Source organism: Citrobacter sp. wls829 (assembly GCF_005280825.1).
Lineage (GTDB): Bacteria > Pseudomonadota > Gammaproteobacteria > Enterobacterales > Enterobacteriaceae > Citrobacter > Citrobacter gillenii.
In genome coordinates, this window is the sequence record NZ_SZWP01000070.1 from 57,672 (window position 1) to 100,680 (window position 43,009).

The following is a 43,009-nucleotide window of genomic DNA, read 5'->3' on the forward strand; positions in this document are numbered from 1 at the left end:
GTGGTCACACACACGTCGGCAATGCGGACATCAACAAAACCGCACTTCTCCAGCCAGTTTTTCAACGCCAGAGCAGACGGAATAAAGTAGACGTTGCGCATTTGTGCGTAGCGGTCACCCGGCACCAGCACGGTATTTTCGTCCCCTTCAACCACCAGCGTTTCCAGTACCAGTTCACCGTCTTGTACCAGTTGATCTTTCAACTGCCAGAGATGTTCCAGTGGAGAACGACGGTGATAGAGCACGCCCATTGAGAAAACGGTATCAAACGCGTTCAACGCCGGAAGCTGTTCAATACCCAGCGGCAGCAGATGCGCGCGCTGGTCGTTGCCCAGCAGTTTTCGCACCGCTTCGAACTGACACAGGAATAACTGGGTCGGATCAATCCCAACGGCCAGGTGCGCGCCTGCACCGATCATGCGCCACATGTGATACCCGCTGCCGCAGCCGACATCCAGGATCGTCCGTCCGGTCAGGTCGGATAAATGCGGCAGAACGCGATCCCATTTCCAGTCAGAACGCCATTCGGTGTCGATATTGACGCCATACAGTGAGTATGGCCCTTTACGCCACGGCATCAAATTGCGCATTAATGTATCAATGCGTTTAAGCTGACCGTCGCTGAGCGGCTCTTCGCTTTCAGCGGTGACACTGTGCAGCAAGTCCAGACGGTGCGGTGTCAGTTCGGGCAAAAACTCTACCGCGTTCGACCACTGCTTAAACAGGCCATGCTGATCGCGCTGCCAGCTCGCAATTTGCGCCGGGAGCGTTTCCAGCCAATGAGAAAGGTGGTTTTTGGCAATCAGCTGATAAAAGTTACCAAAGTCGATCATGCCGCAACCTCAGCTTTTAGTGCCACCAGAGAACCAAAGTTAAAGCACTGGAACCACAGTTCGCTGTGTTCAAAACCAGCCTGATGCAGGCGTGCTTTATGGGTTTCGACCGAGTCGGTCAGCATGACGTTTTCCAGCATGCTGCGCTTTTGGCTGATTTCCAGTTCGCTGTAGCCATTTGCCCGCTTGAAATCGTGGTGCATGTTGAACAACAGCTCACCCACTTTTGCATCTTCGAAACTGAATTTCTCCGACAGCACCAGCGCGCCCCCAGGATTCAGCCCCTGATAAATCTTATCCAACAATGCCTGGCGCTCCGCTGGCTCAAGGAATTGCAGGGTAAAATTCAGCACCACCATTGAGGCGTTTTCAATAGTAATGTTGCGAATATCCCCTTCGACAACCTCGACCGGAATAGGGGCTTTATAGGCGTCAATATGGCGGCGGCAGCGTTCAACCATGGCCGGGGAGTTGTCGACGGCAATAATTTTACAATTGTCATGCTGAATACTGCGACGCACCGAGAGCGTCGCGGCGCCCAATGAACAGCCCAGATCGTAGACCTGCGTGTTGGGTTGCACGAAACGTTCGGCCAGCATACCAATCATCGAAATGATGTTGGAGTAGCCGGGAACGGAGCGCTGGATCATATCCGGGAAGACTTCAGCTACCCGTTCATCAAAGGTCCAGTCACCCAGACTGGCGATAGGCGCAGAAAAAAGCGTGTCGCGGTGAGACATAACGTAAAAATCCGGGAAAAATAAAGTGGCGTATTGTGCGCTAATGCAGGGAGAAAACCAACTCCCAGGGCATATACCAGAGATTCGCCAGCACCATTAGCACCAGCGAGCACCAGGTGGCGCTCATGCCGGAACGACGCCAGCGGAACAGACGGTGGTGGAATCCGTAATAATGCATCAGCCGACCGGCAATTAACATCAGCCCGCAAATATGCACCATCCACGTTTCCGCGCCGTTCATTTCCATAAATAACAGCAACACTAATGCGACGGGGATATATTCCACCGCATTACCGTGAATGCGAATCGCACTTTGTAGTTCGCTAAAACCGCCGTCGCCATAAGCCACGCGATACTGCATACGCAGGCGGACAACGTCAAAGGAGAACTTAATCAACAATAACGCACCCAGTACGGCATATAGCGCGCTTACCATACAAACTCCCTTTTAAAATGGCTGCTGGCATTGACTATGATAGGTGGCATTTTCAGAAAAGAGAAGATTGCTGTGGAATAGACGGTGCTGATCCGATCTCTGGCAGAGCGCTGCGTAAATCTGCCCATAGCGTATCTACAAGCTCCGGGGCCTGCGCGATGTCTGGCGTATGTAAAAACAGATAGGGTGTTGTGGTCTGCTTCCAGAGAGACAGTTTGGCAAGCCATACGTTAAATAACGTTCGGTTTTGTTCCATATTATCGCTGCCGATAAAGCGCACCATGGGATTGTTCGCGGTAACCACTGCATGGACCGGAACTTTCGGTTTTTTGCGCTGCGCATCGCGAATCGCTTCACTGTGAGGAACCGCGGCGTGTACCGGCCGACTATCTAAAATTACCCGATTGACCCCTCGCTCGTGTAAGCCGCGATTGAACCATTTCTCGTCTTCACCTTTGGTAAAAAATTCAGGATGGCGAACTTCCACCCCGTAGGTAAACGATGCGGGTAACGCATCGAGAAACGCCCACAGAGCAGGGAGATCGCGAGGAGAAAAGGTGGCGGGTAGCTGCAACCAATATTGCCCGATTCGCGCTTCCAGCGGTGACATGCGGGTGAAAAATTCTTGCACCAAATCATCACAGTTTCGCAGTGCAGCTTGATGCGAAATGGTCGCCGGAAACTTAAAGCAGAAGCGAAAGTCATCGGTAGTCTGCGCCTGCCAGCGCGTAACAATCTCGGCTTTTGGCAGCGCGTAGAGTGTGGTATTACCCTCAACACAGTTAAAGTGGCGGGCATACTCTTCAAGGCTGGTGATCCCCAGGCGCACCCACTTCGGATGCGACCACTGCGGCAGGCCGATATAGATCATAACGCTTGCAGGATCTCGTCCACGCTGCGCACGCGTGCAATGCGCGGGAAGATATGCGTCATGCTGCCCTGATGCTGATCGGCTCTGGCTGCGCTACAGGCATCTTCGGCAATCACCAGGTTAAAACCCAGTTCCCAGGCGTTACGCGCCGTTGACTCAACGCCGATGTTGGTGGAGATCCCGCATAACACGATAGTGTCAACGCCCCGGCGGCGCAGTTGGAGTTCGAGGTCGGTGCCGTAAAAGGCACCCCACTGGCGTTTGATCACTTCGATGTCACTGGCGTTTTTGCCCAGCGCTGTCGGATAGTCCCACCAGTTTGCAGGGAGCGCTTTAGCCGGTGCCAGAGCATCTACCGGCTGTTTCAGGGCTTCTGCGTAGTCGTCAGACCAGCCAACGCGAACCATCACTACCGGTGAACCGTGAGCTCGGAATTGTGCCGCAAGGCGTGCGGCGCGGGTCACGACATCGCTTGCCAAATGGGGGCCGCCGGCGAAGGGCAGGATCCCTTCCTGTAGGTCAATCACGACAAGGGCGGTGGTTTTAGCGTTCAGTTCCAGCATGGTGACTCCAGTCAAAAAGAATTCCGTTACACCTTAATCGCGATTGTGTGTGAAAGGGGCGACAATTTTTGTTATTTTTTGTGAGATTACGCAATACCCGCGTAGGAAACACGCGTACAGTCAGTAGCGGACTTATCGTGCGGCAGAATTTCCAGTATAATAGCCGCCTTTTTTCATTCAGTTGTGACATTCAGCTAAAGCTGCGACTTCGTCATCTGCAAGGCAGGTGACAATCCGCCTGCGGCAAAGTTAAGGGATATCTCATGCGTACAGAATATTGCGGACAGCTACGTCTGTCCCACGAGGGGCAGCAGGTGACTCTGTGTGGTTGGGTCAACCGTCGTCGTGATCTTGGTAGCCTGATCTTCATCGATATGCGCGACCGCGAAGGTATCGTGCAGGTATTTTTCGATCCGGACCGTGCGGATGCGTTAAAGCTGGCCTCCGAACTGCGTAATGAGTTCTGCATCCAGGTTACGGGCACCGTGCGTGCGCGTGACGCGAAAAACGTCAACGCCGATATGGCGACCGGCGAAATTGAAGTACTGGCGTCCGATCTGACCATCATCAACCGTTCAGACTCGCTGCCGCTGGACTCTAACCACGTTAACACCGAAGAAGCACGTCTGAAGTATCGCTATCTGGATCTGCGTCGTCCGGAAATGGCGCAGCGTCTGAAAACCCGTGCCAAAATCACCAGCCTGGTGCGTCGTTTTATGGACGATCACGGCTTCCTCGACATCGAAACGCCGATGCTGACCAAAGCGACCCCGGAAGGCGCACGTGACTATCTGGTGCCTTCCCGCGTCCATAAAGGCAAATTCTACGCCCTGCCGCAGTCTCCACAGCTGTTCAAGCAGCTGCTGATGATGTCTGGCTTTGATCGTTACTATCAGATCGTAAAATGCTTCCGTGACGAAGACTTACGTGCTGACCGTCAACCTGAATTTACCCAGATCGATGTTGAGACCTCCTTCATGACCGCACCGCAGGTGCGCGAAGTGATGGAAGCGCTAGTGCGTAATCTGTGGCTGGAAGTAAAAGGTGTGGATCTGGGTGATTTCCCGATCATGACCTTTGCGGAAGCTGAACGTCGCTACGGCTCTGATAAACCGGACCTGCGTAACCCGATGGAGCTGGTTGACGTTGCTGACCTGCTGAAGTCCGTTGATTTCGCCGTCTTCTCCGGCCCGGCTAACGATGCCAAAGGTCGCGTGGCTGCGCTGCGTGTACCGGGTGGGGCCAGCTTAAGCCGTAAGCAGATCGACGATTACGGTAATTTCATCAAGATCTACGGCGCGAAAGGCCTGGCTTACATTAAGGTCACCGAGCGTGCGAAAGGTCTGGAAGGGGTAACCAGCCCAGTTGCTAAGTTCCTGAATGCCGATATCGTTGACGCGATTCTTGAGCGCACCGGCGCACAAGATGGCGACATGATTTTCTTCGGCGCAGACAACAAGAAAGTGGTTGCTGACTCGATGGGCGCACTGCGTCTGAAACTGGGTAAAGATCTGAGCCTGACCGACGAAACCAAATGGGCGCCGCTGTGGGTTATCGACTTCCCAATGTTTGAAGACGACGGTGAAGGTGGCCTGACCGCGATGCACCATCCGTTTACCGCGCCGAAAGACATGACGGCCGCTGAGCTGAAAGCCGCGCCGGAAGAGGCCGTTGCCAATGCGTACGATATGGTCATCAACGGTTACGAAGTGGGCGGCGGTTCCGTGCGTATCCATAACGGCGACATGCAGCAAACCGTGTTTGGTATTCTGGGTATCAACGAGCAAGAACAGCGTGAGAAGTTCGGCTTCCTGCTGGACGCGCTGAAATACGGTACTCCGCCGCACGCAGGCCTGGCGTTTGGTCTGGATCGTCTGACCATGCTGCTGACCGGTACCGATAACATTCGTGACGTTATTGCCTTCCCGAAAACCACGGCTGCTGCGTGCCTGATGACCGAAGCGCCAAGTTTTGCCAACGACGCTGCCCTGGCGGAACTGAGCATTCAGGTTGTGAAGAAGGCCGAGAATAACTGATATGACATACAAACAGCCTGTCTCGGTGTTAGTCGTGATTTATGCAAAGGACACCGGAAGAGTGCTGATGTTACAGCGACGCGACGATCCTGATTTCTGGCAGTCGGTCACCGGCAGCCTTGAAGAGGGTGAAACCGCGTCGCAAGCCGCCATGCGCGAAGTAAAGGAAGAGGTCACCATTGACGTTGCCCGCGAGCAACTGACCTTAATTGACTGTCAGCGCACGGTGGAGTTCGAGATTTTTAGCCATTTACGACATCGCTACGCACCGGGAATCGAACGGAATACGGAATCCTGGTTTTGCCTGGCACTCCCCTCGGAACGAGAGATCGTGTTCACTGAACATCTGACCTATCGTTGGGTTGATGCGGCGGAAGCTGCACACTTAACCAAATCGTGGAGTAACCGGCAGGCGATTGAGGAATTTGTAATTAACGTCGCCTGAGAAGGCGCGCTTTTTGGAGATATTATTTATGGCAGGTCATAGTAAATGGGCCAACACCAGACACCGTAAAGCAGCGCAGGATTCCAAGCGCGGCAAGATCTTCACCAAAATCATTCGCGAGCTGGTTACGGCCGCTAAGCTTGGTGGTGGCGATCCGGACGCGAACCCGCGTCTGCGTGCGGCTGTCGATAAAGCGCTGTCCAACAACATGACGCGTGACACCCTGAACCGTGCCATCGCGCGCGGTGTGGGCGGTGACGAAGACGCAAACATGGAAACCATCATTTATGAAGGTTACGGTCCTGGCGGGACAGCGGTCATGATTGAATGCCTGTCTGACAACCGTAACCGTACTGTTGCGGAAGTGCGCCATGCGTTCACCAAAACTGGTGGTAACCTGGGCACCGACGGTTCTGTTGCGTACCTGTTTAGCAAAAAAGGTGTTATCTCCTTTGAGCAAGGCGACGAAGACACCATCATGGAAGCCGCGCTGGAAGCCGGTGCTGAAGACGTTGTGACCTATGATGACGGTGCGATTGACGTCTACACTGCATGGGAAGAGATGGGCAAAGTGCGTGATGCACTGGAAGCCGCTGGTCTGAAAGCGGACAGCGCTGAAGTTACGATGATCCCGTCCACCAAAGCGGACATGGATGCAGAAACAGCACCGAAGCTGATGCGTCTGATCGATATGCTGGAAGACTGCGATGACGTGCAGGAAGTTTACCACAACGGCGAAATCTCCGATGAGGTTGCTGCTACGTTAGAATGACGTGGTTGAGCGGTAAAATAACAGGAGATGCGTGATGTCCATTATTCTCGGCATTGACCCGGGCTCGCGCATCACCGGCTATGGCGTGATCCGCCAGGTCGGTCGACAGTTGACCTACCTGGGCAGTGGATGTATTCGTACCAAAGTGGATGATTTACCGTCGCGCCTGAAGCTAATTTATGCCGGCGTGTCGGAAATCATTACCCAGTTTCAGCCAGACTACTTTGCCATTGAGCAGGTATTTATGGCAAAAAACGCCGATTCGGCGCTTAAGCTGGGGCAGGCGCGCGGCGTGGCGATTGTTGCTGCCGTAAACCAGGACCTTCCGGTGTTTGAATATGCGGCACGTCAGGTGAAGCAAACCGTCGTCGGGATAGGCAGTGCGGAGAAAAGTCAGGTGCAGCACATGGTGCGCACATTGCTAAAACTCCCGGCAAATCCCCAGGCCGATGCCGCGGATGCGCTGGCCATCGCCATTACCCACTGCCACGTCAGTCAGAACGCCATGCAAATGAGCGATACCCGGCTGAATTTAGCGCGTGGTCGACTACGTTAATGACAAATGAGGCTGGATATCTATCCAGCCTTTTTTTATGATAGCGCATTACCTTTTTAGCCCTTAACGCAGGAGCGTCACGTGATAGGCAGACTCAGAGGCATCATTCTCGAAAAACAACCCCCGTTGGTTCTTCTGGAAACGGGTGGCGTAGGCTATGAAGTGCATATGCCGATGACCTGTTTTTACGAGCTGCCGGAAGCCGGGCAGGAAGCGATTGTTTTCACCCATTTTGTGGTGCGTGAAGATGCGCAACTGCTGTACGGGTTTAACAACAAGCAGGAACGCACGCTGTTTAAAGAGCTGATTAAAACCAACGGCGTTGGACCGAAGCTGGCGCTGGCGATCCTCTCCGGCATGTCGGCGCAGCAGTTCGTTAACGCGGTTGAACGCGAAGAGCTCGGGGCGCTGGTGAAACTGCCGGGTATCGGTAAGAAAACCGCTGAACGCCTGATTGTTGAAATGAAAGACCGCTTTAAAGGCTTACATGGCGATCTGTTCACACCGGCGGCCGATCTGGTGCTGACGTCACCTGCGGGTCCGGTAACGGATGACGCCGAGCAGGAAGCGGTTGCTGCGCTGGTGGCGCTGGGCTATAAACCACAGGAAGCCAGCCGCATGGTGAGTAAAATTGCCCGCTCTGATGCCAGCAGTGAAACCCTGATTCGTGAAGCGCTCCGCGCTGCATTGTGAGGTAAAGGATGATTGAAGCAGACCGCCTGATTTCAGCTGCCAGCGCGATACCTGAAGACATTGTGGATCGTGCGATCCGCCCCAAGTTGCTCGATGAGTATATCGGTCAGCCTCAGGTCCGTTCGCAAATGGAGATTTTTATCCAGGCGGCGAAGTTGCGCGGTGATGCCCTCGACCACCTGCTGATCTTTGGTCCTCCGGGTCTTGGAAAAACCACGCTTGCCAATATTGTCGCCAATGAAATGGGCGTAAACCTGCGTACCACCTCCGGCCCGGTGCTGGAAAAAGCGGGCGATTTGGCGGCAATGCTGACGAACCTCGAGCCGCACGACGTGCTGTTTATCGATGAGATCCATCGCTTATCGCCGGTCGTGGAAGAAATATTGTATCCGGCGATGGAAGACTATCAGCTGGATATCATGATCGGCGAAGGACCTGCTGCACGTTCGATCAAGATTGATCTGCCGCCGTTTACGCTGATTGGCGCGACAACCCGTGCCGGGTCGTTAACCTCTCCTCTGCGTGACCGTTTTGGTATCGTGCAGCGACTGGAGTTTTATCAGGTTGCCGATCTTCAGCATATTGTAGGGCGCAGTGCGCGTTATATGGGGCTGGAGATGAGTGAAGAGGGTGCGCTGGAAGTTGCTCGCCGTGCGCGCGGAACGCCGCGTATTGCCAACCGTCTGCTGCGTCGCGTGCGTGACTTCGCCGAGGTGAAGCATGATGGCACTATCTCGGCAGACATTGCCGCCCAGGCGCTGGATATGCTCAATGTGGACGCTGAAGGGTTCGATTACATGGACCGTAAGCTGCTGCTGGCGGTGATCGATAAATTCTTCGGTGGGCCGGTAGGGCTGGATAACCTGGCCGCCGCTATTGGTGAAGAGCGTGAAACGATTGAGGACGTGCTGGAGCCATATTTGATTCAGCAGGGCTTCCTGCAGCGTACGCCGCGCGGACGTATGGCGACGGTGCGCGCCTGGAATCATTTTGGTATTACGCCGCCGCAAATGCCTTAAGTTTTTTATGCCGGATGGCAGCTTGCCTAATCAGGCCTACCTGTGAACGTAGGCCTGATACGCGAAGCGCCATCAGGCAACACACTCTTAGCTCGCTTGCTTTTTCATCATGCTGAAAATAAACATCAGCGCGGCACACAGCACCACGGAGGGCCCTGCTGGCGTATCATAGAACGCCGAGAACGTCAGGCCGCCCGTCACCGCTATCATCCCCACGCCCACGGCAACACCGGCCATCTGCTCAGGCGTACGCGCAAAACGGCGTGCGGTGGCAGCAGGAATAATCAGCAGCGACGTAATAATGAGCGCGCCAACAAACTTCATCGCCACACCAATCGTTAACGCAGTGACCAGCATCAGCAACAGCTTCACGCGTTGCAGCTTCACGCCATCGACAAAGGCGAGATCCGGGCTGATGGTCATTGACAGCAGGTTGCGCCATTGCCAGAAGAGAATGGCTAGCACAATGACAACACCAATGGCGATGGAGATCAGATCTTCCGGCGTCACGGCAAGCAGGTCACCGAACAGATAGGCCATCAAATCCACACGGATATTCGACATCAGGCTGACGACCACCAGGCCCAGTGACAGAGCGCTGTGCGCCATAATGCCGAGCAAGGTGTCTATGGCGAGGTGAGGGCGCTTCTCCAGCCACACCAGACCCGCTGCCAGCATCAGAGTGACTGCGATAACCGCATAGAACGGGTTTACATCTAACAGCAGACCAAAGGCCACACCCAGCAGTGACGCGTGCGCCAGCGTGTCGCCAAAATAAGACATCCGACGCCAGACCACAAACGATCCCAGCGGGCCAGCGGCGCAGGCCAGCATGATCCCGGCTAACCAACCGGGTAATAACAATTCAATCATGAGTGACCATTTCCCCGGCGTAATACGATACGACCCTGTAAATCATGGCGATGATTATGATTGTGACGGTAAATTCCGAGTTGCTCGGCACCGCGTTGCCCGAACATAGAGATAAATTCCGGGTGCATAGAGACAACTTCCGGCGTGCCGGAGCAGCAAATATGGTGGTTGAGGCACAGCACTTCGTCGGTCTTCGCCATCACCAGATGCAAATCATGCGAGACCATCAATACGGCGCAATCGAGTTCACGGCGAAGCTGGTCGATAAGGTCATACAATGCGACCTGACCATTGACATCCACACCCTGAGTGGGTTCATCCAGCACCAGCAGCTGTGGTTTATTCAGCAATGCGCGAGCCAGCAGGACGCGCTGCGTTTCCCCGCCGGACAGTTTTTGCATCGGCGCATCCATCAGATGTCCGGCCTGAACGCGCTTGAGCGCCGGGAGAATATCGTCCTTCTTTGTATCCGGACGTAAGCGCAAAAAGCGGCTGACCGTCAGGGGCAGCGTGGTATCGAGATACAGTTTTTGCGGGACATAGCCTATCCGCAGCTGTCCGTTACGCTTGATAACGCCTGCATCTGCTGCTACCAGCCCGAGGACAACGCGCACCAGCGTAGACTTCCCGGCACCGTTCGGACCAAGAAGCGTTAAAATTTTGCCGGGCCGTAGTTCAAGCGAAACGTCAGAAAGGACGCGGCGTTGACCATAAGAGACCGAGACATTTTCCAGTGAAACCAAAGTCGTCATATCAATTTTAGTCTTGCAGAAGTTATATAATGTTATAATATCACATTTCTTACATTCATTACGATGATTGGTCGCATTATGTTACATAAAAATACGCTTCTTTTCGCAGCATTATCCGCTGCTCTTTGGGGGAGTGCAACACAGGCAGCAAATGCTGCCGTCGTTGCCTCGCTTAAGCCGTTAGGGTTTATCGCTTCAGCGATTGCTGATGGGGTTACGGATACCGAGGTTCTCCTGCCTGATGGCGCATCCGAACATGATTACTCATTGCGTCCGTCAGACGTAAAACGCTTACAGGGCGCGGACTTAGTTGTTTGGATTGGCCCCGAGATGGAAGCGTTTATGGAAAAATCTGTCAAGAATATTCCTAACGCGAAACAGGTAACGATTGCGCAACTCAATGACGTGAAGCCGTTGCTCATGAAAGGGGGCGACGATGATGATGACGATCATGGACACAATGACGCCCACGGTGAAAAAAGTGACGAACATCACCATCATGGCGACTACAACATGCATCTTTGGCTTTCCCCAGAGATAGCGCGGGCCTCAGCGGTTGCAATCCATGAAAAATTAGTGGAACTTATGCCGCAAAGTCGAGCCAAACTTGACGCCAACCTGAAGGATTTTGAGGCACAATTAGCCGCAACCGATAAGCAGGTAGGTAACGAGCTCGCACCGCTCAAGGGGAAAGGGTATTTCGTTTTTCATGACGCCTACGGCTACTACGAAAAACATTACGGACTAACACCGCTTGGTCACTTTACCGTGAACCCTGAGATTCAACCTGGTGCGCAGCGTTTACATGAAATAAGAACACAGTTGGTTGAGCAAAAAGCAACCTGCGTTTTTGCTGAGCCACAGTTCAGGCCAGCGGTCGTTGAAGCCGTTGCGAGAGGGACATCCGTTCGAATGGGAACGTTGGATCCCCTCGGAACAAACATCAAACTGGGTAAAACAAGCTATTCTGCGTTTCTGAACCAATTAGCCAACCAGTATGCGAGCTGCCTGAAAGGAGATTAATGAGGAAGTGAATACGTGCAACAGATAGCCCGCTCTGTCGCTCTGGCATTTAATAATCTGCCCCGACCCCATCGCGTTATGCTGGGGTCGCTGACCGTTCTTACATTGGCCGTCGCCGTTTGGCGGCCTTACGTTTACCATCCCGATGCTGCACCGATTGTCAAAACCATCGAACTTGAAAAAAGCGAGATTCGTTCGCTGTTGCCTGAGGCCAGTGAACCTATCGATCAAGCTGCTCAGGAAGATGAAGCGATTCCTCAGGATGAACTGGATGACAAAACCTCCGGTGAGGTGGGCGTTCACGAATATGTAGTCTCGACCGGTGATACGCTGAGCAGCATCCTGAATCAGTATGGTATCGACATGGGCGATATCAGCCAGCTTGCCGCCTCGGACAAAGAGTTGCGTAACCTGAAGATTGGCCAACAGCTTTCCTGGACGCTGACCTCTGACGGTGATTTGCAGCGCCTGACCTGGGAAGTTTCTCGCCGTGAAACCCGCACGTACGATCGTACTGCGACGGGCTTCAAAATGAGCAGTGAAATGCAGCAGGGCGACTGGGTTAACAGCCGTATCAAGGGCACCGTCGGCGGCAGTTTCGTCGCCAGCGCCAAAGAGGCCGGGCTGACCAGTTCTGAAATCAGTGCGGTGATTAAGGCTATGCAGTGGCAGATGGACTTCCGCAAACTGAAAAAAGGCGATGAGTTCTCGGTGCTGATGTCTCGCGAGATGTTGGACGGCAAGCGTGAGCAAAGCCAACTGCTGGGCGTTCGTTTGCGCTCTGAAGGTAAAGACTATTATGCGATTCGTGCCGAAGACGGTAAGTTCTATGACCGTAACGGTACCGGGTTGGCGAAAGGGTTTATGCGTTTCCCGACCGCGAAACAGTTCCGCATCTCGTCTAACTTTAATCCGCGTCGCCTGAATCCGGTAACCGGACGTGTGGCACCGCACAAAGGCGTCGACTTCGCGATGCCGCAGGGTACGCCGGTATTGTCGGTAGGTGATGGTGAAGTCGTTGTTGCGAAGCGCAGCGGCGCTGCAGGCTACTATGTCGCGGTGCGTCATGGTCGTACCTACACCACCCGCTACATGCACCTGCGTAAACTGTTAGTCAAACCAGGACAAAAAGTAAAACGCGGCGATCGTATTGCGCTGTCAGGTAACACCGGACGTTCAACTGGACCACACTTGCATTATGAAGTCTGGGTTAACCAGCAGGCCGTGAACCCGTTAACGGCGAAGCTGCCGCGTACAGAAGGGCTGACCGGCTCGGATCGTACCGAGTACCTGGCGCAGGTGAAAGAGGTTCTGCCTCAGTTGCGCTTCGATTAATCAGCATACTGACAAAGCCGGTACGTGATGCGTGCCGGCTTTTTTATTTTGTACGGGGCACGACGCGCCGCTACACTATCAACAGATTTATTTTTCGCGGTACCAGACACTGGAAGAGCATGGAAACGAAAAAAAAGAATATTGAATACATCCCTGAATTTCATAAATCATTCCGCCATCCGCGCTACTGGGGTGCCTGGCTGGGTGTGGCGGCGATAGCAGGGATTGCGTTAACGCCCGCATCGTTTCGCGATCCTTTGCTGGCGAAGCTGGGACGTCTTGCCGGACGGTTGGGGAAAAGTTCGCGCCGCAGAGCGCTGATTAATTTATCCCTGTGTTTTCCAGAGCGCAGCGAAGCCGAGCGCGAAGCCATCGTCGATGAGATGTTTGCAACGGCTCCGCAGGCGATGGTGATGATGGCAGAGCTTGCCCTGCGTGGCCCGGAGAAAATCCAAAACCGGGTTGACTGGCAAGGTCTGGAGATCATAGAAGAGATGCGCCGCAACGAGGAAAAGGTCATTTTTCTCGTCCCGCACGGTTGGGGCGTAGACATTCCAGCCATGCTGATGGCCTCGCAGGGCCAGAAAATGGCCGCGATGTTCCATAACCAGGGTAATCCTGTTTTTGATTACGTCTGGAACACGGTACGCCGTCGTTTTGGTGGCCGTTTGCATGCGCGTAATGATGGCATCAAACCCTTTATTCAGTCCGTGCGTCAGGGCTATTGGGGATACTATTTGCCGGATCAGGATCATGGTCCCGAGCACAGCGAATTTGTTGATTTTTTTGCCACCTACAAAGCAACATTGCCGGCGATTGGTCGCCTGATGAAGGTTTGCCATGCGCGTGTTGTGCCGCTGTTCCCGGTGTATGACGGGAAAACACATCGCCTGACGATTCAGGTCCGCCCGCCGATGGATGACATCCTGACCGCAGATGACCACACCATTGCCAGACGCATGAATGAAGAGGTGGAGATTTTTGTCGCGCCGCACCTCGAGCAGTACACCTGGATTTTAAAACTGCTGAAAACCCGCAAACCCGGTGAGATTGAGCCGTATAAACGTAAAGATCTCTACCCGAAGAAATAAAAAGAAGAAATAAAAAAAGCCTCTCACTTGAGAGGCTTTCTTTATCAGGTACCACCTGTAGGCCTGATGAGCAAAGCAACATCAGGCATTGAGCGAGGTTATTATTCTACGGTCAGAATACGCGTGGTGTTGGTGGAGCCAATGGTGCTCATGACGTCGCCCTGGGTGACAATCACCAGATCGCCAGAAACCAGATAGCCTTTATCACGCAGCAGGTTCACCGCTTCGCTGGCGGCAACCACACCGTCGGTTTCGCTGTCAAAGTGAACCGGAGTAACGCCGCGGTACAGGGAGGTCAGGTTCAGCGTACGCTCATGACGCGACATGGCGAAAATCGGCAGGCCGGAGCTGATACGGGACGTCATCAGCGCGGTACGACCGGATTCTGTCATCGCGATGATGGCGGTGACCCCTTTCAGGTGGTTCGCTGCATACATTGCGGACATGGCAATCGCTTCTTCAACGTTATCAAACTGCACGTCGAGGCGGTGTTTGGAGACATTAATGCTCGGGATTTTTTCCGCGCCCAGGCAGACACGCGCCATGGCGGCAACGGTTTCAGCCGGATACTGGCCTGCGGCGGTTTCTGCCGACAGCATAACGGCGTCGGTGCCGTCGAGTACGGCGTTCGCCACGTCCATCACTTCTGCACGGGTCGGCATCGGGTTGGTGATCATTGACTCCATCATCTGCGTGGCGGTAATAACCGCACGGTTCAGCTGACGCGCACGACGGATCAGGGCTTTCTGAATACCGACCAGCTCTGGATCGCCAATTTCAACGCCCAGGTCGCCACGAGCAACCATCACTACGTCAGATGCCAGGATGATATCATCCATCGCATTCTGGTCGCACACGGCTTCTGCACGCTCCACCTTGGCAACAATTTTCGCATCGCAGCCTGCATCGCGCGCCAGACGGCGGGCATAGTTCAGATCTTCGCCGCAGCGCGGGAAGGAGACGGCCAGATAGTCAACGCTGATTTGCGCCGCGGTGATGATGTCAGCTTTGTCTTTTTCGGTCAGTGCTTCTGCAGAGAGACCGCCGCCCAGTTTGTTGATGCCTTTGTTATTGGAAAGCGGGCCACCGACGGTCACTTCGGTGAAGACCTTCATGCCCTGAACTTCCAGTACTTTGAGCTGTACGCGACCGTCATCCAGCAGCAGGATGTCGCCCGGCACTACGTCAGCAGGTAGGCCTTTATAGTCAATACCGACTTTTTCTTTATCGCCTTCGCCTTTACCCAGGTTGGCATCTAACAGGAACTTGTCGCCAATATTGAGGAATACTTTGCCTTCTTTGAAGGTTGATACGCGGATTTTAGGTCCCTGCAGGTCACCCAAAATAGCGACATGACGTCCCAGTTTGGCGGCAATCTCACGGACTTTATCCGCCCGCAGTTTGTGATCTTCTGGAGAGCCGTGCGAAAAGTTCATACGTACAACGTTTGCGCCCGCGGCGATAATTTTTTCAAGGTTGTTATCGCGGTCAGTTGCTGGGCCTAACGTGGTAACGATTTTGGTTCTGCGAAGCCTTCTGGACATGTAATACTCCGTTGACTGAAACAACTAGGTGTTGCGTGTGAACATTGATCCGGCCGTTCTGAAACATAACGGTAGAAATGAACGACCCGGATGATAAAAGGGTAGAACATCGTTATTGCTTTTAGCGGTCATCACTCTTGATGAGTAATTCTTTATCAAAACGCGATTCCTTGAGCGCTTCCTTGACACGCTTCAAGTTATCTCTAAATTTTGCACCACGGCGCAAAGTAAATCCCGTAGCCAGCACATCTATCACGGTCAGTTGAGCAAGTCGAGAGACCATAGGCATATAAATGTCAGTATCTTCCGGTACATCCAGGGTAATTGCCAGCGTGGCTTCACGCGCCAGCGGCGTTCCGGGGGAAGTAAGGGCGATCACCATGGCATCGTTTTCCCGCGCCAGCTGCGCCAGTTCAACCAGACTCTTTGTTCTGCCGGTATGTGAAATAAGGACAATGACGTCGTCATCGCTACAATTCATACAGCTCATACGTTGCAGTACAATATCGTCGGAATAGATAACCGGTACGTTAAAGCGGAAAAATTTATTCATGGCGTCGTGCGCCACGGCAGCGGACGAACCCAGACCGAAAAAGGCGATTTTCTTTGCCTGGGTTAATAAATCTACCGCCCGATTGACCGCCGCGTTATCCAGCGACTGACGGACGTGGTCCAGGCTTGCCATGGCAGATTCGAAGATTTTCCCGGTGTAGGACTCGACGCTATCATCCTCATCGACATTACGATTAACATACGGGGTACCATTAGCCAGACTTTGTGCCAAATGCAGTTTAAAATCAGGGAAGCCTCGTGTGTCCATGCTGCGACAGAAGCGATTCACGGTCGGCTCACTGACGTTGGCTTCCAGAGCCAGCGTGGCAATACTTGAATGGATAGCCCTGTCAGGTGAGGTCAGAATAACATCGGCGACCTTACGTTCTGACTTGCTCAGATGTTCCAGTTTTAACTGGATTTTTTCCAGCATATTCATGATGTGAGTAGACTCATCGGCCATGGGCAAAAACGATTTCAGCGATATGGGGAAATCGAGCGGTAACTCTGGTAGATATTACCCCTGTGAACCCACATTCGGGGCAAAATGGACAGAAAAGTTGTTGTTTTTTTTCAATACATGATCGGAGTCGGGTTTTCTTACGCCTTCATGGTCACGTAAAAAAGCGACTTTTTTATCCATTTTGCGGCGGTAAACGTCAATAACGCCGCTGTTCACGGTAACAGCACGGCTGGATAAGCGTTTACGGTTCACGGAATCACGTAAAAGCAGTACAGTGCACTGTAATAAAATTACATTCAGTGTCGGGCATGAATACCCGACACTCAACTGAGGAGAATGACATGGCGGTAACGCAAACAGCCCAGGCATGTGACCTGGTCATTTTCGGCGCGAAGGGCGACCTTGCACGTCGAAAATTGCTGCCTTCCCTGTATCAGCTGGAAAAAGCCGGCCAGATTAACCCGGACACCCGCATTATTGGAGTTGGCCGCGCTGACTGGGACAAAGCAGCCTATACCAAGGTTGTACGCGAAGCGCTCGAAACTTTCATGAAAGAAAAAATCGATGAAAGTTTGTGGGAAACCCTCAGTGGTCGTCTGGAGTTTTGTAACCTGGACGTCAATGATACCGCTGCCTTTAGCCGTCTGGGCGACATGCTGGATCAAAAAGCACGCACCACGATTAACTACTTTGCCATGCCGCCAAGCACGTTTGGCGCGATCTGCAAAGGCTTAGGGGAAGCGAAATTGAACGCTAAACCGGCGCGCGTGGTGATGGAAAAGCCGCTGGGAACGTCGCTGGCAACCTCCCGCGAAATTAACGACCAGGTCGGTCAATATTTTGAAGAATGTCAGGTTTACCGTATTGACCACTATCTGGGCAAAGAAACGGTACTAAACCTGCTGGCACTGCGCTTTGCCAACTCCCTGTTTGTGAACAACTGGGATAACCGCACCATCGATCACGTCGAAATTACCGTGGCGGAAGAGGTGGGTATCGAAGGCCGTTGGGGTTATTTTGACCAGGCCGGTCAGATGCGCGACATGATCCAGAACCACTTGCTGCAAATTCTGTGCATGATCGCCATGTCGCCGCCGTCTGATCTGAGCGCCGACAGCATCCGTGATGAGAAAGTGAAGGTCCTGAAATCACTGCGCCGTATCGATCGTACGAACGTGCGTGAAAAAACGGTGCGTGGTCAGTACACCACCGGTTTTGCACAAGGTAAAAAAGTACCGGGGTACCTGGAAGAAGAGGGTGCGAACAAGAGCAGCAACACCGAAACCTTTGTCGCTATCCGTGTGGATATCGACAACTGGCGCTGGGCGGGCGTGCCGTTTTACCTGCGTACCGGTAAGCGTCTGCCGACCAAATGCTCTGAAGTGGTGGTGTACTTCAAAACGCCTGAACTTAACCTGTTTAAAGAATCCTGGCAGGATCTGCCGCAGAACAAGCTGACCATCCGTTTGCAGCCGGACGAAGGTGTCGATATCCAGGTGCTTAACAAAGTGCCGGGTCTGGACCACAAGCATAATCTGCAGATAACCAAGCTGGATCTGAGCTATTCCGAAACCTTCAATCAAACGCACCTGGCAGATGCCTACGAGCGCTTGCTGTTGGAAACTATGCGCGGCATTCAGGCGCTGTTCGTGCGCCGTGATGAAGTCGAAGAAGCATGGAAGTGGGTGGACTCCATCACCGAAGCCTGGGCGATGGACAACGACGCACCGAAGCCGTATCAGGCTGGGACCTGGGGACCGGTTGCCTCGGTGGCCATGATCACCCGTGACGGTCGTTCCTGGAACGAATTCGAGTAAAATTCCATCTAGCCATTAGGTGTTATTTTACCGGTAACATGATCTAACACAGATTGTAGAATAATTTTTGCACTTTTAAGCCTCGCGTGGATTCACCCGCGGGGCTTTTTTTATTACACTGCCTGAAACGATTTTGCCCCTGAGCTACGGCCAGCAAGCTATTCAGCATGGTGTTACCTTGCTGAAACGCATTGTTAATCCTGATGCTCTGACAGATAAATTTTAGGAGCCTCTATGAATCCGAATTTGTTACGCGTAACACAACGCATCGTTGAACGTTCTCAAAAGACGCGTTCTGCCTACCTCGCCCGTATCGAACAGGCCAAGACGAACACCGTTCATCGTTCGCAGCTGGCGTGCGGGAATCTGGCCCACGGTTTTGCCGCCTGTCAGCCAGAAGATAAAGCATCTCTGAAAAGCATGCTGCGTAACAATATCGCGATCATTACCTCCTATAACGACATGCTTTCTGCGCATCAGCCGTATGAGCATTATCCGGATATCATTCGCAAAGCCTTGCATGCAGCCAATGCGGTAGGCCAGGTTGCGGGTGGCGTGCCGGCGATGTGTGATGGCGTCACTCAGGGACAGGACGGGATGGAGCTTTCCCTGCTGAGCCGCGAAGTGATTGCAATGTCGGCGGCTATTGGCTTGTCTCACAACATGTTCGATGGCGCGCTGTTCCTAGGCGTGTGTGACAAAATTGTCCCGGGGCTGGTGATGGCGGCGCTGTCGTTTGGTCATCTGCCGTCCATCTTTATCCCTTCAGGCCCGATGGCGAGTGGTCTGGCGAACAAAGAAAAAGTCCGTATCCGCCAGCTCTATGCCGAAGGCAAAGTTGACCGTATGGCGCTACTGGAATCCGAAGCCGCGTCTTATCACGCGCCGGGAACCTGTACTTTCTACGGTACCGCAAACACCAACCAGATGGTGGTGGAGTTTATGGGCATGCAGTTGCCGGGCTCCTCTTTCGTGCATCCTGATGCCCCCCTGCGTGAAGCGCTGACCGCGGCGGCGGCGCGTCAGGTCACACGCCTGACCGGTAACGGCAACGAGTGGATGCCTATAGGTAAAATGATTGATGAAAAAGTGGTGGTGAACGGTATTGTGGCCCTGCTGGCGACCGGGGGGTCAACCAACCATACGATGCACCTGGTGGCGATGGCGCGCGCGGCAGGCATTCTCATCAACTGGGATGACTTCTCCGATCTGTCCGATATCGTGCCGCTGATGGCGCGTCTGTACCCTAACGGTCCGGCTGATATTAACCACTTCCAGGCCGCGGGCGGTGTACCGGTGTTGATGCGTGAGCTGCTCAATGCGGGTCTGCTGCATGAAGATGTCAACACCGTCGCGGGCTTCGGCTTGTCGCGTTATACCCAGGAACCGTGGCTGAACAACGGCGAACTGGACTGGCGCGAAGGGGCTGAGAAGTCGCTGGATAGCAGCGTGATTGCTACCTTTGATCAGCCGTTCTCGCATCATGGCGGTACCAAAGTGCTGAGCGGCAACCTGGGGCGCGCGGTGATGAAAACGTCTGCGGTACCGGTTGAAAACCAGATCATCGAAGCCCCGGCAATTGTCTTTGAGAGTCAGCATGATGTGTTACCGGCCTTTGATGCGGGCCTGCTTGACCGTGACTGCGTGGTGGTCGTTCGCCATCAGGGGCCAAAAGCGAACGGCATGCCAGAATTACATAAACTCATGCCGCCTCTTGGTGTATTATTGGACCGTTGTTTCAAAATTGCGTTAGTTACCGATGGACGACTTTCAGGTGCTTCAGGTAAAGTGCCTTCAGCAATCCATGTAACACCGGAAGCTTATGATGGCGGGCTACTGGCAAAAGTACGCGATGGCGACATCATTCGAGTGAATGGACAGACAGGTGAATTGACGCTGCTGGTCGATGAAGAGGAACTTGCCTCTCGTCAGCCCCACATTCCTGACCTCAGCGTATCGCGGGTAGGAACAGGGCGTGAGATGTTCAGTGCGTTGCGCGAAAAGCTGTCCGGTGCGGAGCAGGGCGCAACCTGTATCGATTTTTAAGACTCATTTTGTAATCAGGCGAGAGAAGAAACTCTGATGAAAAACTGGAAGACAAGTGCAGAAGCAATCCTGACCACTGGCCCGGTTGTACCGGTTATCGTGGTGAATAAACTGGAACACGCGGTGCCGATGGCAAAAGCGCTGGTTGCAGGGGGTGTTCGTGTTCTGGAAGTGACCTTACGTACCGCATGTGCGATGGATGCCATTCGTGCTATCGCCAAAGAAGTGCCGGATGCGATCGTCGGTGCAGGTACCGTACTGAACCCGCAGCAGCTCGCGGAAGTGACGGAAGCTGGTGCGCAGTTTGCTATTAGCCCAGGACTGACCGAGCCTCTGCTGAAAGCGGCAACCGAAGGGACGATTCCTCTGATCCCAGGCATCAGCACCGTTTCTGAACTGATGCTGGGCATGGATTACGGCTTGAAAGAATTCAAATTCTTCCCGGCTGAAGCGAACGGCGGGACAAAAGCGCTGCAGGCGATTGCGGGTCCGTTCTCCCAGGTGCGTTTCTGCCCAACCGGCGGTATTTCTCCGGCCAACTACCGTGACTATCTGGCGCTGAAAAGCGTACTGTGTATCGGCGGCTCCTGGCTGGTTCCGGCGGATGCGCTGGAAGCGGGTGACTACGATCGCATTACCAAACTGGCCCGCGAAGCGGTCGAAGGCGCGAAGCAGTAAATCGTTAAATGCCCGATGGTGCGACTGGAACGCACCATCGGGTTTGTTCACGCCGGGAAATCCCCCTGCTGGCGCGCGACCAGCGTCAGGATTGAGTACAGCGCCACAGCTTGCTGATGCTGATTGAAAATCTCCACTGACCATTCCACTACGCCTGTGGCCTTCTCATCAGCGCTGCGCTGGCGTTTCACCGTTTTACGTTTGCAGGTCAGGCGTACCTGGATAGTATCGCCCGGTTTTACCGGCTCGATAAAGCGCAGGTTTTCCATGCCGTAGTTGGCGATAACCGGGCCGACGCCCGCGTCAACAAACAGCCCGGCGGCGGCAGAAATCAGGAAGTAACCGTGCACCACGCGCTCGCCAAAAATCGACTCCGCGGCGGCAATTTTGTCCATGTGAGCGTAGAAGTGATCGCCGCTCAGGCAGGCAAAGTTGACGATATCCGCTTCGGTCAACGTGCGACGCGGGGTGAGCAGGCTGTCACCGGGCTGGATCTCTTCAAAGTATTTGCGGAACGGGTGGATGCGGTCTTCTGCCACCTGCGCGCCGCGCACCCATTGCTGGCCGATGGCGGCAAGCATCGTCGGGCTGCCCTGAATCGCGGTGCGCTGCATGTAGTGTTTTACCGCCCGCAGGCCGCCGAGTTCTTCGCCGCCGCCCGCACGTCCCGGGCCGCCGTGTACCAGCTGCGGCAGCGGGGAACCGTGGCCGGTGGATTCGACGGAAGATTCTTCGTTCAGCACCTGAATACGCCCGTGCGCCCGTGCGGCACCGAGAATAAACTGGCGAGCCAAATCACCATCTGCCGTCACTAATGTTCCCGCCAGGCTACCTTCACCGGCTCGCGCTAGCGCCATCGCATGCTCGCTATTCTGATACGGCATCAGCGTCGCCACCGGGCCAAATGCTTCAATCGCGTGTACCGCCGACACCTCATCTGGCTGCGGGCAGAACAGCAGCGTCGGCGGGAAGAAGGCCCCGGCGGCGTTGAGATCGGTTTTGCCGCCTAGTAACACTTCACATCCGGCGTCCACCAGACGGTTGACGTTATCCTGCACGTCCTGACGCTGCTCGCTGTTGACCAGCGCGCCCATCTTCACGCCTTCCTGCGCCGGGTCGCCGACCACCACTTTTTGCAGACGCGCAATCAGCGCCTCGCTCACCGCTTTCACCTGCGCCTGCGGCACGATAATCCGGCGAATAGCGGTACATTTTTGCCCGGCTTTGGTGGTTATCTCGCGCACTACTTCACGGATAAACAGCGCAAATTCCGGCTGTTCCGGCGTCACATCGTCGCCCAGCACGCAGCAGTTCAGCGAGTCCGCTTCCATGGTGAAGGGGACAGACTTCACCACCAGATTCGGATGCACGCGCAGCTGTTGCCCGGTTTTTGCCGAGCCGGTAAAAGTCACCACGTCCTGATGGTCAAGCTGGTCGAGCAGGTCGCCGGCGCCGCCGCAAATCAGGTTGATCGCGCCTTCCGGCACCAGCCCGCTATCGACAATCGCTTTGACCATCGCCTGGGTTAGCTGCGCGGTGGCGGTGGCCGGTTTGATGATCGCGGGCATCCCGGCAAGCCAGGTGGGGGCCAGCTTTTCTAACATGCCCCAGCACGGGAAGTTAAAGGCGTTGATATGCACCGCCACGCCGGATTTTGAGGTCAGCACGTGACGCGCGGCAAAGCCGCCTTGTTTGGACAGCGGGATCAGCTCATCTTCCGGCCACAGGGTATCGTCCGGCAGTTCACGGCTGCCCAGCCCGGCATAGGTGAAGAGGGTGCCGATACCGCCTTCAATATCCACCCAGCTATCCGCACGCGTCGCGCCGGTCTCGGCGGAGATGGCATAGAAATCGGCCTTCAGCTCCAGCAGATGTTTCGCCACCGCTTTTAACATCGCGCTGCGTTCAATAAAGGTCATCGCCTGTAACGCTTTGCCGCCGTGCTCGATGGCGAAGCGACGCGCCTGCGCCATATCCAGCCCCTCGCTTGTGACTTCCCACAGCGCTTCGCCGCTGATGGCGTGATGAATAGTGCGGGTGCGGCCCCGGCCGGTCTGCCAGGCACCGGATAAATAGCTGGCTAACTGCTGCATGGTTATTCTCCAGATATGTTACGTAATCTCGCTATAAATAGTTCTTTTCTGAATCATAAAATGCAAGCCTGATTTTAATAATTTGTTAACAATGCGATCGAGGACACTATCTCTGATAGTGATACAAGCCTGTTTATAAACGGATTGCTAAAACCCTTTGCGGTACTCATCACAAAATTCACAAACAAAATTTGTGGTTTTATTTAACTAAGATGTAACTTTTATAAAACAAAGTGATTCGCAAAAATTAATTTATTGAATTTATCGGAATCATAAGGTGATGACGTGACAGAAGAACATAGCTTTGACCGGCGCATCGCGCAGGATACAGCCATCGAACCGCAGGACTGGATGCCGGATGCCTACCGCAAAACGCTGATTCGCCAGATTGGTCAGCATGCGCATTCGGAAATTGTTGGCATGCTGCCGGAAGGTAACTGGGTAACCCGCGCCCCAACGCTTCGCCGCAAAGCGATTCTGCTGGCGAAAGTGCAGGATGAAGCCGGACATGGCCTGTACCTCTACAGCGCCGCCGAAACCCTCGGCTGTGCTCGTGAAGATCTGTATCAGAAGATGCTCGACGGGCAGATGAAGTACTCCTCCATTTTTAACTATCCAACCCTGACCTGGGCGGATATCGGCGTCATCGGTTGGTTGGTCGACGGCGCTGCGATCGTCAATCAGGTGGCGCTGTGTCGCACCTCCTACGGCCCGTATGCCAGGGCGATGGTCAAAATCTGCAAAGAAGAGAGCTTCCACCAGCGTCAGGGTTTTGAAGCCTGCATGGCGCTGGCGGCAGGAAGCGAAGAACAGCGTCAAATGTTGCAAGACGCCATCAACCGCTTCTGGTGGCCAGCGTTGATGATGTTCGGCCCGAGCGATGACAACTCGCCGAACAGCGCCCGCAGCATGGCGTGGAAAATCAAACTGCACTCCAACGACGAATTGCGTCAGCGCTTTGTCGACAACACCGTCCCACAGGTGGAAATCCTCGGTATGCAAGTGCCGGACGCTGACCTGCAACTCGACGCAGCCACCGGTCACTACCGCTACGGCGAAATTGACTGGCAGGAACTTAACGAAGTCATCAACGGGCGTGGCATCTGTAACCACGAGCGTCTGGGCGCAAAACGCAAAGCCTGGGAAGAGGGGGCGTGGGTGCGCGAAGCCGCGCTGGCGCATGCCGAAAAACAGCAGGCCCGCAGCGCCGCCTAAGGAGAATAAAGATGAGCAAAACATACTGGCCGTTATACGAAGTGTTTGTCCGCAGCAAACAAGGTTTGTCTCACCGCCACGTCGGTAGCCTGCACGCCGCCGATGACCAGATGGCGCTGGAAAACGCCCGTGATGCCTACACCCGTCGCAGCGAAGGTTGTTCGATTTGGGTAGTGAAGGCGAGCGAAATCGTCGCCTCGCAGCCGGAAGAACGCGGTGCGTTTTTCGACCCGGCAGAGAGCAAAGTCTACCGTCATCCGACGTTCTACACCGTGCCAGACGGCATGGAACATATGTGAGGCAACGATGAATAAGCTGAATCCCGTTGCCACCTATGCCCTGCGTCTGGGCGATAACGGCCTGGTGCTGGCCCAGCGTTTAGGCGCGTGGTGCGGTCATGCGCCGGAGCTGGAGATTGACCTGGCGCTGGCAAACATTGGCCTCGACCTGCTGGGTCAGGCGCGTAATTTCCTCAGCTATGCCGCCGAACTCAACGGCAGCGGCGACGAAGACACGCTGGCCTTTGGTCGCGATGAACGCCAGTTCCGCAATCTGCTGCTGGTTGAACAGCCTAACGGCAACTTTGCCGACACCCTCGCCCGTCAGTTCTTTATCGACGTCTGGCACGTGGCGCTGTTCAGCCGCCTGGTCAACAGCCGTGACGCGCAGCTTGCCGCTATCGCCGCCAAAGGGCTGAAAGAAGTGCGCTATCACCAGCGTTTTAGTCGCGGCTGGCTGGAGCGTTTGGGTAGCGGCACCGAACACTCGGCAAACCTGATGCAGCAAGCGGTGGACAGCCTGTGGCGCTTCACCGGCGAGCTGTTCCAGGCCGATGAGCTGGAGATCGCTTTAATTGCGCAGGGGATCGCCGTCGATCCGCGTGAACTACAGGCCGAATGGCAGGCGACGGTACACACCGCGCTGCTCGATTCTGGTTTGCAGATCCCGCAAGAAGCGGCGTTCCGTAGCGGCGGGAAACAGGGGCTGCACAGTGAACATCTGGGGCCGATGCTGGCAGAGATGCAGTACTTGCAACGTGCTTACCCCGGTCAGCAGTGGTAAACGGAGGTCGCTATGCAACGTCTTGCCACCATCGCGCCCGCTGAGGTGCACAGCATTTGGGGATTGCTAAGCGCCATCCCCGACCCGGAAGTCCCGGTGCTGACCATTACCGACCTCGGCATGGTCCGCAGTGTAGATCGTCACGGCGACGGCTGGGTGATTGGCTTCACGCCAACCTATTCCGGCTGCCCGGCAACCGAACATCTGCTCGGTGAAATCCGCGCGCTGATGACCGAGCACGGCTACACGCCGGTACACATTGTGTTGCAGCTTGACCCACCGTGGACCACCGACTGGATGAACCCGGACGCCCGCGAGCGCTTGCGTCAGTACGGTATCAGCCCGCCGCAGGCCCACGCCTGCCACGCCGACGAGATGCCGAAGGATGTGCTCTGTCCACGCTGCAGTAGCACCCACAGCTCGCTGATTAGCGAATTCGGTTCCACGGCCTGCAAAGCGCTGTACCGCTGCGAAAGCTGCCGTGAACCTTTTGATTACTTTAAATGTATTTGAGGTCGCGATGACAACATTTCATTCGCTTACCGTGGCAAACGTTGAGCCGGAAACCCGCGATGCGGTGACCATCACCTTTGCCATTCCTGACGCGCTGCGTAGCGCCTACGCCTTCCGTCCGGGCCAGCATCTGACGCTGAAAACTCGCCTTGGTGGCGAAGAGTTGCGTCGCTGCTACTCCATCTGCCGCAGTCGCTCACCGGCAGAAATCAGCGTGGCGGTGAAAGCCATCGACGGTGGCCGTTTTTCACGCTTCGCCCAGAGCGATATCCAGCAGGGCATGGAATTTGAGGTGATGGTGCCGCAGGGTCACTTTGGCTACCAGCCACAGGCTGGGCGTAACGCTAACTATCTGGCGATTGCCGCCGGATCCGGCATCACGCCGATGATGGCGATAATTGAAGCCACGCTGACGATTGAACCTGATAGTTGCTTCACCCTGATTTACGGCAACCGCAGCAGCCACAGCATGATGTTCCGCCAGGCGCTGGCTGACCTTAAAGACCGCTATCCGCAGCGTTTACAGGTGATTCATCTGTTCAGCCAGGAGTCGATGGACAGCGACCTGTTACAGGGGCGCATCGACGGCGACAAACTGCGCGCGCTGTCTGAGCATCTGCTCGATTTCAGCCGCTTTGACGCCGCTTTTATCTGCGGCCCGTCGGCGATGATGGACGACGCTGAAACCACGCTGCGTGCGCTGGGAATGCCGGAAAAAGCCATTCACCTAGAGCGTTTCAATACGCCGGGCACCAGCGTTAAACGCGCCACCGGCGTACAGGCAGAAGGGCGCACCGTGACGTTGCGTCAGGACGGTCGCGAGCGTCTGATTTCACTCTCTGCGGAAGATGACAGCATTCTCGATGCCGCGCTGCGACAGGGCGCCGACCTGCCGTTCGCCTGCAAAGGCGGCGTCTGCGCCACCTGCAAATGCAAAGTGGTGCGCGGCGAAGTGGCGATGGCCGCCAACTACAGCCTCGAAGCCGACGAACTGGCAGCGGGTTACGTGCTGAGCTGTCAGGCGCTGCCGACCAGCGGCGATGTGGTGGTCGACTTTGATGCGCGGGGGATGGCATGAGCGAACTGCTGATAACCCGTCACGACCGTGTTTTACAGCTGACGCTGAACCGTCCGCAGGCGCGTAATGCGCTGAATAACGCGCTGCTGACTCAGCTTGCCGAGGCGCTGGAAAGTGCGGCGGCGGATGAGAGCGTTAGCGTCTGCGTGATAAGCGGCAACCCGCGCTACTTTGCCGCCGGTGCCGATCTCAACGAAATGGCAGAAAAAGATCTGCCCGCCACCTTCGACGATATTCGCCCGCGCTTATGGGCGCGTATCGATGCTTTTAACAAGCCGCTGATTGCGGTGGTCAACGGCTATGCGCTGGGCGCGGGCTGTGAGCTGGCGCTGCTGTGCGACCTGGTGATTGCCGGGGATAACGCCCGCTTTGGGCTGCCAGAAATCACCCTCGGCACCATGCCGGGGGCGGGTGGGACTCAGCGTTTGATTCGTAGCGTCGGGAAAGCGCTGGCCAGCCGCATGGTGCTCAGCGGTGAAAGCATTGACGCCCTGCGGGCACAGCAGGCGGGGCTGGTCAGCGATATCCACCCAGCCAACCTTTCTGACGAATACGCACTGAAGCTGGCGGCGACGATTGCCCGCCACTCGCCGCTGGCGCTGCGTGCCGCCAAACAGTCGTTACGTCTGGCGCAGGAGGTCAGTTTGCAGGCCGGGCTAACCCAGGAGCGCCAGCTGTTTACCGTGCTGAGCGCCACCGAAGACCGTCGCGAAGGCATCAATGCCTTTTTAGAAAAACGCACCCCAGCCTTCAAAGGACGTTAACCGTGGACGCATTCATTCTTAGCGATATCGACCAGGGCGTGATGACCATCACCCTGAACCGCCCGGACCGACTCAACAGCTTTAACGACGCCATGCACCAGCAGTTGTCCGAATGCCTGAAGCAGGCTGAACGCGACGAGACCATTCGCTGCCTGCTGATTACCGGTGCCGGGCGCGGTTTTTGTGCCGGACAGGATCTGAACGATCGTAACGTTGACCCAAGCGGCCCCGCACCGGATTTAGGCATGTCGGTGGAGCGTTTTTATAACCCGCTGGTGCGCCGCTTAGCTGCGTTGCCGAAACCGGTGATTTGCGCGGTCAACGGCGTAGCGGCAGGTGCCGGTGCCACGCTGGCGCTGGGCTGCGATATCGTGCTGGCGGCGCGTTCTGCCAAATTTATGATGGCTTTCAGCAAGCTAGGCCTGGTACCGGACTGCGGCGGAAGCTGGGTAATACCGCGCGTCACCACCCGCGCCCGCGCTATGGGATTGATGCTGCTGGGCGACAGCTTGAGCGCAGAACAAGCCGCGCAGTGGGGCATGATCTGGCAGCTGGTGGATGACGCAGAGCTTAAAGACACCAGCCTGACGCTGGCGCGCCATCTGGCTTCCCAGCCCACCTACGGTTTGGGGCTCATCAAGAAAGCGTTGCAACTGGCGGAAACGAATACCCTGGATGAACAGCTTGACGTCGAGCGCGATTTCCAGCGCCTTGCCGGGCGCAGCGATGACTACCGCGAGGGCGTCAGCGCCTTCCTCGGCAAACGTCCTCCACAGTTCAGCGGGAAATAAGCCATGACGCAAACACTCCACACCGTTGCCGTGATTGGCGGCGGCACCATGGGCGCAGGCATCGTTGAAGTGGCTGCCAGCGTCGGGCATTCGGTACTGCTGTATGACATTTCCGCCGACGCGATTACTCGCGCCATCGACGGTATTGCCCAGCGTCTGGATTCCCGCGTCAGTCGCGGAAAAATCAGCGCCGAGCAAGCACAGATGCTGCTGGCTCGCATTACTCCGGCGACTGAACTGAATCAACTTGCGGATGCGCAACTGGTGATTGAAGCCGCGTCCGAGCGTCTGGAGATCAAACAGGCGCTGTTCAGCCAGTTGGCGGAGATCTGCTCTCCGTCGACGCTGCTGACCAGCAATACCTCGTCGATTTCCATTACCACCATTGCCGCTGGCATTAAACACCCCGAGCGCTTAGCCGGGCTGCATTTCTTTAACCCGGCACCGGTGATGAAGCTGGTCGAAGTGGTCAGCGGTCTGGCGACCTCAGCCGAAGTGGTTGAGCAACTGTGCCAGTGCGTAAGCGCCTGGGGTAAACAGCCGGTGCGCTGCCGTTCAACGCCGGGCTTTATCGTCAACCGCGTGGCGCGTCCGTTTTATGCCGAAGCCTGGCGGGCGCTGGAAGAGCAGGTGGCGACGCCTGACGTGATTGACGCCGCATTACGTGACGGCGGCGGGTTCCCGATGGGGCCGCTGGCGCTGACCGACCTTATCGGCCAGGACGTCAATTTTGCGGTGACCTGTTCGGTGTTTAACGCCTTCTGGCAGGACCGACGTTTTCTGCCGTCGCTGCTGCAACAGGAGCTGGCTATTGCCGGGCGTCTGGGTAAGAAGAGCGGTCACGGCGTTTATCGCTGGCCTATTGAAGCACCGCCGGAACAGGCGCTGGCTGTGGTGTCAGCGGAATATGCTGCAAAGAGCGTTAAGCGTGACGTTGTCACTGAATTAGACGATGTGCTGCTGCTGGAAACCACGGGTGAAACCGCGCTGGCCTTAAGTGTGCAGCACAACCGCCCGGTGGTGGTATACGACTACGCGGCGGGCGACACGGTAGTGCTGGCAAGTGCTGCCACCAATTCACAAGCCGCCACCGACAAAGCGGTTTATTTCTTCCAGCAGCAGGGCAAAAAGGTACTGCGCATTGGCGATTATCCGGGCCTGCTGGTGTGGCGCACGGTGGCGATGCTGGCGAACGAAGCGCTGGACGCGCTGCAAAAAGGCGTTGCCAGCGCAGAGGATATTGATACCGCCATGCGTCTGGGCGTCAACTACCCGCGCGGCCCGATTGGCTGGGGTGAATCACTGGGATGGGGGCGCGTCCTGCGTCTGCTGGAGAACCTGCAACAGCATTACGGCGAAGAACGCTATCGCCCGAGTGCGCTGCTGCGCGAAAAAGCGCTACTGGAGATGCGTCATGAGTAATGAAGCCTGGCGCAACGCCCGAGCCATGTATGAGAACGACACCTGTGCCAAAACGCTGGGTATCAAGATTATCGAAATGGACGAAGGCTACGCGCAGATGACCATGGCGGTGTCACCGAATATGTTGAACGGCCATCAAACCTGCCACGGTGGACAACTGTTTTCGCTGGCAGATACCGCATTCGCCTACGCCTGCAACAGCCAGGGGCTGGCGGCGGTGGCGTCTGCCGCCAGTATCGATTTCCTGCGTCCAGCCTTTGTTGGTGAACTGCTGACCGCCACCGCGCGGGTGAAGCAGCAGGGCAAGCTAACCGGCGTCTATGACATTGAAATTACCAATCAGCAGCAAAAAATCGTGGCCCTGTTTCGCGGCAAATCGCACCGCATCGGCGGCACTATCACAGGAGAAGTCTAATGCGTGACGCGTTTATTTGTGACGGCATTCGTACCCCGATTGGTCGCTACGGCGGTACGCTGGCGGGCGTGCGCGCCGACGATCTGGCGGCCATTCCGCTGCGGGAATTACTCAACCGGAATCCGAAGTTGGATGCCAGCGCCATCGACGATGTGATCTTCGGCTGCGCCAATCAGGCGGGGGAAGATAACCGTAACGTGGCGCATATGGCGACGCTGCTGGCGGGTTATCCGCACTCTGTGGCGGGCACCACCATCAACCGATTGTGTGGTTCCGGGCTGGACGCGATTGGCTTTGCCGCTCGGGCGATTAAAGCCGGTGATGCGGATCTGCTGATTGCCGGTGGCGTGGAATCCATGTCCCGTGCGCCGTTTGTGATGGGCAAAGCCACCTCGCCGTTTCAGCGTCAGGCGGAGATGTTTGACACCACCATCGGCTGGCGTTTTGTGAACCCGCTCATGCAGCAACAATTTGGAACTGACAGCATGCCGGAAACGGCGGAGAATGTAGCTGAATTGTTAAATATCAGCCGCGAAGATCAGGACGCCTTTGCTTATCGCAGCCAGCAGCGCACGGCACAAGCTCAGCGCAACGGCATTCTGGCGCAGGAAATTGTGCCAGTGCAGATTATCGGCAAGAAGGGCGCGGTCAGCGCGGTGCGTGATGATGAACATCCGCGTGCGGAAACCACCCTCGAACAACTCTCTTCACTGAAAACCCCGTTCCGTAAAGGCGGCGTAATTACCGCCGGGAACGCCTCCGGCGTGAACGACGGTGCGGCGGCGATGATTATTGCCAGTGAACAGCAGGTAAAGGCGCAGGGGCTGACGCCGCGAGCACGCATCGTAGCGATGGCGACGGTGGGTGTGGAGCCGAAGTTTATGGGGCTGGGGCCGGTACCGGCAGTGCGTAAAGTGCTGGAGCGTGCCGGGCTGAATATTAACGATATGGATGTGATTGAGCTGAACGAAGCCTTTGCCGCTCAGGCGCTGGGCGTGATGCGCCAGCTCGGTCTGGCGGATGACGCTGAACACGTGAATCCCAACGGTGGCGCCATCGCCTTAGGCCACCCGTTGGGAATGAGCGGCGTGCGCTTAGCGCTGGCGGCAACGCTGGAACTGGAACGACGCAATGGACGCTATGCGCTGTGTACGATGTGTATTGGCGTGGGCCAGGGCATTGCCCTGATCCTCGAGCGAGTGTGAGCTAATTGACCTGCGGATACCCTACAAAATGACAACAACATTAGATCCGATTGAAACTGCATCGCGTGACGAATTACAGGCTCTGCAAACCGAACGTCTGAAGTGGACGTTAAAACACGCCTATGAAAATGTGCCGATGTATCGCCGTAAGTTCGATGCGGCGGGCGTTCATCCGGATGATTTCCGTGAGCTGAGTGACCTAAGCAAGTTTCCCTGCACCACCAAGCAGGACCTACGTGATAACTATCCGTTCGACACCTTCGCGGTGCCGATGGAGCAGGTGGTGCGTATCCATGCGTCGTCCGGCACCACCGGCAAACCGACCGTCGTCGGCTATACGCAAAACGACATCGACACCTGGGCCAATATCGTGGCGCGCTCTCTGCGTGCGGCGGGCGGCACGGCGAAAGACAAAATCCACGTGGCCTACGGCTATGGCCTGTTTACCGGCGGCCTGGGCGCACATTACGGCGCGGAACGTTTAGGGGCCACGGTGATCCCGATGTCCGGCGGGCAAACCGAGAAACAGGCGCAGCTGATTCGTGATTTCAAGCCTGACATGATCATGGTGACGCCGTCTTACTGCCTGAACCTGATTGAAGAACTCGAACGCCAGATGGGCGGCGACGCGCGCGGCTGCTCGCTGCGTACCGGCGTCTTTGGTGCCGAGCCGTGGACGGCGGGAATGCGCGCCGAAATTGAACGTCGCCTCGGCATTACCGCGCTGGATATTTACGGCCTGTCCGAAGTGATGGGGCCGGGCGTGGCGATGGAGTGCATTGAAACCGGCGATGGCCCGACTATCTGGGAAGACCATTTCTTCCCAGAAGTGGTCAACCCGGAAGACGGCACGCCGCTGGCCGACGGCGAGCACGGCGAACTGCTGTTCACCACCCTGACCAAAGAAGCGCTGCCGGTGATCCGCTATCGCACCCGCGACCTGACGCGCCTGCTGCCGGGCACCGCCCGCACCATGCGCCGGATGGATCGCATCAGCGGGCGCAGCGATGACATGCTGATTATTCGCGGCGTTAACGTCTTCCCATCGCAACTAGAAGAAGAGATCCTCAAAATTGAACATCTGGCGCCGCATTACCAGCTGGAAGTGGATCGTCGCGGGCATCTTGATTCACTTTCCGTGCGCGTGGAGCTAAAAGAGAGCGGTCTGGCGCTGGACCATGAGCAGCGCTGTCAGATTTGCCACCATCTGCGTCACCGTATTAAGTCGATGGTTGGAATTTCTACCGACGTCAGCATCGTTAACTGCGGCAGCATTCCACGCTCCGAAGGCAAAGCGTGCCGCGTGTTTGATTTGCGTAAAGTCGCAGCAAACGGTTAAGACTCGTAGGCCTGATAAGCGCAGCGCCATCAGGCGAAAGCGCACAGATTGCCGGATGGCGGCGTTGCCTTATCCGGCCTACCAATTCCCGCCGTTTCGCGGAATTATTCCTGTGCTATGATTCAAAAAGGATATAAATAACAACAGAATGAATCATATGGACAAACTCGACAGCTTTATTCAGCAGGCGGTGACCGCGATGCCCATTAGCGGCACCTCGCTTATCGCTTCGTTATACGGTGACTGCTTATCCCAGCGCGGCGGCGAAGTGTGGCTCGGCAGCGTGGCGGCACTGCTTGAAGGACTCGGCTTTGGTGAACGCTTTGTGCGCACCGCGCTGTTTCGCCTTAATAAAGAAGAGTGGCTGGACGTGGTGCGCATTGGCCGCCGCAGCTTCTACCGCCTGAGTGATAAAGGCCTGCGCCTGACACGACGCGCCGAAAGCAAAATTTATCGCGCCAGTGCCCCGGAATGGGACGGCACCTGGCTGTTGTTACTTTCTGAAGGGCTAGAAAAAAATACCCTTAATGAAGTCAAAAAGCAGCTGATTTGGCAGGGGTTCGGCGTCCTTGCGCCAAGCCTGCTGGCCTCGCCGTCGCAAAAGCTGGCGGATGTGCAGTCGCTACTACACGAAGCGGGGGTGGCGGAAAATGTGATTGTATTTGAAGCACATTCACCGCTGGCCATTTCCCGCGCTGCGCTGCGTGAGCGTGTGGAAGAGTGCTGGCAGTTGACCGAACAAAACGCCATGTACGAGGCGTTTATCACATTGTTCCGCCCGCTGTTGCCGCTGCTGCGTGACGCCGATGCGGGTGAGCTGACGCCGGAACGCTGCTTCCAGATCCGTCTGCTGCTGATCCATTTCTATCGTCGGGTGGTACTGAAAGATCCGCTGTTACCAGAGGAACTGCTGCCCGCCCACTGGCTGGGTCAGACCGCACGCCAGTTGTGTATCAATATCTATCAACGCGTCGCGCCCGGTGCTCAGGCTTTTGTCAGTGAAAAAGGCGAAAGTTCAGTGGGCGAACTGCCCGCGCCGGGGCCGCTCTATTATCAACGCTTTGGTGGATTAGCCGAGGCGTAACAGGAGAAGCCATGCCGATTTACCAGATGGACGGAATGATCCCCGTCGTACCTAACGAAAGCTATGTTCATCCAACCGCCGTACTGATTGGCGATGTGATCCTCGGCAAAGGGGTTTACGTGGGTCCTAACGCTAGCCTGCGCGGCGATTTTGGTCGTATCGTGGTGAAAGATGGTGCGAACATTCAGGATAACTGCGTAATGCACGGTTTCCCGGGGCAGGACACGGTGGTGGAAGAAGACGGGCATATCGGCCACGGTGCCATTCTGCACGGTTGCGTAATTGGTCGTAATGCGCTGGTCGGTATGAGCGCAGTAATTATCGACGGGGCGACCATTGGTGAAAACAGTATTGTCGGCGCGTCGGCGTTTGTGAAAGCCCGGGCTGAGATGCCCGCCAACCATCTGATTGTCGGTAGTCCGGCAAAAGCGATTCGCACCCTAACCGAGCAAGAACTGACGTGGAAGAAGCAGGGCACCCGTGAATATCAGATACTAGTGGAACGCTGTCAGCACACGCTTTCTGAAGTGCAACCGCTGACCGAAGCGGAGCCCGACCGTAAGCGGCTGGAGTTTGATGAAGATCTGAAGCCGAAATCAGCGAGTTAGCTCGGGGCAAGCGGGCGTCGGGTTACCGGCGTTGTCATCGGGGAGACAACGCCGGGCACAATGTTCTTATCAGAACTGATAGCTGGCGGTGACGCTGACGTTACGCGGTTCACCATAGACGATAGAGCCGTCAATGTTGGTGTCGTAAGTCTTATCGAACAGGTTGTTCAGGTTGCCCTGCAGGGAGAAGTTTTTTGTCACCTGGTAACGGGTGAATAAATCTACCAATGCGTAGCTACCCTGTTCGGCACGGAACGTCCCGTACGGCGTCACGGTATCGCTGTAAACGCGATTCTGCCAGTTAACACCACCGCCGACGGTCAGCTCCGGTATCGCTGGCAGACGATAACGGGTGAACAGTTTCACCGTAGTACGTGGCAGGTTTGGGTTCACCGCCTTGCCTTCGTTATCTTCAGCAACGTAGCGCGTTGCGCCAAACGTCATCTGCCAGTTATCGGTGATTGCACCGTTCACTTCGAATTCAACCCCTTTGCTGACTGTACCATTGCTCGACTTATAGGCCGTTTCGCCATTGCTGCCGGCAATTGGCGTACCGGTAGACTGTGCCAGGTTATCCTGCTCGATACGGAATACCGCAAGGGTGGTGGTCAGGCGACTGTTCATCCAGTCCGACTTTAACCCCATCTCATAGTTGTTACCGGTGATCGGGGAGAGGTATTTACCCGAACTGTCACGTTTGTTCTGTGGCTGGAAGATAGAGGTATAGCTGGCGTAAGTTGACCAGTTATCATCAATGTCATACACCAGACCGGCATACGGTGTGGTGTGATTTTTTTCCATGCTGTAGGTCAGGGTGTCGATACGCCAGTTGGTATAACGCGCGCCGAGGATCAAGTGCAGCGGGTCGGCCAGCGAAACACGCGTCGCCGCGTAGAGCGATTTCATGTGGGTGGTATCGTCCTGGGCCAGCGATTGTGGACGCCAGTTAGTCTCAGGAATATTACCGTCGAAGTTATTGAAATTCCCCACTTCGTTCGGATACACGTTATCCCAGGCATTGACATAACGGTTGTTTTGTTTGCTGTAGCTGCCGCCGAGCATCAGGTTATGTTGACGACCAAACAGGTCGTAGCCACCGTCGGCGAACAGATCAACCGCATCGATCTTACGCTTGCCGCTGTTCCACCCCGTACCGCCGACGTTGTCGAAGCCAGGTCCATAATTAGCATAAGGGCCGACCAGCATACCGGTGTTTTTGTCGACATAGGCATCGATGTACATTGTTTTGCTGTCGAACTTAACCTCAGAGTGGGTAGCGTTCAGGGTTGTCTGCCAGGTATCGGCAAAACGCTGTTTCAGCGTGACAAAGACTTTGTTGATGTCTTTGTCATTGTAGGCCCAGTCCGGAGCCGTGCTGCGCGAACGATCATAGCTGTTTTTGCTGCCGTCGGTATTCCAGCGCGGCAGGCCACCCCAGGTTGGGCTGTTAACGTCAATACGCTGGTATTCATAACCGGCAGACAGGCTGGTGGTGTCACCCAGATCCGCATCGACAATCCCGGAGAAGAACATTTTTTCGCTGTTGTAGCGGTCAAGCCAGGAGTCGTTATTCTGATATCCGGCGACGATGCGGGCGCGCACATTGCCATCTTCGGTTAACGGACTCTGTAAATCAGTGACATAGCGCTGTTTATTCCAGCTGCCGTATTCTGCCGACACATTACCGGTGAACTCGCGGCTGGTGGCGTGTTTACGAATCATGTTAATGGAGGCCGAAGGATTGCCCGTTCCGGTCATCAAACCGTTCGCTCCGCGCACCACTTCTACGCGTTCAAACAAGGCGGTGTCGGAAAGTGCATCGCCGAGGTTCCAGCGGGATTCAAAATAGGTCGGGATCCCGTCGACCATATAGTTATCAATCTCAAATCCGCGGGAAAAATAGCTGTTACGATCGGAGTCAGCCTGGCTTTTACTGATACCGAGCGTATTGTCCATCACATCACCGAGAGTCTGTAACTGCTGATCTTCCATGCGCTGCTGGCTAACGATAGTGACCGACTGAGGTATATCGCGCTGGGTCATCTGCATTTTTGTGCCCGCTGTCGTCGACTTCACGCTGTAATCCTGTTCTTCGCCGGATGCCGAGTCTGCGGTGGCTGAACCATCAACGATCACCGTATCTTCGTTGGCGGCGAAGCCTGAAGCGGGAATAAAAGCCATGGCAATACAGACAGCAAGCAAGGAAGGGGCGAGTGCGGGTTGACGCTGAGAATCCCGGTTGTATGTTGTGAAAGACATCAATAAGTCCTTGATAATTATTAACATTAAGTTCTAATCACCGTTGCGGGTGATGAACCCTTTTGTTGTTAACTATTAAATTTGTATGTAAATGCAAATGCGAAATATACGCATTCATATTCAACGTGTAAACAGATGCTACAGAGATAAATGAAATATTGTTTCAGTACTATGTCTGAGCAATAGCGGCGGTAAATGGTTATAAGAACAGCGAAGGGGGAGCTTTTTGCTTAAAAAATCGGGGGTTAAAGTTGAAAGAGCGTGAGTAACTCGCTCATACTCTATACTCGCAGAGTCGCTCGGCGTAGCATGGCACAACGCATGGGCTGTTAATGAAAAAGGAAAACGTCGTGGCAGAAGAAACTATATTCAGCAAAATTATTCGTCGTGAAATTCCCTCAGACATCGTGTATCAGGACGAACTGGTAACCGCGTTTCGTGATATTTCACCTCAGGCACCCACGCATATCCTGATCATTCCCAACGTTCTGATCCCAACCGTTAACGATGTAACGGCAGAACATGAACAGGCGCTGGGCCGAATGATCACCGTGGCGGCCAAAATCGCCGAGCAGGAAGGTATTGCCGAAGATGGCTACCGTTTGATCATGAATACCAATCGCCACGGTGGACAAGAGGTGTATCACATCCACATGCATCTGCTAGGGGGCCGTGTGTTGGGGCCAATGCTTGCACATAAAGGTCTATGATAATGACCAGAGGATGCATCGCGCTGACGCTGGGCTTACTGTTGCTGGCTGGCTGTCGTTCACACCCCGAAATTCCGGTCAGTGATGAACAGTCTCTGGTGATGGAATCAACAATACTGGCCGCCGGTATAACAGCAGAACAACCTGCGTTAACCACGTCTGATATTCAGCCTTCGGCATCCTCACGACTCTATAACGAAAGGCAAGAACCCGTCACCGTTCATTATCGGTTTTACTGGTATGACGCCAGAGGGCTGGAAATGCACCCTCTGGAGGCACCACGTAGCGTTACGATTCCGGCACGTTCGTCGGTGACATTGTATGGCAGCGCCAATTTTCTGGGGGCGCACAAGGTTAGACTTTATCTTTATTTGTAAGAGGTGAATCTTGATGATCAAATTGAATCGCTACGCCGTGGTTGCTGCGCTGGCGATATTTCTCTCTGGCTGTGTGGCGCAACGTGAGCCTGCACCGGTAGATGAAGTAAAACCGGTACCGGAACAGCCCGCGCAGCCGCAACAGCCTGTGCCGGTTGTACCTACAGTGCCGACCATTCCGCAGCAGCCGGGTCCGATTGAACATGAGGATCAAACGGCGCAGCCCGCTCCGCGAGTACGTCATTATGACTGGAACGGGGCGATGCAGCCGATGGTGGGCAAAATGCTGCAGGCGGATGGCGTAAAAGCCGGGGGCGTTCTGCTGGTCGACAGCGTGAACAACCGCACTAACGGTTCACTTAATGCAGGGGAAGCCACCGAGACGCTGCGCAATGCGCTGGCGAATAACGGGAAATTTACCCTGGTTTCGGCGCAGCAACTGGCGATAGCGAAGCAGCAACTCGGTTTATCACCGCACGACAGCTTAGGCACGCGCAGCAAAGCGATTGGCATTGCCCGTAACGTCGGTGCCCAGTATGTGCTGTATTCCAGCGCATCCGGTAACGTCAATACGCCATCACTGCAAATGCAATTAATGCTGGTACAAACGGGTGAGATAATCTGGTCAGGTAAAGGTGCCGTTCAGCAACAATAAGCCATTGACGCGCGATGAGGTGTTGTCGCGCTATTTCCCGCGGTATCGTCCCGTCGCAGCTGGTAAGCTTGGCTTGAGCGGCGGGAGCTGCGTCATTGAACATCATTCCCATCGCCTCGTACTGCGCCGTCATCACGATCCTGACGCGCCAGAGTCGCATTTTTTACGCCACTATCATGCGCTAAAACGCCTGCCGGACAGTCTGGCTCCTGAACCTCGTTTTTATACGCGTGGGTGGATGGCCATCGACTATTTTCACGGTAGAGTCGATTCCAGATTACCGGAAGCCGACGAACTCGCGCGCTTACTGTATCATCTTCACCAACAACCCCATTTTGGCTGGCGAGTGAGTCTGCTGCCGTTGCTGGAACAGTACTGGCAGTGTTGTGATCCGACGCGTCGCACATCGTGCTGGTTACGTGTGCTAAAGCGTCTGAGAAAACGACGGGAGCCTCATCCCTTGCGTTTGGGGCCTTTGCATATGGATGTCCACGGCGACAACATTGTGCATACGGCGTCAGGTCTGCGGTTGATTGACTGGGAGTATGCCGGGGACGGCGATATCGCCCTCGAGCTGGCGGCAGTGTGGGTCGCTGACGAGTCGCAACATCGCGAGTTGGTTAACGCCTATGCCCGCCATGCGCATATTGACCCAAACGTTTTGTGGCGGCAGATCAGACAGTGGCAACCCTGGATACTGATGCTGAAGGCGGGGTGGTTTGAGTATCGCTGGCAACAGACTGGCGATCGACAATTTATCAGGCTGGCCGATGACACCTGGCGGCAGCTAACCATGAAAGGATAAGGAGAGCAGTGTGGGTCCAGTAATGTTGGATGTTGAAGGGTATGAGCTGGACGCGGAAGAGCGTGAGATTTTGGCGCACCCGTTGGTGGGTGGTTTGATCCTCTTTACCCGCAATTACCACGACCCGGAACAGTTACGTGAATTAGTGCGTCAGATCCGCGCGGCGTCACGTAATCATCTGGTGGTGGCGGTGGATCAAGAAGGCGGGCGCGTGCAGCGTTTTCGCGAAGGTTTTACCCGCCTGCCAGCGGCACAATCCTTTGCCGCACTGCACGGTCTGGAAGAGGGTGGAAAGCTGGCTGAAAACGCCGGATGGCTGATGGCCAGCGAGATGATTGCGATGGACATCGATATCAGTTTTGCCCCCGTTTTGGATGTCGGCCATATCAGTGCCGCGATTGGCGAGCGCTCGTATCATGCCGATCCGCTAAAAGCGCTGGCGATGGCGACGCGCTTTATCGACGGTATGCACGCGGCAGGCATGAAAACCACCGGGAAACATTTCCCTGGACATGGGGCAGTGACGGCGGATTCACACAAAGAAACGCCCACCGATCCGCGACCGGAAGCTGAAATTCGCGCTAACGATATGTCGGTGTTCCAGGCGCTTATTACGGAAAACAAACTCGACGCGATCATGCCTGCGCACGTTATTTATAGCGAAGTAGACTCCCGCCCGGCGAGTGGTTCATCGCACTGGCTAAAAACGGTCCTGCGTCAGGAGCTTGGTTTTGACGGTGTGATTTTCTCTGACGATCTGTCGATGGAAGGTGCGGCAATCATGGGGAGCTATGCAGAGCGAGGCCAGGCATCGCTGGATGCAGGTTGCGATATGATCCTGGTCTGCAATAATCGTAAAGGGGCAGTCAGTGTGTTAGATAATCTGTCGCCGATCAATGCAGAGCGTGTTACACGTTTGTATCATAAAGGTTCATTTTCGCGTCAGGAACTGATGGACTCGGATCGCTGGAAAACAATCAGCGTCCAGCTCAACCAGCTTCATGAACGCTGGCAGGAAGAGAAAGCAGGTCATTAACGCAAGTTTGCGAGGATGCGATGATTATCTATTTACACGGTTTTGACTCTAACAGTCCGGGCAACCACGAGAAAGTGTTGCAATTACAGTTTATTGACCCGGATGTCAGGCTGATTAGCTACAGTACACGGCATCCTAAACATGATATGCAGCATCTGCTGAAAGAAGTAGATAAAATGTTGCAGCTTAATGTCGACGACCGACCGCTGATTTGCGGTGTGGGTCTGGGCGGCTACTGGGCAGAAAGGATTGGTTTTCTGTGTGATATTCGCCAGGTGGTGTTTAACCCTAACTTGTTCCCGAATGAGAACATGGAAGGAAAAATCGACAGGCCGGAAGAGTACGCTGACATCGCCACAAAATGTGTGACCAATTTCCGTGAGAAGAATCGCGACCGGTGTCTGGTCATTCTGTCACGGCATGATGAAGCGCTGAATAGCCAGCGTTCTTCCGAAGAGCTGCATCACTACTATGAAATTGTATGGGACGAAGATCAGACCCATAAATTTAAAAATATCTCCCCACATTTGCAGCGAATCAAAGCCTTTAAGACGTTAGGTTAGTCACTCACCCACGTTTAACAAAGCCAGCCTGCGGGCTGGTTTTTTTATCTTTAAAATTCCAGTTGTCTATCTTTTCAGCATCAAAACTTGATGCACATCAAATTTGGTATGACCAATGCACCGTTCGTGTTATTCTCAGTCTCGAAGGGCATTTTCATTATCGTAACGTGTTGTTAATTAAAGGCTATGCCTATAACGTTTAATTAACAATTGGTTAATAAAATTTAAGGGGGTCACGTTGACTACACCATTGAAAAGGATCGTGATTGTCGGCGGCGGTGCTGGCGGACTGGAAATGGCGACGCAGCTCGGTAAAAAGCTGGGGCGCAAGAAGAAGGCCAAAATCACGCTGGTAGACAGAAATCACAGCCATCTATGGAAACCGTTGCTGCACGAAGTGGCAACCGGATCGCTGGATGAGGGTGTTGATGCACTGAGCTATCTGGCGCATGCCCGTAACCACGGCTTTGAATTCCAGCTGGGTTCGGTTATGGATATCGATCGCGAAGCGAAGACTATTACTATCGCTGAGCTGCGCGATGAGAAAGGTGAACTGCTGGTTCCTGAGCGCAAAGTGGCGTATGACACGCTGGTAATGGCGTTGGGCAGTACCTCCAATGATTTCAACACGCCGGGTGTCAAAGATCATTGCATCTTCCTTGATAACCCGCATCAGGCTCGCCGTTTCCATCAGGAAATGCTGAACTTGTTCCTGAAGTATTCGGCGAATTTGGGCGCCAACGGCAAAGTGAATATCGCTATTGTCGGTGGTGGTGCGACGGGCGTTGAGCTGTCGGCTGAACTGCATAATGCGGTGAAACAGCTGCACAGCTACGGCTACAAAGGGTTAACCAACGAAGCGCTGAACGTGACGCTGGTGGAAGCCGGTGAGCGTATTCTGCCTGCGTTGCCGCCACGTATTTCCAGCGCGGCTCATAATGAGCTGACCAAGCTGGGCGTGCGTGTGCTGACGCAGACGCTGGTGACCAGCGCTGATGAAGGCGGTCTGCACACCAAAGACGGCGAGTATATTGAAGCCGATCTGATGGTCTGGGCGGCAGGTATCAAAGCGCCAGACTTTATGAAGGATATTGGCGGTCTGGAAACGAACCGTATTAATCAGCTGGTGGTTGAACCGACTCTGCAGACGTCGCGCGACCCTGACGTGTACGCGATTGGTGACTGTGCCTCCTGCGCGCGTCCGGAAGGGGGCTTTGTCCCGCCGCGCGCCCAGGCTGCACACCAGATGGCATCGTGCGCAATGAGCAACATTCTGGCGCAGATGAATGGCAAGCCGCTGAAGGCGTATCAGTATAAAGATCACGGCTCGCTGGTTTCACTGTCTAACTTCTCTACCGTTGGTAGCCTGATGGGCAACCTGACGCGCGGTTCGATGATGGTGGAAGGGCGCATTGCGCGCTTTGTTTACATCTCGCTGTACCGTATGCACCAGATTGCGCTGCACGGCTATTTCAAAACCGGCCTGATGATGCTGGTGGGTAGCATCAACCGTGTAATTCGCCCGCGCCTGAAACTGCACTAATATCGATGTGTGATGCCGGATGACGCTGTTCATCCGGCCCCTTCCTTAAGAGTTCTCTGAATCCTGCTGCTTTGTTTCCTTGTTCCGCTATTTTCATCCGTAATCTGATTGGCATTTTTCATCTCCTGTTGCAAAGTTGTTGCTAATAGCAAAAAAGGAGGAAGTCCCGTGAATAAATCAATGTTGGCGGGTATAGGGATTGGCGTAGCTGCTGCGCTGGGTGTGGCAGCGGTGGCCAGTCTTAACGTGTTTGAGCGTGGCCCACAATATGCACATGTTGTCTCTGCGACCCCGATTAAAGAAACGTAAGCGTGCAGCGAGAACCGTATTGACG

General features: G+C 55.0%; 43 protein-coding genes and 1 pseudogene (1 of these 44 running past the window's edge). 33 read left to right on the forward strand and 11 right to left on the reverse strand.

The window, feature by feature from the left end; translation table 11 throughout:
- The 5 genes in view from cmoB to FDW88_RS15475 are tightly spaced (at most 52 nt apart) and all read right to left on the reverse strand, a layout consistent with a single transcriptional unit that may run on beyond the window.
- Positions 1-833, reverse strand: the 5' portion of a protein-coding gene (gene cmoB, locus FDW88_RS15455; RefSeq protein WP_115258776.1) for a tRNA 5-methoxyuridine(34)/uridine 5-oxyacetic acid(34) synthase CmoB. It extends 136 nt beyond the left edge of the window; only the first 833 of its 969 coding nucleotides appear in the window; the start codon lies at positions 831-833; the stop codon falls past the left edge of the window.
- A complete protein-coding gene (gene cmoA / locus FDW88_RS15460; protein WP_096757441.1) occupies positions 830-1,573 on the reverse strand; it encodes a carboxy-S-adenosyl-L-methionine synthase CmoA in 744 nt (247 codons plus the stop codon). The genes cmoB and cmoA overlap by 4 nt, the downstream gene beginning before the upstream one ends.
- A 40-nt stretch (positions 1,574-1,613) precedes the next feature.
- The gene (locus FDW88_RS15465) at positions 1,614-2,009 is read right to left on the reverse strand and encodes an MAPEG family protein (RefSeq protein ID WP_096757440.1); all 396 of its coding nucleotides are present in this window, start codon (positions 2,007-2,009) and stop codon (positions 1,614-1,616) included.
- A 52-nt stretch (positions 2,010-2,061) separates the two neighbouring features.
- Positions 2,062-2,880, reverse strand: a complete 819-nt coding sequence (locus tag FDW88_RS15470) for a DUF72 domain-containing protein (RefSeq protein WP_117341932.1) — start codon at positions 2,878-2,880, stop codon at positions 2,062-2,064.
- Positions 2,877-3,443, reverse strand: coding sequence for a hydrolase (locus FDW88_RS15475; RefSeq protein WP_137362887.1), 567 nt, complete (start codon positions 3,441-3,443; stop codon positions 2,877-2,879). Before FDW88_RS15475 ends, FDW88_RS15470 begins: the two co-directional genes overlap by 4 nt.
- A 263-nt stretch (positions 3,444-3,706) precedes the next feature.
- On the opposite strand from FDW88_RS15475, the gene aspS reads away from it, so the two are divergent.
- The 6 genes from aspS (at position 3,707) to ruvB (ending at position 8,964) form a co-directional block, all read left to right on the forward strand.
- Positions 3,707-5,479 (forward strand): aspartate--tRNA ligase, encoded by a 1,773-nt coding sequence (aspS, locus tag FDW88_RS15485; protein ID WP_096757437.1) that lies wholly within the window; start codon positions 3,707-3,709, stop codon positions 5,477-5,479.
- 1 nt (position 5,480) lies between these two features.
- Complete coding sequence (gene nudB, locus FDW88_RS15490) at positions 5,481-5,924, forward strand: dihydroneopterin triphosphate diphosphatase (protein WP_137362889.1); 444 nt, start codon at positions 5,481-5,483, stop codon at positions 5,922-5,924.
- Between the two features lie 28 nt (positions 5,925-5,952).
- On the forward strand, positions 5,953-6,696 hold the full coding sequence (locus tag FDW88_RS15495) for a YebC/PmpR family DNA-binding transcriptional regulator (RefSeq protein ID WP_096757435.1): 744 nt from the start codon (positions 5,953-5,955) through the stop codon (positions 6,694-6,696).
- Positions 6,697-6,730: 34 nt separating this feature from the next.
- A complete protein-coding gene (ruvC, locus tag FDW88_RS15500; RefSeq protein WP_045444124.1) occupies positions 6,731-7,252 on the forward strand; it encodes a crossover junction endodeoxyribonuclease RuvC in 522 nt (173 codons plus the stop codon).
- Positions 7,253-7,333: 81 nt separating this feature from the next.
- On the forward strand, positions 7,334-7,945 hold the full coding sequence (ruvA, locus tag FDW88_RS15505) for a Holliday junction branch migration protein RuvA (protein WP_137362890.1): 612 nt from the start codon (positions 7,334-7,336) through the stop codon (positions 7,943-7,945).
- A gap of 8 nt (positions 7,946-7,953) precedes the next feature.
- Positions 7,954-8,964: a Holliday junction branch migration DNA helicase RuvB gene (gene ruvB / locus FDW88_RS15510; protein ID WP_096757433.1), complete on the forward strand. Its 1,011-nt coding sequence runs from the start codon at positions 7,954-7,956 to the stop codon at positions 8,962-8,964.
- An 87-nt stretch (positions 8,965-9,051) separates the two neighbouring features.
- Here the strand turns inward: ruvB and znuB are convergent, their stop codons facing one another.
- Together znuB and znuC are read right to left on the reverse strand one after the other, a co-directional pair.
- A complete protein-coding gene (znuB, locus tag FDW88_RS15515) occupies positions 9,052-9,837 on the reverse strand; it encodes a zinc ABC transporter permease subunit ZnuB (RefSeq protein WP_135912208.1) in 786 nt (261 codons plus the stop codon).
- Positions 9,834-10,589: a zinc ABC transporter ATP-binding protein ZnuC gene (znuC, locus tag FDW88_RS15520; protein ID WP_096757431.1), complete on the reverse strand. Its 756-nt coding sequence runs from the start codon at positions 10,587-10,589 to the stop codon at positions 9,834-9,836. The genes znuB and znuC overlap by 4 nt, the downstream gene beginning before the upstream one ends.
- Before the next feature lie 78 nt (positions 10,590-10,667).
- Here znuC and znuA point away from each other — a divergent pair, with 78 nt between their 5' ends.
- The 3 genes from znuA (at position 10,668) to lpxM (ending at position 14,038) form a co-directional block, all read left to right on the forward strand.
- Entirely contained in the window at positions 10,668-11,612 is a 945-nt protein-coding gene (gene znuA, locus FDW88_RS15525) for a zinc ABC transporter substrate-binding protein ZnuA (protein ID WP_135912207.1), read from the forward strand.
- Positions 11,613-11,627: 15 nt separating this feature from the next.
- Positions 11,628-12,947 (forward strand): murein DD-endopeptidase MepM, encoded by a 1,320-nt coding sequence (gene mepM, locus FDW88_RS15530; RefSeq protein ID WP_096757429.1) that lies wholly within the window; start codon positions 11,628-11,630, stop codon positions 12,945-12,947.
- A 119-nt stretch (positions 12,948-13,066) separates the two neighbouring features.
- Positions 13,067-14,038 carry a lauroyl-Kdo(2)-lipid IV(A) myristoyltransferase gene (gene lpxM, locus FDW88_RS15535; RefSeq protein WP_137362891.1) on the forward strand — a complete coding sequence of 324 codons (972 nt, stop codon included), beginning with the start codon at positions 13,067-13,069 and terminating at the stop codon, positions 14,036-14,038.
- 101 nt (positions 14,039-14,139) lie between these two features.
- Here the strand turns inward: lpxM and pyk are convergent, their stop codons facing one another.
- Complete coding sequence (gene pyk, locus FDW88_RS15540) at positions 14,140-15,582, reverse strand: pyruvate kinase (protein WP_096757427.1); 1,443 nt, start codon at positions 15,580-15,582, stop codon at positions 14,140-14,142.
- A gap of 121 nt (positions 15,583-15,703) precedes the next feature.
- Positions 15,704-16,573, reverse strand: coding sequence for a MurR/RpiR family transcriptional regulator (locus FDW88_RS15545; protein WP_096759428.1), 870 nt, complete (start codon positions 16,571-16,573; stop codon positions 15,704-15,706).
- A gap of 365 nt (positions 16,574-16,938) precedes the next feature.
- Here FDW88_RS15545 and zwf point away from each other — a divergent pair, with 365 nt between their 5' ends.
- From zwf to kdgA, 3 genes are all read left to right on the forward strand, one after another.
- Positions 16,939-18,414 (forward strand): glucose-6-phosphate dehydrogenase, encoded by a 1,476-nt coding sequence (gene zwf / locus FDW88_RS15550; RefSeq protein ID WP_096757426.1) that lies wholly within the window; start codon positions 16,939-16,941, stop codon positions 18,412-18,414.
- A gap of 234 nt (positions 18,415-18,648) precedes the next feature.
- The gene (edd, locus tag FDW88_RS15555; protein ID WP_137362892.1) at positions 18,649-20,460 is read left to right on the forward strand and encodes a phosphogluconate dehydratase; all 1,812 of its coding nucleotides are present in this window, start codon (positions 18,649-18,651) and stop codon (positions 20,458-20,460) included.
- A 36-nt stretch (positions 20,461-20,496) separates the two neighbouring features.
- Positions 20,497-21,138 carry a bifunctional 4-hydroxy-2-oxoglutarate aldolase/2-dehydro-3-deoxy-phosphogluconate aldolase gene (kdgA, locus tag FDW88_RS15560; RefSeq protein ID WP_003034901.1) on the forward strand — a complete coding sequence of 214 codons (642 nt, stop codon included), beginning with the start codon at positions 20,497-20,499 and terminating at the stop codon, positions 21,136-21,138.
- A gap of 47 nt (positions 21,139-21,185) precedes the next feature.
- On the opposite strand, the gene paaZ is transcribed toward kdgA, so the two are convergent.
- Positions 21,186-23,231, reverse strand: coding sequence for a phenylacetic acid degradation bifunctional protein PaaZ (gene paaZ / locus FDW88_RS15565; protein WP_137362893.1), 2,046 nt, complete (start codon positions 23,229-23,231; stop codon positions 21,186-21,188).
- Between the two features lie 285 nt (positions 23,232-23,516).
- Between paaZ and paaA the strand changes: the two genes are divergently transcribed.
- The 13 genes from paaA to paaY all read left to right on the forward strand — a co-directional run bounded on the left by paaA (position 23,517) and on the right by paaY (position 34,727).
- A complete protein-coding gene (gene paaA / locus FDW88_RS15570) occupies positions 23,517-24,446 on the forward strand; it encodes a 1,2-phenylacetyl-CoA epoxidase subunit PaaA (protein ID WP_137362894.1) in 930 nt (309 codons plus the stop codon).
- An 11-nt stretch (positions 24,447-24,457) separates the two neighbouring features.
- Positions 24,458-24,745, forward strand: coding sequence for a 1,2-phenylacetyl-CoA epoxidase subunit PaaB (gene paaB, locus FDW88_RS15575; RefSeq protein ID WP_062773507.1), 288 nt, complete (start codon positions 24,458-24,460; stop codon positions 24,743-24,745).
- A gap of 7 nt (positions 24,746-24,752) precedes the next feature.
- The gene (gene paaC / locus FDW88_RS15580; protein ID WP_137362895.1) at positions 24,753-25,508 is read left to right on the forward strand and encodes a 1,2-phenylacetyl-CoA epoxidase subunit PaaC; all 756 of its coding nucleotides are present in this window, start codon (positions 24,753-24,755) and stop codon (positions 25,506-25,508) included.
- 12 nt (positions 25,509-25,520) lie between these two features.
- Positions 25,521-26,021: a 1,2-phenylacetyl-CoA epoxidase subunit PaaD gene (gene paaD, locus FDW88_RS15585; RefSeq protein ID WP_137362896.1), complete on the forward strand. Its 501-nt coding sequence runs from the start codon at positions 25,521-25,523 to the stop codon at positions 26,019-26,021.
- 7 nt (positions 26,022-26,028) lie between these two features.
- Positions 26,029-27,099, forward strand: coding sequence for a 1,2-phenylacetyl-CoA epoxidase subunit PaaE (gene paaE / locus FDW88_RS15590; protein WP_137362897.1), 1,071 nt, complete (start codon positions 26,029-26,031; stop codon positions 27,097-27,099).
- Positions 27,096-27,863, forward strand: coding sequence for a 2,3-dehydroadipyl-CoA hydratase PaaF (paaF, locus tag FDW88_RS15595; RefSeq protein WP_137362898.1), 768 nt, complete (start codon positions 27,096-27,098; stop codon positions 27,861-27,863). The genes paaE and paaF overlap by 4 nt, the downstream gene beginning before the upstream one ends.
- Positions 27,864-27,865: 2 nt before the next feature.
- Entirely contained in the window at positions 27,866-28,654 is a 789-nt protein-coding gene (gene paaG, locus FDW88_RS15600; protein ID WP_137362899.1) for a 2-(1,2-epoxy-1,2-dihydrophenyl)acetyl-CoA isomerase PaaG, read from the forward strand.
- A 3-nt stretch (positions 28,655-28,657) separates the two neighbouring features.
- Positions 28,658-30,076 (forward strand): 3-hydroxyacyl-CoA dehydrogenase, encoded by a 1,419-nt coding sequence (locus tag FDW88_RS15605; RefSeq protein WP_137362900.1) that lies wholly within the window; start codon positions 28,658-28,660, stop codon positions 30,074-30,076.
- Positions 30,069-30,491, forward strand: a complete 423-nt coding sequence (paaI, locus tag FDW88_RS15610) for a hydroxyphenylacetyl-CoA thioesterase PaaI (protein ID WP_137362901.1) — start codon at positions 30,069-30,071, stop codon at positions 30,489-30,491. The genes FDW88_RS15605 and paaI overlap by 8 nt, the downstream gene beginning before the upstream one ends.
- Positions 30,491-31,696, forward strand: a complete 1,206-nt coding sequence (gene pcaF / locus FDW88_RS15615) for a 3-oxoadipyl-CoA thiolase (RefSeq protein ID WP_137362902.1) — start codon at positions 30,491-30,493, stop codon at positions 31,694-31,696. The genes paaI and pcaF overlap by 1 nt, the downstream gene beginning before the upstream one ends.
- 28 nt (positions 31,697-31,724) lie before the next feature.
- Positions 31,725-33,035 carry a phenylacetate--CoA ligase PaaK gene (gene paaK, locus FDW88_RS15620; protein ID WP_135912197.1) on the forward strand — a complete coding sequence of 437 codons (1,311 nt, stop codon included), beginning with the start codon at positions 31,725-31,727 and terminating at the stop codon, positions 33,033-33,035.
- Positions 33,036-33,192: 157 nt separating this feature from the next.
- Complete coding sequence (paaX, locus tag FDW88_RS15625) at positions 33,193-34,119, forward strand: phenylacetic acid degradation operon negative regulatory protein PaaX (protein WP_161959003.1); 927 nt, start codon at positions 33,193-33,195, stop codon at positions 34,117-34,119.
- A gap of 11 nt (positions 34,120-34,130) precedes the next feature.
- Positions 34,131-34,727, forward strand: coding sequence for a phenylacetic acid degradation protein PaaY (gene paaY, locus FDW88_RS15630; RefSeq protein ID WP_137362903.1), 597 nt, complete (start codon positions 34,131-34,133; stop codon positions 34,725-34,727).
- A 69-nt stretch (positions 34,728-34,796) separates the two neighbouring features.
- Here the strand turns inward: paaY and fhuE are convergent, their stop codons facing one another.
- Positions 34,797-36,986: a ferric-rhodotorulic acid/ferric-coprogen receptor FhuE gene (gene fhuE, locus FDW88_RS15635; RefSeq protein WP_137362904.1), complete on the reverse strand. Its 2,190-nt coding sequence runs from the start codon at positions 36,984-36,986 to the stop codon at positions 34,797-34,799.
- A gap of 350 nt (positions 36,987-37,336) precedes the next feature.
- On the opposite strand from fhuE, the gene hinT reads away from it, so the two are divergent.
- The 8 genes and pseudogenes from hinT to FDW88_RS22475 form a co-directional block, all read left to right on the forward strand.
- The gene (gene hinT, locus FDW88_RS15640; protein WP_096759427.1) at positions 37,337-37,696 is read left to right on the forward strand and encodes a purine nucleoside phosphoramidase; all 360 of its coding nucleotides are present in this window, start codon (positions 37,337-37,339) and stop codon (positions 37,694-37,696) included.
- Positions 37,697-37,698: 2 nt separating this feature from the next.
- On the forward strand, positions 37,699-38,073 hold the full coding sequence (locus FDW88_RS15645) for a YcfL family protein (RefSeq protein WP_096757423.1): 375 nt from the start codon (positions 37,699-37,701) through the stop codon (positions 38,071-38,073).
- Between the two features lie 13 nt (positions 38,074-38,086).
- Positions 38,087-38,728 (forward strand): penicillin-binding protein activator LpoB, encoded by a 642-nt coding sequence (gene lpoB, locus FDW88_RS15650; protein ID WP_096757422.1) that lies wholly within the window; start codon positions 38,087-38,089, stop codon positions 38,726-38,728.
- A complete protein-coding gene (gene thiK / locus FDW88_RS15655) occupies positions 38,709-39,533 on the forward strand; it encodes a thiamine kinase (protein ID WP_137362905.1) in 825 nt (274 codons plus the stop codon). Before lpoB ends, thiK begins: the two co-directional genes overlap by 20 nt.
- A 10-nt stretch (positions 39,534-39,543) precedes the next feature.
- Positions 39,544-40,569, forward strand: coding sequence for a beta-N-acetylhexosaminidase (gene nagZ, locus FDW88_RS15660; protein ID WP_137362906.1), 1,026 nt, complete (start codon positions 39,544-39,546; stop codon positions 40,567-40,569).
- Between the two features lie 20 nt (positions 40,570-40,589).
- On the forward strand, positions 40,590-41,132 hold the full coding sequence (ycfP, locus tag FDW88_RS15665) for an alpha/beta hydrolase YcfP (RefSeq protein WP_115258746.1): 543 nt from the start codon (positions 40,590-40,592) through the stop codon (positions 41,130-41,132).
- A 238-nt stretch (positions 41,133-41,370) separates the two neighbouring features.
- Entirely contained in the window at positions 41,371-42,675 is a 1,305-nt protein-coding gene (gene ndh, locus FDW88_RS15670; protein ID WP_137362907.1) for an NADH-quinone dehydrogenase, read from the forward strand.
- Positions 42,676-42,843: 168 nt separating this feature from the next.
- Positions 42,844-42,981: pseudogene (locus tag FDW88_RS22475) on the forward strand (hypothetical protein); the annotation flags it as partial.
- Positions 42,982-43,009: the final 28 nt, after the last annotated feature.

What these genes read in the sequence shown, in the direction of transcription:
- cmoA (WP_096757441.1), bottom strand. Translation starts at nt 1,573, where the DNA reads ATGTCTCACCGCGACACGCTTTTTTCTGCGCCTATCGCCAGTCTGGGT.
- FDW88_RS15465 (WP_096757440.1), bottom strand. Translation starts at nt 2,009, where the DNA reads ATGGTAAGCGCGCTATATGCCGTACTGGGTGCGTTATTGTTGATTAAG.
- FDW88_RS15470 (WP_117341932.1), bottom strand. Translation starts at nt 2,880, where the DNA reads ATGATCTATATCGGCCTGCCGCAGTGGTCGCATCCGAAGTGGGTGCGC.
- FDW88_RS15475 (WP_137362887.1), bottom strand. Translation starts at nt 3,443, where the DNA reads ATGCTGGAACTGAACGCTAAAACCACCGCCCTTGTCGTGATTGACCTA.
- aspS (WP_096757437.1), top strand. Translation starts at nt 3,707, where the DNA reads ATGCGTACAGAATATTGCGGACAGCTACGTCTGTCCCACGAGGGGCAG.
- nudB (WP_137362889.1), top strand. Translation starts at nt 5,481, where the DNA reads ATGACATACAAACAGCCTGTCTCGGTGTTAGTCGTGATTTATGCAAAG.
- FDW88_RS15495 (WP_096757435.1), top strand. Translation starts at nt 5,953, where the DNA reads ATGGCAGGTCATAGTAAATGGGCCAACACCAGACACCGTAAAGCAGCG.
- ruvC (WP_045444124.1), top strand. Translation starts at nt 6,731, where the DNA reads ATGTCCATTATTCTCGGCATTGACCCGGGCTCGCGCATCACCGGCTAT.
- ruvB (WP_096757433.1), top strand. Translation starts at nt 7,954, where the DNA reads ATGATTGAAGCAGACCGCCTGATTTCAGCTGCCAGCGCGATACCTGAA.
- znuB (WP_135912208.1), bottom strand. Translation starts at nt 9,837, where the DNA reads ATGATTGAATTGTTATTACCCGGTTGGTTAGCCGGGATCATGCTGGCC.
- znuC (WP_096757431.1), bottom strand. Translation starts at nt 10,589, where the DNA reads ATGACGACTTTGGTTTCACTGGAAAATGTCTCGGTCTCTTATGGTCAA.
- znuA (WP_135912207.1), top strand. Translation starts at nt 10,668, where the DNA reads ATGTTACATAAAAATACGCTTCTTTTCGCAGCATTATCCGCTGCTCTT.
- lpxM (WP_137362891.1), top strand. Translation starts at nt 13,067, where the DNA reads ATGGAAACGAAAAAAAAGAATATTGAATACATCCCTGAATTTCATAAA.
- pyk (WP_096757427.1), bottom strand. Translation starts at nt 15,582, where the DNA reads ATGTCCAGAAGGCTTCGCAGAACCAAAATCGTTACCACGTTAGGCCCA.
- FDW88_RS15545 (WP_096759428.1), bottom strand. Translation starts at nt 16,573, where the DNA reads ATGAATATGCTGGAAAAAATCCAGTTAAAACTGGAACATCTGAGCAAG.
- zwf (WP_096757426.1), top strand. Translation starts at nt 16,939, where the DNA reads ATGGCGGTAACGCAAACAGCCCAGGCATGTGACCTGGTCATTTTCGGC.
- edd (WP_137362892.1), top strand. Translation starts at nt 18,649, where the DNA reads ATGAATCCGAATTTGTTACGCGTAACACAACGCATCGTTGAACGTTCT.
- kdgA (WP_003034901.1), top strand. Translation starts at nt 20,497, where the DNA reads ATGAAAAACTGGAAGACAAGTGCAGAAGCAATCCTGACCACTGGCCCG.
- paaZ (WP_137362893.1), bottom strand. Translation starts at nt 23,231, where the DNA reads ATGCAGCAGTTAGCCAGCTATTTATCCGGTGCCTGGCAGACCGGCCGG.
- paaB (WP_062773507.1), top strand. Translation starts at nt 24,458, where the DNA reads ATGAGCAAAACATACTGGCCGTTATACGAAGTGTTTGTCCGCAGCAAA.
- paaC (WP_137362895.1), top strand. Translation starts at nt 24,753, where the DNA reads ATGAATAAGCTGAATCCCGTTGCCACCTATGCCCTGCGTCTGGGCGAT.
- paaD (WP_137362896.1), top strand. Translation starts at nt 25,521, where the DNA reads ATGCAACGTCTTGCCACCATCGCGCCCGCTGAGGTGCACAGCATTTGG.
- paaE (WP_137362897.1), top strand. Translation starts at nt 26,029, where the DNA reads ATGACAACATTTCATTCGCTTACCGTGGCAAACGTTGAGCCGGAAACC.
- paaF (WP_137362898.1), top strand. Translation starts at nt 27,096, where the DNA reads ATGAGCGAACTGCTGATAACCCGTCACGACCGTGTTTTACAGCTGACG.
- FDW88_RS15605 (WP_137362900.1), top strand. Translation starts at nt 28,658, where the DNA reads ATGACGCAAACACTCCACACCGTTGCCGTGATTGGCGGCGGCACCATG.
- paaI (WP_137362901.1), top strand. Translation starts at nt 30,069, where the DNA reads ATGAGTAATGAAGCCTGGCGCAACGCCCGAGCCATGTATGAGAACGAC.
- pcaF (WP_137362902.1), top strand. Translation starts at nt 30,491, where the DNA reads ATGCGTGACGCGTTTATTTGTGACGGCATTCGTACCCCGATTGGTCGC.
- paaK (WP_135912197.1), top strand. Translation starts at nt 31,725, where the DNA reads ATGACAACAACATTAGATCCGATTGAAACTGCATCGCGTGACGAATTA.
- paaX (WP_161959003.1), top strand. Translation starts at nt 33,193, where the DNA reads ATGGACAAACTCGACAGCTTTATTCAGCAGGCGGTGACCGCGATGCCC.
- paaY (WP_137362903.1), top strand. Translation starts at nt 34,131, where the DNA reads ATGCCGATTTACCAGATGGACGGAATGATCCCCGTCGTACCTAACGAA.
- fhuE (WP_137362904.1), bottom strand. Translation starts at nt 36,986, where the DNA reads ATGTCTTTCACAACATACAACCGGGATTCTCAGCGTCAACCCGCACTC.
- FDW88_RS15645 (WP_096757423.1), top strand. Translation starts at nt 37,699, where the DNA reads ATGACCAGAGGATGCATCGCGCTGACGCTGGGCTTACTGTTGCTGGCT.
- lpoB (WP_096757422.1), top strand. Translation starts at nt 38,087, where the DNA reads ATGATCAAATTGAATCGCTACGCCGTGGTTGCTGCGCTGGCGATATTT.
- ycfP (WP_115258746.1), top strand. Translation starts at nt 40,590, where the DNA reads ATGATTATCTATTTACACGGTTTTGACTCTAACAGTCCGGGCAACCAC.